General features: G+C 36.8%; 47 protein-coding genes (2 of these 47 running past the window's edge). 20 read left to right on the forward strand and 27 right to left on the reverse strand.

Features of this window, described 5'->3' with window-relative positions:
- The 5 genes from ZPR_RS08195 to ZPR_RS08215 form a co-directional block, all read right to left on the reverse strand.
- Positions 1–1,345 carry the 5' portion of an alpha-ketoacid dehydrogenase subunit alpha/beta gene (locus ZPR_RS08195; RefSeq protein WP_013071207.1) on the reverse strand. Its footprint begins 1,061 nt before the window's first position, so the window shows 1,345 of its 2,406 coding nt (coding positions 1–1,345); its start codon is at positions 1,343–1,345; its stop codon lies beyond the left edge, outside the window.
- A 195-nt stretch (positions 1,346–1,540) separates the two neighbouring features.
- Positions 1,541–4,357, reverse strand: coding sequence for a gluzincin family metallopeptidase (locus ZPR_RS08200; protein ID WP_013071208.1), 2,817 nt, complete (start codon positions 4,355–4,357; stop codon positions 1,541–1,543).
- Between the two features lie 150 nt (positions 4,358–4,507).
- On the reverse strand, positions 4,508–5,197 hold the full coding sequence (locus ZPR_RS08205) for an LOG family protein (RefSeq protein ID WP_013071209.1): 690 nt from the start codon (positions 5,195–5,197) through the stop codon (positions 4,508–4,510).
- Between the two features lie 11 nt (positions 5,198–5,208).
- Positions 5,209–8,040, reverse strand: coding sequence for an excinuclease ABC subunit UvrA (gene uvrA, locus ZPR_RS08210; RefSeq protein ID WP_041579850.1), 2,832 nt, complete (start codon positions 8,038–8,040; stop codon positions 5,209–5,211).
- A gap of 117 nt (positions 8,041–8,157) precedes the next feature.
- Positions 8,158–8,751, reverse strand: a complete 594-nt coding sequence (locus ZPR_RS08215) for an acyl carrier protein phosphodiesterase (RefSeq protein WP_013071211.1) — start codon at positions 8,749–8,751, stop codon at positions 8,158–8,160.
- A gap of 116 nt (positions 8,752–8,867) precedes the next feature.
- Between ZPR_RS08215 and glmM the strand changes: the two genes are divergently transcribed.
- Positions 8,868–10,253 carry a phosphoglucosamine mutase gene (gene glmM / locus ZPR_RS08220; protein ID WP_013071212.1) on the forward strand — a complete coding sequence of 462 codons (1,386 nt, stop codon included), beginning with the start codon at positions 8,868–8,870 and terminating at the stop codon, positions 10,251–10,253.
- Positions 10,254–10,536: 283 nt separating this feature from the next.
- Positions 10,537–11,043 (forward strand): zinc ribbon domain-containing protein, encoded by a 507-nt coding sequence (locus tag ZPR_RS08225; protein WP_041578793.1) that lies wholly within the window; start codon positions 10,537–10,539, stop codon positions 11,041–11,043.
- Between the two features lie 185 nt (positions 11,044–11,228).
- On the opposite strand, the gene ZPR_RS08230 is transcribed toward ZPR_RS08225, so the two are convergent.
- Complete coding sequence (locus ZPR_RS08230) at positions 11,229–12,131, reverse strand: lysophospholipid acyltransferase family protein (protein WP_013071214.1); 903 nt, start codon at positions 12,129–12,131, stop codon at positions 11,229–11,231.
- A gap of 52 nt (positions 12,132–12,183) precedes the next feature.
- Between ZPR_RS08230 and ZPR_RS08235 the strand changes: the two genes are divergently transcribed.
- Complete coding sequence (locus tag ZPR_RS08235) at positions 12,184–12,831, forward strand: rhomboid family intramembrane serine protease (RefSeq protein WP_013071215.1); 648 nt, start codon at positions 12,184–12,186, stop codon at positions 12,829–12,831.
- 47 nt (positions 12,832–12,878) lie between these two features.
- Positions 12,879–13,556, forward strand: coding sequence for an SIMPL domain-containing protein (locus tag ZPR_RS08240; protein WP_013071216.1), 678 nt, complete (start codon positions 12,879–12,881; stop codon positions 13,554–13,556).
- 94 nt (positions 13,557–13,650) lie between these two features.
- Here the strand turns inward: ZPR_RS08240 and ZPR_RS08245 are convergent, their stop codons facing one another.
- Entirely contained in the window at positions 13,651–14,778 is a 1,128-nt protein-coding gene (locus ZPR_RS08245; RefSeq protein ID WP_013071217.1) for a TlpA disulfide reductase family protein, read from the reverse strand.
- Positions 14,779–14,905: 127 nt separating this feature from the next.
- Between ZPR_RS08245 and ZPR_RS08250 the strand changes: the two genes are divergently transcribed.
- The 3 genes from ZPR_RS08250 to ZPR_RS08260 all read left to right on the forward strand — a co-directional run bounded on the left by ZPR_RS08250 (position 14,906) and on the right by ZPR_RS08260 (position 19,701).
- On the forward strand, positions 14,906–17,272 hold the full coding sequence (locus tag ZPR_RS08250) for a GAF domain-containing protein (protein ID WP_013071219.1): 2,367 nt from the start codon (positions 14,906–14,908) through the stop codon (positions 17,270–17,272).
- A 456-nt stretch (positions 17,273–17,728) separates the two neighbouring features.
- On the forward strand, positions 17,729–18,928 hold the full coding sequence (locus ZPR_RS08255; RefSeq protein ID WP_013071220.1) for a proline dehydrogenase family protein: 1,200 nt from the start codon (positions 17,729–17,731) through the stop codon (positions 18,926–18,928).
- Positions 18,929–19,020: 92 nt separating this feature from the next.
- A complete protein-coding gene (locus ZPR_RS08260; protein ID WP_013071221.1) occupies positions 19,021–19,701 on the forward strand; it encodes a M50 family metallopeptidase in 681 nt (226 codons plus the stop codon).
- Positions 19,702–19,891: 190 nt separating this feature from the next.
- On the opposite strand, the gene ZPR_RS08265 is transcribed toward ZPR_RS08260, so the two are convergent.
- The 8 genes from ZPR_RS08265 to ZPR_RS22485 form a co-directional block, all read right to left on the reverse strand.
- Positions 19,892–21,130 carry an aminotransferase class V-fold PLP-dependent enzyme gene (locus ZPR_RS08265; RefSeq protein WP_013071222.1) on the reverse strand — a complete coding sequence of 413 codons (1,239 nt, stop codon included), beginning with the start codon at positions 21,128–21,130 and terminating at the stop codon, positions 19,892–19,894.
- A gap of 66 nt (positions 21,131–21,196) precedes the next feature.
- On the reverse strand, positions 21,197–22,126 hold the full coding sequence (locus ZPR_RS08270; protein WP_013071223.1) for an RraA family protein: 930 nt from the start codon (positions 22,124–22,126) through the stop codon (positions 21,197–21,199).
- A 10-nt stretch (positions 22,127–22,136) separates the two neighbouring features.
- The gene (locus tag ZPR_RS08275) at positions 22,137–23,402 is read right to left on the reverse strand and encodes an amidohydrolase/deacetylase family metallohydrolase (protein WP_013071224.1); all 1,266 of its coding nucleotides are present in this window, start codon (positions 23,400–23,402) and stop codon (positions 22,137–22,139) included.
- Positions 23,402–24,628 carry an aminotransferase class V-fold PLP-dependent enzyme gene (locus ZPR_RS08280; protein WP_013071225.1) on the reverse strand — a complete coding sequence of 409 codons (1,227 nt, stop codon included), beginning with the start codon at positions 24,626–24,628 and terminating at the stop codon, positions 23,402–23,404. The genes ZPR_RS08275 and ZPR_RS08280 overlap by 1 nt, the downstream gene beginning before the upstream one ends.
- Before the next feature lie 6 nt (positions 24,629–24,634).
- The gene (locus ZPR_RS08285; RefSeq protein WP_013071226.1) at positions 24,635–25,120 is read right to left on the reverse strand and encodes a RidA family protein; all 486 of its coding nucleotides are present in this window, start codon (positions 25,118–25,120) and stop codon (positions 24,635–24,637) included.
- A 20-nt stretch (positions 25,121–25,140) separates the two neighbouring features.
- Positions 25,141–26,676, reverse strand: coding sequence for a SusD/RagB family nutrient-binding outer membrane lipoprotein (locus tag ZPR_RS08290; RefSeq protein ID WP_013071227.1), 1,536 nt, complete (start codon positions 26,674–26,676; stop codon positions 25,141–25,143).
- An 11-nt stretch (positions 26,677–26,687) separates the two neighbouring features.
- On the reverse strand, positions 26,688–30,137 hold the full coding sequence (locus tag ZPR_RS08295) for a SusC/RagA family TonB-linked outer membrane protein (protein ID WP_013071228.1): 3,450 nt from the start codon (positions 30,135–30,137) through the stop codon (positions 26,688–26,690).
- Between the two features lie 126 nt (positions 30,138–30,263).
- On the reverse strand, positions 30,264–31,394 hold the full coding sequence (locus tag ZPR_RS22485) for a FecR family protein (RefSeq protein ID WP_049771438.1): 1,131 nt from the start codon (positions 31,392–31,394) through the stop codon (positions 30,264–30,266).
- A gap of 115 nt (positions 31,395–31,509) precedes the next feature.
- Here ZPR_RS22485 and ZPR_RS08305 point away from each other — a divergent pair, with 115 nt between their 5' ends.
- Positions 31,510–32,088, forward strand: coding sequence for an RNA polymerase sigma factor (locus tag ZPR_RS08305; protein ID WP_013071230.1), 579 nt, complete (start codon positions 31,510–31,512; stop codon positions 32,086–32,088).
- A 556-nt stretch (positions 32,089–32,644) separates the two neighbouring features.
- The gene (locus ZPR_RS08310) at positions 32,645–33,685 is read left to right on the forward strand and encodes a hypothetical protein (RefSeq protein ID WP_148211691.1); all 1,041 of its coding nucleotides are present in this window, start codon (positions 32,645–32,647) and stop codon (positions 33,683–33,685) included.
- A gap of 686 nt (positions 33,686–34,371) precedes the next feature.
- On the opposite strand, the gene ZPR_RS08315 is transcribed toward ZPR_RS08310, so the two are convergent.
- On the reverse strand, positions 34,372–35,373 hold the full coding sequence (locus tag ZPR_RS08315; protein WP_013071233.1) for an NADP-dependent oxidoreductase: 1,002 nt from the start codon (positions 35,371–35,373) through the stop codon (positions 34,372–34,374).
- Positions 35,374–36,177: 804 nt separating this feature from the next.
- On the opposite strand from ZPR_RS08315, the gene ZPR_RS08320 reads away from it, so the two are divergent.
- The 8 genes from ZPR_RS08320 (at position 36,178) to ZPR_RS08360 (ending at position 44,460) form a co-directional block, all read left to right on the forward strand.
- A complete protein-coding gene (locus ZPR_RS08320; protein WP_009779473.1) occupies positions 36,178–37,965 on the forward strand; it encodes a ParB/RepB/Spo0J family partition protein in 1,788 nt (595 codons plus the stop codon).
- 440 nt (positions 37,966–38,405) lie between these two features.
- The gene (locus ZPR_RS08330; RefSeq protein ID WP_009779475.1) at positions 38,406–39,242 is read left to right on the forward strand and encodes a DUF932 domain-containing protein; all 837 of its coding nucleotides are present in this window, start codon (positions 38,406–38,408) and stop codon (positions 39,240–39,242) included.
- 747 nt (positions 39,243–39,989) lie between these two features.
- A complete protein-coding gene (locus tag ZPR_RS08335) occupies positions 39,990–40,334 on the forward strand; it encodes a single-stranded DNA-binding protein (protein ID WP_009779476.1) in 345 nt (114 codons plus the stop codon).
- Positions 40,335–40,413: 79 nt separating this feature from the next.
- Positions 40,414–40,794 (forward strand): DUF6876 family protein, encoded by a 381-nt coding sequence (locus ZPR_RS08340; RefSeq protein WP_013071235.1) that lies wholly within the window; start codon positions 40,414–40,416, stop codon positions 40,792–40,794.
- 11 nt (positions 40,795–40,805) lie between these two features.
- Positions 40,806–41,003, forward strand: coding sequence for a hypothetical protein (locus tag ZPR_RS08345; protein WP_009779478.1), 198 nt, complete (start codon positions 40,806–40,808; stop codon positions 41,001–41,003).
- A gap of 444 nt (positions 41,004–41,447) precedes the next feature.
- The gene (locus ZPR_RS08350) at positions 41,448–41,828 is read left to right on the forward strand and encodes a BfmA/BtgA family mobilization protein (RefSeq protein WP_187288269.1); all 381 of its coding nucleotides are present in this window, start codon (positions 41,448–41,450) and stop codon (positions 41,826–41,828) included.
- 11 nt (positions 41,829–41,839) lie between these two features.
- Positions 41,840–42,871, forward strand: coding sequence for a MobB family relaxase (gene mobB, locus ZPR_RS08355; protein ID WP_013071237.1), 1,032 nt, complete (start codon positions 41,840–41,842; stop codon positions 42,869–42,871).
- 5 nt (positions 42,872–42,876) lie between these two features.
- The gene (locus ZPR_RS08360) at positions 42,877–44,460 is read left to right on the forward strand and encodes a type IV secretory system conjugative DNA transfer family protein (RefSeq protein WP_040533272.1); all 1,584 of its coding nucleotides are present in this window, start codon (positions 42,877–42,879) and stop codon (positions 44,458–44,460) included.
- An 18-nt stretch (positions 44,461–44,478) separates the two neighbouring features.
- Here the strand turns inward: ZPR_RS08360 and ZPR_RS08365 are convergent, their stop codons facing one another.
- Both ZPR_RS08365 and ZPR_RS08370 read right to left on the reverse strand, forming a co-directional pair.
- Positions 44,479–46,044: a UvrD-helicase domain-containing protein gene (locus ZPR_RS08365; protein WP_009779483.1), complete on the reverse strand. Its 1,566-nt coding sequence runs from the start codon at positions 46,042–46,044 to the stop codon at positions 44,479–44,481.
- Between the two features lie 5 nt (positions 46,045–46,049).
- On the reverse strand, positions 46,050–47,930 hold the full coding sequence (locus tag ZPR_RS08370; protein ID WP_009779484.1) for an ATP-dependent nuclease: 1,881 nt from the start codon (positions 47,928–47,930) through the stop codon (positions 46,050–46,052).
- A 144-nt stretch (positions 47,931–48,074) separates the two neighbouring features.
- Between ZPR_RS08370 and ZPR_RS08375 the strand changes: the two genes are divergently transcribed.
- A complete protein-coding gene (locus tag ZPR_RS08375) occupies positions 48,075–49,445 on the forward strand; it encodes an RNA-binding domain-containing protein (protein WP_009779485.1) in 1,371 nt (456 codons plus the stop codon).
- Positions 49,446–49,450: 5 nt separating this feature from the next.
- On the opposite strand, the gene ZPR_RS08380 is transcribed toward ZPR_RS08375, so the two are convergent.
- Genes ZPR_RS08380 through ZPR_RS08420 form a run of 9 tightly spaced genes read right to left on the reverse strand, consistent with a single transcriptional unit; the run spans position 49,451 to position 56,649 of the window.
- On the reverse strand, positions 49,451–49,822 hold the full coding sequence (locus tag ZPR_RS08380; RefSeq protein WP_009779486.1) for a hypothetical protein: 372 nt from the start codon (positions 49,820–49,822) through the stop codon (positions 49,451–49,453).
- 7 nt (positions 49,823–49,829) lie between these two features.
- Positions 49,830–50,684, reverse strand: coding sequence for a DUF4138 domain-containing protein (locus ZPR_RS08385; protein WP_009779487.1), 855 nt, complete (start codon positions 50,682–50,684; stop codon positions 49,830–49,832).
- The gene (gene traM / locus ZPR_RS08390) at positions 50,681–51,610 is read right to left on the reverse strand and encodes a conjugative transposon protein TraM (RefSeq protein WP_009779488.1); all 930 of its coding nucleotides are present in this window, start codon (positions 51,608–51,610) and stop codon (positions 50,681–50,683) included. The genes ZPR_RS08385 and traM overlap by 4 nt, the downstream gene beginning before the upstream one ends.
- A 30-nt stretch (positions 51,611–51,640) precedes the next feature.
- Complete coding sequence (locus tag ZPR_RS08395) at positions 51,641–52,255, reverse strand: conjugal transfer protein TraK (protein ID WP_013071240.1); 615 nt, start codon at positions 52,253–52,255, stop codon at positions 51,641–51,643.
- Positions 52,256–52,266: 11 nt separating this feature from the next.
- On the reverse strand, positions 52,267–53,109 hold the full coding sequence (locus ZPR_RS08400; RefSeq protein WP_013071241.1) for a hypothetical protein: 843 nt from the start codon (positions 53,107–53,109) through the stop codon (positions 52,267–52,269).
- A gap of 2 nt (positions 53,110–53,111) precedes the next feature.
- Positions 53,112–53,687, reverse strand: a complete 576-nt coding sequence (locus ZPR_RS08405; protein WP_013071242.1) for a hypothetical protein — start codon at positions 53,685–53,687, stop codon at positions 53,112–53,114.
- Between the two features lie 4 nt (positions 53,688–53,691).
- On the reverse strand, positions 53,692–56,094 hold the full coding sequence (locus ZPR_RS08410; RefSeq protein ID WP_013071243.1) for a TraG family conjugative transposon ATPase: 2,403 nt from the start codon (positions 56,092–56,094) through the stop codon (positions 53,692–53,694).
- A complete protein-coding gene (locus ZPR_RS08415; protein ID WP_041578794.1) occupies positions 56,087–56,365 on the reverse strand; it encodes a hypothetical protein in 279 nt (92 codons plus the stop codon). Before ZPR_RS08415 ends, ZPR_RS08410 begins: the two co-directional genes overlap by 8 nt.
- On the reverse strand, positions 56,365–56,649 hold the full coding sequence (locus tag ZPR_RS08420) for a hypothetical protein (RefSeq protein WP_009779494.1): 285 nt from the start codon (positions 56,647–56,649) through the stop codon (positions 56,365–56,367). Before ZPR_RS08420 ends, ZPR_RS08415 begins: the two co-directional genes overlap by 1 nt.
- 189 nt (positions 56,650–56,838) lie before the next feature.
- Between ZPR_RS08420 and ZPR_RS08425 the strand changes: the two genes are divergently transcribed.
- On the forward strand, positions 56,839–57,474 hold the full coding sequence (locus tag ZPR_RS08425) for an N-acetylmuramoyl-L-alanine amidase family protein (protein WP_013071244.1): 636 nt from the start codon (positions 56,839–56,841) through the stop codon (positions 57,472–57,474).
- Positions 57,475–57,639: 165 nt separating this feature from the next.
- On the forward strand, positions 57,640–57,671 hold the start of the coding sequence (locus ZPR_RS08430; RefSeq protein ID WP_009779496.1) for a hypothetical protein. 1,291 nt of this gene lie beyond the right edge of the window; 32 of the gene's 1,323 nt are visible here — the first part of the coding sequence; its start codon is at positions 57,640–57,642; its stop codon lies off the right edge, out of view.

A 57,671-nucleotide genomic window follows, 5' to 3' on the forward strand; every position in this document is an offset into this window, starting at 1 on the left:
TAGTACTGTAAAGATGACTGCTGTATTCATCAAATGATTGTTCGTTAAAATCATTGATCCATTGAATCAATTCAGTCTTATCTTCTCCTTTATAGTTAGTGATGTATCGAAGTGTTTTTCTGGCTACAGAAAGTACATCTTTTTTTAGAGGCTCTTTAGTACTTTTTAATTTTTTTATTAAGGGGGTTAACTGCTCGCCGGCATCTGTATTTTTAGTGATGCTGCTTAAAATTTGAAGCAGTTCTTTTTGCTTTTGTTTGTTAGGAGTTATGTACGCATTCCAGGCACGTTTTTTACCTTCTCGAACCTGGCGTTTAATATCTTTATCGAATTTATTCATTTCTTCAATAGTGCTGAAGCCATTTTCGATAATCCACTCTCTAAATTTTACATTACAGTCAAATTGTTTTTCCCATGTTAAACGCTTATCGCTTTTGTAGCGCTCGTGGGATCCGGAAGTAGAGTGTCCCTGTGGTTGTGTTAATTCTATAACATGAATTAATACCGGGCAATGTTCTTCTCTGGCAATTTTTTGTGCTCTGTTATAAGCCTCAACAAGCTCAACATAATCCCATCCTTTGACCACAATAATTTCGTAACCGTTATTCTGACCTTCGTCACGTTGAAAACCTTTTAAAACTTCAGAAATACTTTCCTTAGTGGTTTGATGCTTTGCGTGAACTGATATCCCGTATTCATCATCCCAAACGCTTAAAATCATTGGTACCTGCAATACACCAGCGGCATTAATAGTTTCCCAAAAATGTCCTTCACTAGTACTGGCATTTCCTATAGTTCCCCACGCAATTTCGTTTCCGTTGTCCGAAAACTTTTCAGCATCAAGTCCGTCAACATGCCTGTAGATTTTAGAAGCCTGGGCCAATCCCAACAATCTTGGCATTTGGCCTGCGGTAGGAGAAATATCGGCGCTGGAATTTTTTTGCTCCATCAGATTTTTCCAGCTTCCGTCTTCATTAATGTTATGCGAAATAAAGTGACCTCCCATTTGGCGACCGGCAGACATCGGTTCGTTTTCTATATCGGTATCGGCATACAGACCGGCAAAGAAGTTTTCAATACTTAAATTACCAATAGCCATCATAAAGGTTTGATCGCGATAATAACCGGATCTAAAGTCCCCATTTTTAAAGCTTTTTGCCATAGCAAGCTGTGGCAACTCTTTTCCGTCTCCAAAAATCCCGAATTTAGCTTTTCCGGTAAGAACTTCTCGTCTTCCCAGTAAACTACATTCGCGGCTCGTTACGGCAACTTTGTAATCTTCTAAAACCTGAGTTTTAAAATCTTCGTAAGAAATCGATTCTTTAGTTTCGGTTTCGCTTTGCATGAACTTCTTTTTTGGATCACACAAATATAGCTAAAATTAGAATTATACACAATTCATAAAAATCGACTTATTTTAAATATAACATATTTTAACATCGATTAAATTGAATTTATTCAAAAAATATTGGATAATTTTCATTTTTATTGAATTCTATGAAATTCAATTAGTGGAAGGATTGCCAAATTTCTTAAAGCATTAATACCATCGGCGGGTAAAAAGTCGAATTAAGGTGTTGATATCCAAGGATACTATAAATCGTATTTTCTGATCGTAATTGGGTTGTGCGATTTCCCAACCTAAATTTGAATAGACCGGGAAAAAAACCTCAAAATAATCTTCAACCAGGGCGACCCTAATTCCTGAATCGTATAAAAACTTACTATTTTCTCCACTGTTTTTAACAATTCCGGCGTCGCCATAAGCAAAAATCCATTTCCAGATATTGGTGCTGGCATTTACTGTAGTAATCCATTGGTTAGCATATTCAGGCATTACCTGGGATTTAAATCCGCCTTCAGCCATGATAATTTGTTGACTGAATAAACCGTCGCCTTCGCTTCTTCCGTAGTAATTATAATCGAAAAGATAATCTGTTGGGCGGTCTAAAGCAAAGCTGAAATAATTAGAGTTTTTGGGTAAATCGCTATAAATAAAAGTCCCGCCATAAAAACGAAGATTGATTTGACGGTTATTTTTAAATAGTTTACGATATTGGAGCGTAAGTGAAACCTTACTGAAGTTTTCTGCTAATTGATAATCGATAACTGCTGAAGTATGATCTACCAGGTAAGAGTTGCTAAAGCCATAACGAACATTAAAAACATTGTAATTTGGTGCGGTTTGGTTTTGATCAAAAGGATTTTTATCCCTGTTCACATTAATATTTCGAATAGATAAGCTTTGTCGCTCGTTGTTTCTTAAATTCTGTGGCCTAAAAACGAAATTTAGATAAGGCGTGTATCGGTGGTAAAAAAGATCATAAGCGTACGAAAAGCGGTTTCCACCAATTCCTAAGCGAATGGTTCGCAGATCCCGGTTATGATACCGCCAGGTGTAATCGATGTTAGCGCTTCCTACTACAGTGTTACTATTAAAACCATATTTTGGAGAAATTTTAAAACTAAAATCTTTGGCTAGAAAAGTGGTATTGTACATTTTGGGACCTATGGCGATGCCGTCATACAGATTATAATCAAATTCTGGAGTAAAAAATATCTGGGCATATTTGGGATCTTCGATATCTTCCAATAACCTAAACTGTATCGGTTTATTAAAAAGTTTACTAACCCCTCTAAAATTATTACGCTGATTGTATTCAGGGATGATTTGCTCGTAGTTTAAAGCAATTCTTTCGGCATCATTTCTGGGGATAGTAATTTGTTTTTCTTTATCGATACTATCGACCCATATTTTGTAAACTATTTTATCGTCTTTAATACCGTAAAGGGAAACAGGCATGTTGTTATTTCTCTTATTTTTAATGGTAACTTGAAGTGAATCTTTACGCTTTTTAAGTTTCGTGATTTTAAAATCAATTTTCTTACTGGTATTCACATAATCATTAAAAAACCAGTCAATATTTTTATTAGCGTTTTTTTGCAAAACCGCGGCAAATTCTTTTTCAGTACCAAGCTTTAATTTATTTTCTGAATAAAACTCTGAAATGGATTTTTTAACCGCTTCACTACCTAGATAATCTTCAAGATATTTGATTCCTAAACCTGCTTTATAAGGATTGGCGATATTTACATTAAATTTTAAAAGGGAATCTTTATTGCTGCCCAATGGCTGATCGATATTTAGCCTGGCCATGTTCATATACAGGAACTGGTACTGATCGTTAAATTCTAAATCGGCAGCATGAAACCATCGTAATCCAATAATTTTACTAAGGCTGCCAACAAGTTTCATTTTTGGATAATAACGATCTACATAATCGATCATCAAAGAAATAGCGATAGCATCATGAACCCACTGCTCTTGTCTGGGATCCAGTAGTAAACTATTGTTTAAAAAATTATTGATAATTGTTTTTAATTGCTGAATATCGTAATGAAACCCATCTGGGAACGGCCGTATAAAATCGGGTAACTGGTTAAGACCATAAACCGGATTTTTTAAATATTCTTCTTTTGTAATCAATAATTTTTGATGCGGATATTCTCCTAGTCGTTCCTGAAGAAAATCAAGAATACGAGTAAGGATTAAATCTTTAATCTCGGGTTGTAAACCATCATCATTAAGATTTGTAACAAGCTGATGCATGCCAACTTCTAAAGTTTCAGGCTGATAAGTTTGTGTAAGCAATAATTCAGATTCTACACGGTTTTCTCCGGTTAATCGAATATGCCTACGATTTCCAGCTGCATAATTGTGAAAAATATCCAAGGCCGTAGAAGGATAAAATTCTGCTGGTACATCAAGCTGAATATCTAAATTTGCGGGAGGTGTGTATTGTTCTCCTATATCTTTATGACTGTATAATTTCCACGCGCCATCAAATACCGCAGGGGTGAGGTACCAGAATTTTAGCTTATAATTTCCTTCACCGCTAACCCCAAATCGGGTAAATTTATCACTGGGAACTTTTACACTATAATCAAATGTTAGGTGAACTTTTTCGCCAGGTGCCAGGGTTTTACTTAGCTGGACCCTAACAATATCAGGATGATTTTGCGGTCGTATCCAGGCGAGCTGATTTTTACCCTGCTTTATTTGGTTGATACTGGTGAATCCTTTCTCTTCAGGTTTAGAGAAATGGAATTTACGAATGTATTCCTCCCCAAAACGCTGGGCCAGGGGAGTGTTCTTATTTTTAAAGGCATTAGCCCAATCGTTTAAATAAAGTTCCTTTAGAGGCTCATTGCTCTTATTTACATAGGTAAGCTGTTGTTTTATATAAATTATTCTTTCTTCTTTATTTAGCTTCGCATTTATTAAAATTTGATGCTGAGCTATGACAGCATAGATGTTTAAAAAGCAACAAAAGAAAAATACAAAAAAGGTTTTCAAAAGGGACTTTTTAGGTTTTACTCGATAATCGAGATTAAATGCTCTGAGGTTTGCCTCGAAATAAAAAATAATCGTATGATAAATACCTCATAGGCTTGCCCCAAGGTATTTTACGCTCTACCATATTTACGGAAACTATTGTTTGTTGGTTTAGAAATTAGGACTAAGATTATATTCCTCGTAAAATTTATCCAGAATCTCGATAACTTCTTCAGGGGTATCGACCACCTGCACAAGATCCATATCTGGGGTACTAATATTTTTAAAAGTATCTAATAACGTGGTTTTTATCCAGTCTACCAAACCACTCCAAAACTCGCTTCCTACCAGTATAATTGGAAATTTATCGATTTTATGGGTCTGTATAAGTGTGATAGCCTCAAACAATTCGTCTAAAGTTCCAAATCCCCCGGGCATTACTACAAATCCCTGTGAATATTTTACAAACATCACTTTACGAACAAAAAAGTAGTCGAAGTCTAAACTTTTATCATTATCGATATATGGGTTGTCATGCTGCTCAAAAGGTAGTTCAATATTAAGGCCTACAGATGTTCCTCCGGCTAAATGGGCACCTTTATTACCAGCTTCCATAATTCCCGGACCACCACCGGTGATGATTCCATAACCGTGATCTACTATTTTTTTGGCAACCTCCTCGGTGAGTTTGTAGTATTTCATATCGGGTTTGGTACGGGCAGAACCAAATATGGACACACAAGGTCCAATCTGACTCAGTTTTTCGTAACCACTTACAAATTCGCCCATGATCTTAAAGATCGCCCAGCTATCGTTTGTTTTTATCTCGTTCCAGGTTTTTCCTCCTTGTTTCGGTATCATTCTTTAAATCTTTATTTCAATTCTTTTTTAAGGAATCTTGCCGTATGGCTTTTTTTATTCTTGGCTACTTCTTCAGGTGTGCCGGTGATGATGACTTCGCCGCCGCCTTTACCTCCTTCAGGGCCAATATCGATAATATGATCTGCCATTTTAATGACATCCAGATTATGTTCGATAATTAAAACCGTATTCCCTTTATTGGTTAATTTATTAAGGACTTCCATTAAAACTCGTATGTCTTCAAAATGAAGTCCGGTTGTGGGTTCGTCTAAAATATAAAATGTATTACCAGTATCACGTTTAGATAACTCGGTTGCTAATTTAATTCGCTGTGCTTCGCCACCAGATAAGGTAGTACTTTGCTGTCCCAGGGTAATATAGCCTAAACCAACATTTTTAATCGTATACAGTTTTCTATAGATTTTCGGGATAGGTTCAAAGAAATCTGTAGCTTCATCAATGGTCATTTCTAATACATCGGCAATCGATTTTCCTTTATACCGGATTTCTAAAGTTTCGCGGTTAAATCTTTTCCCGTGGCAGGTTTCACATTCTACATAGACATCGGGCAGGAAATTCATTTCGATTACCCGCAGTCCACCACCTTTACAGGTTTCACAACGTCCGCCTTTTACATTAAAACTAAATCTTCCCGGTTTATATCCTCTAATTAAGGCTTCAGGAGTTTTGGCAAAAAGGCTTCTAATTTCAGAAAAAACACCGGTATAAGTCGCAGGGTTACTTCTTGGTGTTCGCCCAATAGGAGACTGGTTGATGTCGATTACTTTATCGATATGCTCCAAACCTTTAATTTTTTTGTAAGGCTTAGGCTCTTTAACGCCATTAAAATAATGTGCATTCATAATCGGGTAAAGCGTTTCGTTGATCAAGGTGGATTTTCCACTTCCTGAAACACCGGTTACCGCAATCATTTTCCCCAAAGGGAATTCAACCGAAACATTCTTAAGGTTATTCCCCGTAGCTCCTGTTAATTTTATCTTTTTCCCGTTACCTTTTCTTCTTTCTTTCGGAACGGCAATTTCTCGCTTCCCGCTTAAATAATCGGCGGTAAGCGTCCTGTTTTTTTGCATTTCTGAAGGTGGACCCTGGCTAATAATTTCACCACCATGTTTTCCGGCTTTTGGACCAATATCGATCACATGATCGGCACGCTCGATCATATCCTTGTCGTGCTCAACAACAATAACTGAATTTCCGATATCCCGCAAAGACTCCAGTGAATTAATCAGTTTTTCGTTATCACGTTGGTGAAGACCAATACTTGGTTCATCTAAGATATAAAGTACACCAACCAGTTGAGAACCTATTTGCGTGGCTAATCTTATACGTTGTGCTTCACCACCCGATAAACTTTTTGAGCTGCGGTTAAGGTTTAAATAGGTAAGTCCAACATCTTCCAGGAATTGGAGTCGGGTCCTAATTTCCTTTACCACTTCAGTACCGATTTTCTTTTGTTTTTCTGAGAGTCGGTCTTCCAGATCTTCAAAAAGCGCCACTAAATCACTAATATCAAGATTCGCTAATTCGGCAATATTTTTATTATCGATTTTAAAATATAGTGATTCTTTTTTTAATCGGGTACCGCTACAGGTAGGACATTCGATCTTATCCATGTATTCTTTAGCCCAGCGGCGTAAAGAAGAAGAATCGTTATTCTTATAGGTTTCTTCAATAAATGTAGCAACACCTTCAAAATCGATTTTATATTCCCGGGTGATCCCTATGGTTTTCGATTCTTTGCTGAATTTCTCTTTCCCACCATTCATGATCATATTCATGGCTTCCTGTGGAATTTTTTCGATAGGATCGGTGAGGCTAAAATCAAAACGTTCTGCAATAAGCTGAAGTTGGGAGAAAACCCAGTTCTTTTTTTGCGGGCCATGCGGAGCTAAGCCTCCATTTTTGATCGATTTTGTTTTATCAGGAATAATCCGGTCTTCATTCACCTTATAAAGCGTTCCAATCCCACTACAGCTGGGGCAGGCTCCTTTTGGTGAATTAAATGAAAAGGTATTTGGTTCTGGATTTGGATAAGAAATTCCGGTAGTAGGACACATTAAATTTCTACTAAAAAACCGTACCTCGCCAGTTTCCTGTTCCATGATCATTAGCACATCATCACCATGATACATGGCTGTTTTTATGCTTTCGTCCAGACGTTTTTGCGCATCGGTATTATCGTCGATTTTTAGTCGATCGATTACAATTTCAATATCATGCGTTTTGTATCGATCCAGCTTCATCCCTTTTACAATATCCCGAATTTCACCGTTGGTTCTTACTTTTACAAAACCCTGTTTGGCGATATTTTCGAATAGTTCGCGGTAATGTCCTTTTCTGGAACGAATCACGGGAGCCAAAACACTTACACGTTTGTCCTTATAATGTTCGATAATCAAATCCTTAATCTGAGTATCGGTATAACTTACCATTTTCTCACCGGTATTGTAACTATAGGCTTCACCGGCTCGGGCAAAAAGTAGCCTTAAAAAATCGTAAATTTCAGTAATGGTTCCCACGGTACTACGCGGATTCTTACTGGTGGTTTTTTGCTCGATCGCAATTACCGGGGAAAGCCCTTCAATTTTATCAACATCGGGGCGCTCTAAACCCCCAAGAAATTGGCGTGCGTAGGCAGAAAATGTTTCAATATATCGGCGTTGGCCTTCAGCATAAATCGTATCAAAAGCTAGAGAAGATTTTCCGGAACCCGAAAGTCCTGTAATCACGACTAATTTCTCGCGAGGAATTTCTACGTCAATATTCTTTAAATTATGAACTCTGGCTCCTAAAACCTCTATTTTTTCTTCAGTTTTCGTCATATTTTTCATCAAGATCGCAAAGATACTCAATGCATTGCTAACTAAAAAGTAAGCAAAGTTTTACCATTGTTAATTTCAATTTAAATTTGGTTGAATTTTTAGAATTTTGATAAGCAATTATTGTTCCAGTAGTTCTTTTTTCCGTTGTTCTGAAAAAGCTTCAAGTTCTGCAAAAAAGCGGTAGAATTCATCTTTAAATTCCTTATAATACTCGCGAAGTTCGTTTACAGATTCGTCCATTTTCGATTTAAACTTGGTGCGCTGATTCATCTGGGATAAAATAAGCCCAATTCCGTCTATTGTTGAATAGGTTACCAGCCAATTGTGTTTAATCATGTAAGGCATAAAGTTTTTTACGCGTGTAGGCAAAACTTCTGGATTGCTTTGGATGAGATCGTAAAAATCCTGACTGTATTTTTCCAATTTCGTTTCGTGAAAATCCTGCCAGTTCGCGGCTAGAAAATGATCGTATAAAATATCGACAATTACTGTGCTGTAATGTGAATATTTATCGAAAAGCCGGTGTACACTTTGATGTACAATAGGGTGGGAGTCGGTAAACTCATCGATATTGCGGTGTAAAGTGATTCCCTGTTGGATAGAAACCGGATAATCCAAATACTTTTTTCCTTTTACAGAATCGGCAATAAAATTACCGATTTTCAGCATGTCATTTTCGCCAGAAAGATAAATGTGGGCAAGATAATTCATTGCCACAAGATAAGGAATCTACTTCATTAAGTTTTGTTAAGATTTTGAGCTGGCGATGCTTCCTGCTATATTTGTAAAGAAGCTAATGAGCTTTTAGAAACAAACAAATTTAGAACATGAGCTTAATAAAATCTATTTCAGGAATACGTGGAACTATTGGTGGTAAAATTGGTGATAACCTCACCCCAATCGATACTGTAAAATTTGCCGCAGCTTACGGTACCTGGTTAAAAAGAACTTACAATAAAGAGAATTTAAAGGTAGTAATTGGTCGTGATGCCAGAATCTCTGGTAGCATGATCCAGCAACTGACTGTAAACACATTGATTGGCTTAGGGATTGATGTCGTGGATATCGATCTATCGACAACACCTACGGTAGAAATTGCCGTGCCATTAGAAGAAGCTGATGGCGGAATTATCCTTACCGCTAGTCATAATCCCAAGCAATGGAATGCCTTAAAATTACTGAATAATAAAGGTGAATTTCTAAGTGGGGAAGACGGTGCTAAAATCCTGGAAATTGCAGAAAGTGATGATTTTAATTTTGTAGAGGTAGATGATCTGGGACAAATCACTAAAATCGAGGATTATATCGACCGTCATATTGAGGAGGTTTTAAAGCTGCAATTAGTTGATCCTGAAAAAATCAAATCTGCTAAATTTAAAGTAGTGGTAGATGCGGTGAATTCTACCGGAGGAATAGCTATTCCTAAGCTACTGAAGAAATTAGGCGCTGAGGTTATAGAATTATACTGTGAGCCTAATGGTCATTTTCCTCATAATCCAGAACCGCTAAAAGAGCATCTTACCGATATTTGCGAGTTGGTAAAAAAGGAGGATGCAGATTTTGGAGTAGTGGTAGATCCCGATGTAGATCGTTTAGCATTTATTGATGAAAATGGAGAAATGTTTGGTGAAGAATATACACTTGTGGCTTGTGCCGATTTTGTATTGAGAAAAACACCGGGGGACACGGTCAGTAACTTATCGTCTTCCCGAGCTTTACGTGATGTTACCCAAAAGCATGGCGGAAATTATAAAGCCAGTGCCGTAGGAGAAGTAAATGTGGTAACACTAATGAAAGAAAGTAATGCCGTGATTGGAGGAGAAGGCAATGGCGGGATTATTTATCCTGAATCGCATTATGGTCGAGATAGTTTGGTAGGCGTGGCCTTGTTTTTAACTTATTTAGCCGAAAGAAAAGTAAAAGTTTCTGAACTGCGAGCTGAGTATCCGGCATATTATATGAGCAAAAATAAAATTGAGTTAACTCCGCAAATTGATGTTGATTCCATTTTAAAAGCTATGAAAGAAAAATATGCCAAAGAAGAAATTAGTACGGTTGATGGTGTTAAAATCGATTTTCCGGAAAATTGGGTGCATCTTCGAAAATCGAATACAGAGCCTATTATTAGAATTTATACCGAAGCAAAATCCCAACAAAAAGCTGATGAATTAGCACAACAAATGATTGGAGAGATTAAGGAGATTGTGGGATAGGTTTTGGTTACGGTTTATAGTTTGAATTAGCTGTCAGTTCGATTTTAATGTAGGATAGTGGAATTGAAATTGTACCGAGAATCAGATTGAAGTTAGCGTTTTAAAACCACTTCTCGATACAAATCTTTTCGTTTCAATCTAAGATTTGTTACGGGAATTGAGCATTTTAGAAAAAAGTGTATTGAATCTTGAGTGGTGCATGGTTGAGGTATGTTATAGATGTATTGCTTCAAAAGAATCTAAGAGACTAGAGAATTAGAAATAATAGTTGAAAATAAAAAATATGATTGGTTTTTTAATTCTGGTTTTTCTATTTCTCTTTTTAGTTTGGTTTTTATTATCAAAATTTATTTTTTATCCACTTTTTTTCAAACCAAAATATTTTATTGATGATGCGAAGGCTTTTTTGGAAGAAAAAGATTGCTCGTTTTTAGCCATAACTACAGTTAGTAAATCAACAGCTTTAGCGTATTTTTCTAACCTTAAGAAAGGCTTTTCAATAGATGATTTAATAAAAATACGATCTCATTTTAAGTTGATAGGGCTTGCTGCCGATGAATCCAGTCTTGAAGTTTTTTATGTTCAAATCACTAAATATTTGGGTTTACCGTTTTCTAAAAATCAGATGAAATTTAATCGAAAGAAGTCATCTGAAATTTCAGCAGAAGAAAAAGAACAGTATTTGCAAAAGCGGGTATATTTTACAAATCAATGTCCTGCTTGTAAGGCTTCTATATCAAATAAAGATGAGATTTGCGCTAACTGCGGATTATTTTTAAACGCGAAATAGATTTTAAAATAATATAAAACCTCACAGGTTTCCAAAACCTGTGAGGTTTGTTTTTTAAATAAATTTCTCAACTTGTAGATCGTCTGTTTTTGAGGCAGCGGTGAAATGACATTTTTTGATCATTGTTTACTGTTAATTGCTAATTGTTCTCTGCCTACTGCTACTGTTCACTGCAAACTTCACATTTAACGAACTACCGCATTCTCTGGGATAGGAGCATTACGGTGTTTAAATCGCTTATGTGTCCACAGATAATATTCAGGATGTGCTTTAATTTGTGCTTCCAGCCGATCTCGAAATGAAGTGGTAATAAAGAAATCAGGTTCAGATTGTGGATTATTAGTGATCTTTTTTAGTCGAGCTTCATAAAAACCACGCTTTACTTTTTCGACTTCTAGATAATACACCGGCATGTCGAAATCTTTCGCTAATTTTTCGGATCCTGTAAAAAAAGGAACTTTAACTCCCATAAAATCTGTCCAGAACTTATAGTTTGCTCGTTTCGGGGTTTGGTCGGCAATCATTCCGTAGATTCCGTTTAAACCATTTTTCTGGTGCCGGGCAATGGTGCTGACCACATGGTGGGATTCGATCATTTCAGTTTTAAATTTTCCCCGGATATCTTTTACCAGTTTATCAAAATATTTATTTCGAATACGTTTATAAATACCGTGACCTTTTAGCTTTAGTCCATATAGCTCCATAGAGATCATCCACTCGTAGCTAGCATAATGTCCGCACATTACTAAAACACCTTTCCCCAGATTGTTTACGGTTTCAATATCTTTAGGATTGATAAATACAAAATGTTTTTTTAATTCACCTTCTGAAATAGTCAATGTTTTTATCATCTCTAAAAACATGTCACACATGTGATGATAAAACTTCTTTTTTATGCTTATCAATTCACTTTCAGATTTTTCCGGAAAAGCTAGTTTCAGATTTTTTTCAACCGTTTTTTTGCGATACCCAATGATATAATAGACCAAAATATAGATGAGGTCTGAGAAAAAATAAAAGAGCCAAAAGGGTAAAATAGAAATTAACCAAAGTAGAGGATAAACCAGCCAGAAAACAAATCCCTGCATAAAAAAACTTTCCGCAAATATATGGTATATTTGAATTTAAACAGCAATAGCTATGGGCAATTTGGAATTGGTGACGATCATCATTATCGCGGCAAACGTAATTATTTCTTTTAAGGGGTTTAATGATCCGGAGTTTTTTCACAAGTATAAGTTTAATATCGCCGATATTAAAAGTGGTAAAAAATACCAGATCTTAACTTCGGGATTCCTGCATGTTAATCATGCCCATTTATTTGTAAACATGCTTACCCTTTACTTTTTTGCGGATGCGGTGCTTCATTATCTGGGGACTACAGGTTTTATAGTTGTTTATCTGGTAAGTTTGGTTTTAGGAAATTTACTTTCGCTATATTTTCATAAGGATGAGTGGAATTATACTGCTGTGGGAGCCAGTGGAGCTGTAATGGGGATTTTATATTCGGCCATTTTACTAAATCCAGATATGATGCTTGGATTGTTTTTTATTATCCCAATTCCGGCTTATTTGTTTGGTATTGGTTATTTGTTATACACAATTTATGGCATGAAAAGTAGAAGGGATAGTATTGGTCATGATGCCCACTTTGGCGGTGCGGTTGGAGGCTATTTATCAACAATAATTTTAGCACCTTATGTGCTAGAAGCTCATCTTTTGATGGTTATCCTTTTAGCGGTGCCTATTGTTATTTTATTTTTACTTCATCGTAGCGGAAAAATTTAGTTTGGTATTGTATTTGGATATACCTTCTAAATTATAAAACCAATCTTATGAAAAAGTTAGCGCTATTACTGGTGATGATTACCAGCATGGGTTTAACCGCCCAAAATTCGACTGAAAGAAATACCGTTACGGTGACCGGAGAAGGAAAAGTTATGGTTGTTCCAGATAAGGTCATTATTAACTCCAGAATCGAAACTGAAGGTTTAAATCCGACTGATGTTAAAAAGGACAATGATAAAATTGCCAATGATATTTTTAAATATTTAAAATCCCAGGGGGTTCCAGAAAAAAATATTCAAACTGAATATATGAATCTGAATAAGCGCACCGATTATAATACTAAAGAAGAAACCTATGTGGCCAATCAGGCGATCTCAATAAAACTTGATGATCTTAAGAATTATGAAAAGATCATGCAAGGACTATTAAAGAACGGGCTAAACCGTATTAACGGGGTAGAATTTTCTTCTTCTAAAATAGAGGAGTATCAAAAAGAAGCCCGTAAAAAAGCAGTCTTGGATGCCAAACAAAAGGCTGAAGATTTGGTAGAAGCCTTAGACCAAAAAATTGGTAAAGCGGTAATGATCTCTGAAAATGGAGGCAATACTTACCCTGTAATGCGAATGGCTGAAATGAAGTCAGCGGCGCAGGCAGATCAACAAACCATAGCTCCAGGAGAGATGGAAATTAGTGTGAATGTAAATATAAGTTTCCAGTTATATTAATCTGAAGTTATTTCAGGTACTTAATTAGTTAGTTAAATAAAAAAATCCCCGGTAAGCCGGGGATTTTTGATTTTGATATTTTTTTCAGGAGTAATTATTTCTTGCCTTCTAAAAGCTCTCCTATTCTTTTATCTAAAGCTTCTTCACCACGTACATCACGATCTACGATTACACCGTTTTCATCCAGGATAAAAGTGGCTGGGATAGCGCGAATTCCGTATTTTTTAGCAATAGGATCATCCCAAAATTTTAGGTTAGACACATGGTTCCAAACAAGACCATCATCTTCAATAGCCTTTAGCCATTTGTCTTTTTCATTTGGCTTATCCAAAGACACACTAATAATATTTAAACCTTTGTCATGGTATTTATTATATACTTTTACCACGTTTGGATTTTCTTCTCTACAAGGTTTACACCAAGCGGCCCAAAAATCAATAATGGTCACTTTACCCATCGCATTCTCTAAAGAAAGTTCTTCACCTTCAGGTGTTGGTCCACTAAAATCTGGAGCTTCGCTACCAATTTCTGTAGCGCTCATCGATTCTAATTGTTTTCCTAACATGGCACCAAGAGCCGTATTCTTTACTTCTTCATCTAATGAATCATACGTTTCTTTAAGCTCTTTAACCGATATCCCTTGCATTCTTAAAAGATCTACAAGTGCCATCACTGATACAAATGCATCTTTATTTTCTTTCGCTATTTGTTTTTTGAATAACTTGTCATTATCCATAATTTCGGTTTGCGTATTCTGCAAGGTTTCTAATTTAGTAGAATCCTGACTTTGATACGCGGTTTGCATTTCCATTCTAAGCTTACTCACTTCTTTATTTATGGATTGCATGTTTTCCATATATTCGTTTAAAAGCTCATTCTGTTTCCCTCCTTTTCTCTTAGAGGCCTGTATGCTGTCTTTATATATAGTGAAATCGATATTTTCATTTTCTGTAATGAAAAGAACCATACCGTTAATACCTTCAACTTCAAGATAGCCCAAATTTGGACTTTCTATATCGGCAAAATCGGCTTCAAATTTTCCATTTTCGATAGTGGTAGAGTCGATTCTTTCTGGTCGCTGGTTTAATTCCTTCAACTCAGAAAAATAAACCTTTTTACCATTCTCAATTCCTTCAGCCTTTCCTGAGATTGAAAATCCCTGATCTTTCTCGCATCCGGTTAGTATAACCAATAAACTAGCTATTCCTATTAATTTTCGCATGATTAAATATTAATTTTGTGCAAAAGTAATGAACTGAATGCTGAATGCGGTGTGATTATTGCAAAAGTTTTGTAATTTAAACTCATATACTTTTTTAGAATTATTTACGGCCATTAATTAAGATAAAATGAAAGAGCAGAAGCAGGATTTTCCCCTGGACATAACCATTAGCTTCCATAAAGTAGTCGAGCAATATCAGGATAGATTAAAAGTTGAAGAGAATCCTATTGCCAAAAAGTACATTAAAAGCTTATTGGAATATGTAGATCAATATCCGAAGCTTGTAGAAGGTATCCAGGAAATTAAAGATCTGGAAAAGTACAAAGAACCCATTAAGATTTTACTGGACGATCTTTTTCCAAACGTATTAAGTAATAACGAAATTAAGGCAGTTTCCATTCCCTATCATAACATTCTTTTTAACCATTCCAATCGATTAAAGAATATTATTAAAGCTGCGGGTAAGGATTTTAAACCCAAAATGCGGGAGATCGATAACAATTCGGCATACATTAATGCCTGTATTAATATTCTTAATAATTATTATGATTATAATATCGATTTTTCGCGTCCGCCGTACTACGATATACCAGATGAAAACGGTATAGAAAAACATTACAGGGCAGGTTTAAACGGTGATTTTGTAGAATTATATCCTAAAGATGAAGCCCAGGAAATTACTCAGAAGGATGTGGATGATTTACTACAGGATGTGGAGAATATCGAATTATGGAAAGAAAAATTCCCTCCATGCAGCTGGATGTTCAAAGGTTTTATTATTGTAAACCTTACCGATGTGACTATTGAAGATGCTATATCTGAATTAAAAACAGCTTTGCTTTTTCAGAAAACGGCTCAAAAAGACGAGTTAGACAAGCTACAGCGTATATTCAGGACGATTTATAAGATTCCGGATCTGAGAGTAGGATTTACTGGATATAATGCAGAGGATAAGACTTTTGAGAAAGTAATGAAGATGAAGGCGAAAAGCTTTATTCTGAATGAAGACCTGCAGAGTGATTGTAAAACAGGAATATGTGAACAGAGTTTTAGTAACCTTATCGAAAAAAATAAAAAATTCAGCATTCCTAATGTGGAGAAGTATGCTAAAGAAAATGACAATCTTTTATCACGAAATTTACTGGCTAATGATGTAAAAAGCTGTATTCTGGCCCCACTGGCTAAAAACGGAAATTTGGTAGGTATTCTTGAACTGGTGGCTAATCGTAAAAATGTTCTTAATCGCATCAATGCGATGAAATTAGATGAAATTCTACCGTATATCATCACCGCATCCGAGCGTAACAAGAATGACTTTGAAAATCGCATAAAAGCAGTAATACAAAGTGAATGTACGTCTATACATCCTAGCGTATTATGGGTTTTTGAACGCGAAGCACGCAAATTTATAAGCGATTATGACAGCGATGGACTGGCATCTTTTAAAGATATCGTATTTAAGGATGTGTATCCGTTATACGGCCAAATAGATATTGTAGCCAGTAGTGATGCCAGGAATGAAGCTATTCAAAAAGATTTGCTCTATCAATTAGATGTTATTCTTGAAATTATCGATAAGGCTTATAATATTGAGGAACTTCCTATTTATGAGCAGGTAAAATTCAGAATTAAGGAATTTAGAATTGATATTGACGAAAGTCTGAATGCCAGCAGTGAGCAAAAGATATTTGGCTTATTGCAGAGAGAGGTGAATCCTTTAATGGAGCATTTGGAAAAGCAAAGTGAAGAAATACGAATAATGGTTGCCGATTATCGCGAAATGCTAAATCCTGAAACCGGTATTATTTATAACCATCGAAAAGATTACGATGATACGGTTCAACAAATTAACCGTACCATGTCCAGATTTTTAGATAAGCGGCAACTCGAAGCGCAGAACATCTACCCGCATTATTTTGAACGTTATAAGACAGATGGGGTAGATCATAATATGTATATAGGCCCGTCGCTCACAAAAAACAAGCCGTTTAATAAAGTTTATCTTTTTAATTTGAGATTGTGGCAAATTAAGACAATGGTAGAAATGGAAAATAAATTCTACCACCTGCAACAGTCTACTCCCATGCATTTGGATGCCGCGTCCTTGATTTTGGTTTATAATACCACGCTTTCTATACGTTATCGAATGGATGAAAAGAAATTTGACGTGGATGGTACGTACAATGCCAGATATGAAATCATTAAGAAGCGTATTGATAAAGCTTTTATTAAAGGTACTGAAGAGCGGATAACGCAAAAAGGTAAAATTGTTATTATCTATTCGCAAAAATCTGATGAGAGGGAATATCTGCGCTATGCGAAATATTTGCAGGCTAAAAGCTATCTGGGGGATGAGCTAGAGCTATTAGAATTAGAAGATGTACAGGGAGTTATTGGTCTTAAAGCGATACGGGTAAATATTCTATATACCTCAGAACATAAAGAACATGAAAAACCTATTACTTATGAAAATCTTATGGAAGAATTACATTAATAGGTTTTAAAAATGAATATAATCAATTTGATTTTTTTGAATATAGTAAATAGACTAAATATGTAGCTTTTTTGAAGCTTTAAAAAAAATTACTATTTATAATTCGTGGGAAAATCACGAGGTTCTTAATTCCAATGTTTAGGAATCTATGTTAATGATATAGCCTATTCTTACTTAAAATTATCTTGTAGTATATTATAGCTATTATATTAAAAAAGCTTCTAAAGGAATGAGTTTAAGGCGGACTTTTGAAAGGAAGTGAATACCTTTTAAAAACCTCCAGACGTTTTTTACTAGTAGAACTTCTAAATATTATCTAATAAATTTTACTAAAGTGTTAATTTATTATACCACAAAAGCTTAGTTTATGAACACTATCACTGTTTATGAGTTTTACATAAGTTAAGGTTTATTAATCGTTCTTCTAAACCTAAAGTTCTGATGTATTTTTAGGTTATGATAAAAGAGAAAATTTTTAACGATACAGCAACGGCTTTTAGATTAAAATCTGATATGGAAATTAATAGAGCCGTACTGCTTTTTAGTGTAATGGGAACACCATCTTTAATAAAACCGGGAATAGGACTTACAAAATTTGCTTTAAAAGCAAAATTACCGATTACTCCGATTATTAAAAATACCATTTTCGATCAATTTTGTGGAGGGATTACAATTGATGATTGCAAACCGGTTATGGACCAGATGGATGAGGTTAATTTATCCAGTATTTTGGATTATTCTGTAGAAGGGAAAAAAAATGAAGCGGAATTCGATTCGGCCTATAATGTGAAATTAGAGCTTATCGAATTGGCCAGAGAAGAAAGTGAAGTTCCTTTTGCTATTTTTAAACCCACCGCCTTAGGGAGGTTTAAAATCTGGCATAAGGTAAGTTCTCGTGTTAGTTTAAGTGACAAAGAAAAGGAAGAATGGGAGAGAGTGCAGCAAAGGGTAGAAGGTTTATGTGAAAAAGCGCATAAGCTTAAAGTAAGATTATACGCAGATGCTGAGGAATCTTGGATGCAGGAAGCAGCCGATCTTCTGATGGAAAAAATGATGGCTAGATTTAACAAAGAGGAAGCCTTGATTTTTAATACGTTTCAGTGTTACCGTTGGGATCGCCTGGAGTATATAAAAGAATTGCATGCAAAAGCGAAAGAGCAGGGCTTTAAGATTGGAGCGAAGATCGTAAGAGGCGCTTACATGGAAAAAGAAAATAAACGTGCCAGGAAACGAGGTAAAAAGTCACCTATTTGTAAGTCTAAAGAAGCGACCGATGTTAACTTTAATAGTGTTATGGGGTATTGCCTGGACCATTTAGAAGATTTTTCTGTATTTATTGGTACACATAACGAGATAAGTAATTATCTGGCTTTGCAAATATTAGAAGATAAAGGTATTGCTAAGGACGATCAGCGAGTTTGGTTTAGTCAGTTATATGGTATGAGTGATCAGATAAGTTATAATTTGGCAGCAAGAGGTTATAATACCGCCAAGTTAGTGCCATTTGGTCCCGTTAAAGATGTTGTTCCTTATTTATTAAGGAGAGCTGAGGAAAATTCGTCGGTTAAAGGGCAAACCAGTAGAGAGCTTAATTTGTTGAGCAGGGAAAAGGAGCGAAGAAAAAAATCTGAAAATCTTGCCGAGGCTAATGCCTAATGCTAAATTTTATAGCTGTTTAAACTTCAGTATTTATGAATCCTGAGATTCAGTAAATTAAAAGATCCCTGATCACTTAAAAAGTATTCAAAATGATTGAATTTTGGGATATCCCGAAGTTATTTATTGCATTTTTTGTAATCTTACCGCTGGTATCCCTAATCCATGAGTTGGGACATGTGATTATTGCCAAAATTTTAGGCGCAACAAACGTCAAGATTATTATTGGCTCTGGACGAATTCTTTTAAACACAAGAATTTTCGAAATTAGAAAGTACTATTTTTACTATGGGTATTGTTACTTCGAAAATATAGACGATGACAGCCGCTGGAAAAATCTCTTTATCTATTCCGGCGGCATACTGGCCAATATTTTTGTGGCGGTACTCTTGATATATGTAATGTCTGGCGATTTTTTAAATACTACAATTTTTACTTATCAGTTCTTATATTTTTCCATGTATTATGTGTTTTTCGCTTTGCTGCCTATTAGTTATCCTGATGGCAATTATAGCGATGGAAAGATTATTTATCACTTACTGAAAAGAAACCATCAATTATTACAGCAAAAGCGGTTTCAACTGTGGTTTGATACTGATGATAAATGTTGGAAATTATCTGTAGAAAACAGAGATCAAATAGAAGAATTGGATGATTTTGATAAAGCCTACGAAGTAGCCTTAGAGCAGGCAAGAACCTCAAGACCCAGTAAGCTTGAAGTCATCAAAGAAAATACAAGTCATTTTGAAATTTTTCCAAGAAGTCCTATTTAAAGAATACCTGAAATATAGATTAAATGAATAAGCTCCCTATCATAGGATAAAGGAGCTTACTCTGCACTAACTAAAAATTAACTCAAAATTGCCGAAGTTCTTTGGCGGAGAACAAAATTGCAAATTCACGTTTCATATTTTGGTGTTTTAAATATGTTTCTTATGTCACAATTCAGAGAATAGTTTGCTTTTAAATTGAAGATTTCAATGCTTTTTTTATCTGATTAGCGACTAAAGAAACCTGCACAGGTTGAAGTAAAACGACCCCTACATTTATAAATTCCATATTATTTTTGATAGTCTTACTGGTTACAATACTGGGAGTACCAGCCTTTAATTTATCGTATAGTTGAGAACCGCTAATCTTGAATTTATCGGTATCCCAGATAACATCAAGGGTGGGGAATACATTTGCAGGACCTTGTGGAATGACTACTTTGGTTTCAACACCTTCCATTTGATCTAGGATGGCACTAATTTTGGCAGTACGATCCATCCATTGCTGCCATTCTTTATCATGATCTTTTTCCAGATAACTTTTTAAAGCTGCATACATTCCAAAAATTTCTTCTTTGTTTACTTTCATTGGACGACCTATAGGTGCTTCATGTGGACTGTAATTTAACTTCGCAGCTTCGATAAGAGAAGCTTTACCAAAAAGTAGGCCTGCACTTTGGGGACCCCTAATCATTTTTCCTCCTGAAAAAGTCACCATATCGAAGCCCATTTTTTGATATTTGAAGAGGTTTTCTACCGGTGGAACATCAGCAGCAGCATCAATAAATGATGGTACATTATGGTCTTTACAAATAGCCACAAACTTTTCGTGCGAAATATTATTTTTTATGCCATACCAGGACTCCGCAGCATTAAAGAAAAGTGCCATCACCGTATTTTTATTGAAGGCTTTATGCATTTCTTCTTCGTTATCAACTTCGATAATTTTTGCACCTGTAGTGGTAATGGCCTGGTCGAAAACATAACGATGATTGGTCTGCATAATTACTTCAGGACGCTTCCCGGGAAGATTAGGTATGAGTTTTCGTTTTTCTGAATCGAAACCTGTGATGGCCGCCGCAGTCCCCAGTACTAGTGCACATGCAGCACCCGATGTTACCATAGCCGCTTCGCAGTTTAGCATTTCCGCAATTTTAATTCCCGCCTTATCTTGTAACTGGTACATATCTGCAAAATCATGAGCGGTAGAATTGATAGCTTCCAATACTTCCGGTAACATAAGCGAACCTGAAAGCCAGGTCATCGTTGCAGAGGCGTTGATTACTTTATCTACTCCTAACTCTTCAAAATAATCAATACTTTTTTTAGCGTATTTGATTTTCCCGAAGGCATCGTATTTATATATGGAACCCGGTATACCAGCAGCCAGTGTCATTATTGGAATACTTTTTAAAATATCTCTTCTTTTCATAATAGCAGGTTATTAGTTTACTCATTAATCGATATTAAACACTCTGAGGCTTGCCCTTAAGGGAGCTTACCAGGTACGCTTGTTTAAAAAATGGTTCAGTTCTTCCTGTGTCATAGGAACACTATTACCATTATTTTTAATCCATTTAAGAAAACGATCTTTGATAGTGGATGTCCATTCATTATCAATCTCGCCAGATTCGTAAATTCCTTTAGAGAGCATTTCATGACCAAATTCATCTCTTAAATCAATAAATTCAGCTGTTAGAACTACTTTCTCTACCAAATGCGCCGGAATAAAAATGACACCTTCTTTTTTGGCTAAGACTAAATCCCCGGGCATTACAATTGCCCTCCCAATTTTTATTGGAGTATTTAATCCTGCCAGCATCACATTTTTTAAGTAGGTAGGGTTCCAATTTTTAACAAATGCATTAAAACCTTCGATTTTGGATAGACCTTCTAAATCTCTTGAAGATCCATAAAATACAACCCCTCTTTTTGTTTTAGAATAAATGGCATTTCCCAGATTATCACCTATCAAAGTTCCTTGTAGTGTCTTCCCAAAAGCATCGGCAACATAAATATCACCTTCGGTTAATTTAGCGATGGGCCAGGAGTTTGTGTTTCCTTTAAACCCCTGTTCATGTCCTCGGGTTTTTATTTGCTTCTCAATATCCGGGCGACTAGGCAAAAACATTGCTGTTACTGCTCTACCAACCACCGGCTGGTCATTAATGCTTTTCCATTCCCCTTCGTATTGCGAAGCATATCCCTCATTATCCAGAATCTGCCAGGCTACGTCTATAGAAATGCCCTTTGCACGTTCGATAAGATCTGCCGGGATTTTAGGGCGTCCATCGTCAAAACGTTCCCCTTTCCACGTATCGGTGAGGTATATAAGCTCTTCTTTGGCAATTTGCTGAGCATGTACTACATGTAAGCCTATAAAGCAAAAAATGATAAGGATATAAGACTCCGGTTTTCTAATTTTCATAAGGCATTTTTTAAAGGTTACTATCCCATTCCGGGCTGGCCAGCCCGTTTAGGTCGTAAACGATTTTACCAGCACGAACCGTCATTTCACATTGCAGCTTTTTATCACCTGTCATCTTTTTACCACTGCTATCGATAAATCCAAATTCGCCATCCAGTAATGATAAAACCGCGATATCGGCTATACTACCTTCAGATAGGTTTCCTAGTTCTTCATGATGAATGACCTGGGCCGGTTTCCATGTAGAGGCATTAATTACCTGTTCCAGTGACATATTTAGGTTTAGAAATTTAGACATCACATTAAGCATGTCTTTCATTCCGCCGTTCATACTCTCCGCATGCAAATCGGTACTAATGGTATCTGGAAAGAAATCTTCGTCTATAGCTGGTATTGCCTGTGCAAATGCAAAACTACCACCGCCGTGACCAACATCGAAAATGATTCCTTTTTCACGGCCTTTAGTAGCATAGTCGTACAATTTACCCGTAGTAGGATCAAGAATCGTCATTCTTACGCTAGAGAGATTAGCATACATATGAGTGAAAATATCTCCCGGACGAAGCTCCTCCATGAACAAACGAGTTAAAGAGAGGGGAGGTTGATGCCCGCCAAAATCGATCATTACCGGAACATCAGCAATCTCCCCGGCTTCCACGGCTCTTTGTATAGGCGTCCATTCGGCTCCCGAATAATGCGCGACTTTAATTCCAACTAGTTCAGGATGTTGCTGGATGGTTAAGGCCGTCATTTTAGCATTCATGTCCTGTAAATCCTGTTCCCAAACACCACCACGCATGCCTTCTCCAACAATATTAAGAAATGATAACACCCTGGTTTCAGAATGATCAATCACGTTATTCTTAAAGATCTCAAAGTTTTTCCATCCGGGGCTTCCGGCATCAACAACGGTAGTCACTCCGTTTCTAAAGGTAAATCCATCGGGGGGGAGTGCTAAAAACCCGTCAGAGAGGTAATGATTTTCTTTGGTTCCGTAGAAATTATGGGTGTGAAGGTCAATAATTCCCGGACTTACATAATAGCCTTTTAAGTCTACAGTTTTCTTAGCTGAACTGGTATTGATATTCGTTTTTACCGCAACAATCGTATCATTTTTGATAGCGATATCCAGCGTTTTACGCTCAATTTTATTCTTAGGATCGATTACAGTTCCGCCCTTTAATAACAGGTCGTATTCTTGCGAAAAGACATGAGGGGATCCGCACAGTAGTGTGAGAATAACTACCGTGTACTTAAAAAAATATGTTTTAAACATTAGGTGATTTTTTGCGTTAGAATTTCATTCAGTCTTGAGGCAACGACTCTTTCCTGCCCAGGTTTAAGCATCCAGGTGGTAATACTCACAGTGTTCTTTCCGCCACCGGCAATTTCTATAGAGGGATGACCATTTCTCATCGCTTCTTTTAACTGGTCGCCGGAGATCTTAATTTTTGAAGTATCCCAGTTGAGGTGGAGCGTCGGGACAACATTTGCCAGTTCTGGTACTTTAATTTCGGTGGTCATACCTTCAAAATCTTTCACTGCATTTTGAACAAGGTTTATCTGGCCTTCCCAAAGATTCCAATCGGCTTCATGATCTCTTGAAAGAAAGTCTTCAACTGCGGCAAGCATACCTACAATTTCTTCTTTATTTACCTTCATCCCGCGACCAATAGTATCTCCAAATGGCGGTGCATTTAGCCGGGCGGCATCAATATATTTTTTCTTACCCATTAAAATACCGGCACTTTGCGGCCCTCTAAGCCCTTTGCCACCAGAGAAACAAACCATATCGAATCCCATTTGCTGAAATCTGAAAAGATTTTCTACGGGAGGGACATCGGCAGCACAATCGATCATAGTGGGCACTCCATTTTTTTGGCAAATATCTAATACCTCCTGCCACTGGATCTCGCCTTCGTAATTAAGAAAATTAACAAAGTAATACATGGCTGTATTTTTATTGATCGCTTTTTCCAGCTCCTTTGCAGTATCTACATATACTACTTTAACGCCACAATTTTCTATAGCCTGGGCATATTCGATGGCATGTTTACGTTGCATGATCACTTCGGTTTTCATGCCGGTACCTTCAAGATGGGGTAGCATTCCTGCTTTTTCAGCATCCAGACCGGTTAAAGTTCCAGCTGTTCCCAATGTTATTGCGGCGGCTGCACCAGATGTTACTGTTGCAGCCTCACATTTTAATAATTCAGCAAGTCGAGCGCCTACTTTATCTTGTAATTCATGATAATTTACAAAATCATAAGAGGTCGCCATATAAGCGTCCTTTACCTCTTCACGCATTAAGGAACCCGTCATAAACGTATAGGTTCCGGCAGCATTGATAAAAGTCCTTACGCCAAGTTCTTTAAAATAATCTCTCTTTGCCGCTTTAGTAGGTTCTGAAGCAGCATTCTTTTTAACAAAGAAATCTGGCTTTAAAACTCCTGCCAGTGGCAGCAGGGAAAGTGATTTTATTAAATTTCTTCTGGATGTCATAATTTTTTATTTTAATGCTGCTATACAATCGATTTCTACCAGAGAATTCCCCGGTACACCTCCGTAAACAGCTACCGTAGTGCGCACAGGAGGGTTTTTACCAAACTTTCCAAGGTACACTTCATTCATGGCTTTGTAGTCGTTAAGGTCGTTGAGGTATACATTTACCTTAAGCACTTTTTCCATGGAAGAACCTGCTTTTTCAAGCTCTTTTTTCAATTCCTCTAAAACATGTTTGGTATGATCTTTAATATCTCCCTCAAAATGAGCTCCTTTTCCTGCGATATAAACAAGACCATTATGAACTACAGAACTAGAGAATAATGGCACCTCCTGATCTGAATCTTCATCAGTATTTCTAATAATGTTGTTTGAAGACTGGTCTTCGGATAAATTTTTGGTATTTAAATTTTTACCAAAGGCGGCTAATCCTGTTAATCCAAAAACTGATGCAGCTATTTTTCTGATTGCGCTTCTACGTTGATTTTTCATAAATATTATTTATTTAGTGTTTATTGTTCTACGTCCCACCATACTCTGGTTGTAAACAGGTCTAATCCCTGTTGACTAACTGCCGCCTCATAATTTTCAGTGTTTACACTAATTTCACTAGGCGGATAAGTAAGTCTTCTTGGTATCGTCCCACCGGTAAGGTTTCCGGTTACATTTACCGGTGTTAACTCAGGGTAACCTGTTCTTCTCCAATTAGAGTATACTTCAATCTCATCAGGAAAAACAGAAACCCAAAATTGAGTATGAATTGTTTCCATTTGTTCTTCAAGGCTTCCCGTTAAACTTTGAGAAGCGATATAGGTGTTGACCTCTTCTTCTGAAACAGCAGCCTCATTTCCATATAAGCCTTCCAGGCTGTTCATCGCATCTCTAATACCTTCCAGATAATAAGATTGGGCATCTCCAGATGTCCATCCTCTTGCTGAAGCCTCAGCCAGGAGCAGGTTCATTTCAGCACTTCCCAGTACCATTAAAGAAGAGTTAAGCGATAAAAGGGTGTTAAGATTAGGCTCTGAAAGTCCTGGAAAGTTTTCTGGACGGTTTACAAGGCCGTTAGGCATTCCCTGTTGTAACTCCGGATCAGTTTTTTGGGAGCCATTAACCCATACGGCAGCAAAGGAACTTAGCCTTGGATCATTATTTTCTTTCAGGTAGCTGATAAAGGTATCAGCAAATTTACCACCTTCTGTGTTACTGCTTCCCTGGTTAGATTCGCTATAGTTGTTGTTCCTTAATTGAAAAGCAATAGGATTTGAATTGATCACCTGCCCACCAGGATAATCGATAATGGCATTATTTGAAGGTTCTGCTATTATGCCGGCTGATATGGCTTTTTGTGCCCACTCTTCGGCAAGGGTAGGATTCACTTTGGTTAAACGCATCGCTAATCGTAGCATTAAAGAATTCGCAAATCTGCTCCACTGGTCTACATTGCCGTTATAAATTAAATCCCCGTTACCAAAACTTGGTTGGTTAGCATCTAAAGAACCAGAAGCACTTTGTAGTGTATTAAGCATATCCATGTAAATGGCTTCCTGGGTATCGTACACCGGGCTGTAGTTTGCTTCGCTGAATGCTGTAGTAGCTTCGGTATAAGGCACCATACCGTATAAATCGGTAAGACGATGATAGGTATATACTTTCCATATTTGGGCTATGGCGTTTTGATTGGAAAGTCCCTCGACTCCTTCAGTAGCATAAATGATTTTATCTATTTCATTTATGGCGTCCAGATAAGCCCCGTTAAAAAAAGCGTACGGATAACTTCCTGAAATGTACAGGTATTTATCACCTAATCCCGGCACCTCAAGATAGGTTGCGAAATGCTGAACAAATCCTCCTGCACCAAATTCGTAAACTGTTCCTGTACTATTATTTAAAGCATCGTAAATAGCTTTAGTGAACATATACTCAGGATCTACCTGATTAGAGGCATCCGGATTGGTGTTTTCCTCTTCAAAACCGTCATCGCAGCTTATGAATAAAGTAGAAACTATTACGAATAAGTATGTGAATTTAGTATATATAGTTTTCATAACGTTTTCGATTAAAATTTAAACTTAAGATTCAATCCATAACTTCTTGTTCTTGGAAGCGCGAAGGATTCGAATCCCTGAGCATTACTGTTGGTATAAGCAGATTCCGGATCGAAGTTATCGGTCTTGCTATACAGCACAAACAAGTTCCTGGCGATAAAAGACAGGGAAGCCGATTGTAATTTGAAAAGGCTAATTTTTTCTACCGGAATATTATAACTTAAAACGACCTGTCTTAATTTCACAAAACTACCATCGTAAATAAAGTGATCTGAGTAGTTTTTAAGGTTTTGATAGTAGGATCTGATATCTGTGGATGGGATAGTATTGGTATAGGGATCGCCGTTTTGGTCTACCCCTTCTAGTACAAGTCCGTTTTCCCTACCTTCCAAAGTACGTTTGGATAATCCAAACCTGGTTGCATATACGTTAAGTACAGAGAAAATATCGTTACCAAATTTACCATCTAAAAGAACATCTAAAGCAAAGTTTTTATATTTAAAACGATTGCTTAATCCCATCGATAAAGGAGCAACTGAGTTTCCGATCTTTTTTAGTTCACTTCGCATGGGGAAACCGGAATTCGAATCGAATACAATATTACCTTCATCGTCTCTAAGCATAGAATATCCTTTGATCACTCCAAAAGCTTGTCCTACTTCATGATGAATTTCAGCCCAGTTCCCCACAGAATTTGCTACGGAAATGGTATTTAGGCCTTCTGCTAACTGCTTTACTTCATTTTTGTTATAGGCCATGTTATAATTTATATCCCAGCTGAAATTATCATTCTTTACCGGCGTGCCGTTTACAGCAACTTCAATTCCCTGGTTTTCTACTTCTCCCACATTAAAGTAGGTATACTCGTAACCTGTAGTAACCGGGATCTGAGCATTTACGATATCATCTGTGGTTGTTTTGTCGTAAACTGCTACGTCAAAACCTAAACGGTTATTGAATAATCTTGCTTCTAACCCAATTTCAAAAGTGGTAGAGGTATAGGGTCTAAGATTTGCATTTGCTAAGAGTCGTTGCCCGCCAACCTGAGTAACCTGTTGTAGCGGTTCCCCGCTACTGGGGATCATAGTGTAACTTTCGTTAAGGGTATAAGGATCGGGTAGACCTCCACCAACCTGTGCCCAGGAAGATCTTATCTTACCATAGCTAAACCAGTCTGGTTTATTGATAACTTCAGAGAAAACAAAACCGGCACCTACAGAAGGATATAAAATACTATTATCACTATCAGCTCCGTTCGAAGCAGTTAATGTAGAAAACCAGTCTTCTCTCGCGGTGGCATTCAGGTATAGATAGTTTTTATAACTAAGGTCCAGAGAACCGAATATGGAGTTTGTGGTAAGGTGTTGATTACTAGGAATCGTTGTGCTGGTTTGAAGATTGGTAAAACTATAAAAGAAAGGAATTATAAATTGCCTACCATCATAGTTGGTCTGCTCGTTTTGATATTTTCTGATATTTCCCCCGGCCATCACACCAAGATTGATATCTTCTGTAAGATCTTCATTATAATTAACGGTAAGCATACTATTGGTTTCGCTTACGGTTAAATCGAAACCATGATATTCTCCTGCCGCATTATTGGTATACAGTGTTCCTGTAGGAAGAATGGCGGTAAAATCGAAACTGGTATAGTCCCTGCTTACGGATCCTCTCACACTAAGATTATCCAGTAAGCGATAATTTAAAGAAACCTGTCCTAAATATCGATCTCTAATACCTTCATTTTTAAATTTATTGGCTACAAAATAAGGGTTAGAAGCATAAGGGGTTTCATTCCATTCTATCTCGTAACCATTTTCATCATAGCCTGGATCCAACCATCGTACATCTACAGTATTGGCCAGCATATTCACCCAGTTAGGGTTACCGGTGGCATCCCCGGCGCTGGATCTGTTATAAGATTTAGAGCGATTAAATTGTACCAGTCCTTCAATATCCAGTCTTTCCCCGATGGTAGAATTAAGGTTTAAACTAAAAATACGCCGGTTAAAGCTATTATTGGGGACCACACCTTTGGTATCGGTATCTGAAATAGAGAATCTATAACTTGTTTTTTCTGACCCGCCGCTTAACGCAATGGTATTGATAAAAGTGGTACCGTTTTCGTAGAAATGGTCAATATTATTTTTTTGCGCCACATAAGGTCTTTCTATCCCATCGAAAGCAACAAACGGTTGCCCGTTAATGCGTTCTCCCCAGTTTCTACGTCCCCAGGTAATGGCATTAGACTGGTTTAAGGGACGTTGCCCGCCATTTCCCTGGCCGTACTCATATTGCCAGTCGGTAAAATCCATTGGAGAATCGACGGTGAAACTCGAATTAAATTCTATACCAATTCCGCTATTAAAACTTCCTTTTTTAGTGGTAATAATAATGGCGCCGTTCGAGGCTCTGGAACCATAAAGAGCTGCTGCGGTTGCTCCTTTAAGTACACTTATAGTTTCTATATCATCCGGGTTGATTCCTCCGGTACCATCTCCATGGTCTATATTAAAACCTCCGGCACTTGTAGAGGCGCTGCCTCCTAAAGTGGTATTATCCATCGGCATTCCATTAATTACATAAAGCGGCTGGTTGTCTCCCGATAATGAAGTATTTCCCCTAATAGTCACTCTACTGGAACCACCTGCTCCGGTTGTAAGATTAGAAACGCTTACTCCCGCAATTTTACCAGAAAGTGCATCAGCTAAGTTTACTTCTTTAGCCTGAGTAAAGCCATCCCCGTCTACTTCGGTTACGGCATAGGTAAGAGCTCTTTCTTCTTTTTTAATTCCCAGAGCGGTAACCACAACATTTTCTAATTGCTCGGTATCATTTTGCAAGGTTGCATTTATAGTCGTTTGGCCGTTTACCGTGATTTCCTGTTTTTTAAAACCTATTCCAGAAAATACTAATATGGCATTTTCACCCACTTCAATTTCGTAGACGCCATCAAAATTCGTAGAACTACCATTGTTGGTTCCTTTTTCTACTACATTAATTCCCGGTAGTGGCATTCCTTGGTCATCTACAATAGTACCTTTTACCAGCTGCTGGTAATTTGTGGTTTTTGCAGTTCTTCGAGGGATCTTTTTAACTGAAGGTTTTTTCTTTAAAATGATCTGGTTGTCGAAGATTTGGTAAGAAATACTATCATTTTTAAAGATAAGTTGTAGTACATTCTCAATCTTTTCTTTAGTAACATTCAAAGAAACAGGTCTTAACAGATCTATCTCATTGACTTTATAAACAAAGTTGTAATCTGACGTTTTTTCAATAAAACTTAATACTTTTTCCAGTCGTTGATTTTCAACTTTTACAGAAATTTTATCGCCCTGAGAGTAAGACACACGGGCCTGTATCGTAAAGAGAGAAGTAAAAAGAAAAAGAAGACTCAGTTTCATTTTTAAGTTGCTGGTTAGTCGCTGAAAATATCTTTCATGCTTCAGAAGTTTTTTCATATTTTTGAAGTGTGTTTAAAGTGATTAATAAATTTTTAATCGCACCATATTAACCGAGAGGTGTTGCAGCATCTTTCGGTTTTTTTAATGCATTTTTTTAAGAATTCAGGTGTTTCTCATACCTATTTATTTAATGATTATTTTATTGTTTTTTACCGTGTATTGTATATCATAAGCCTTTTCGAAATAGAAAAGCATTTTTTCCAGACTCACATCTTTATCAAAAGTGGCATTAAACTCACTTTTTTCCAGAGGTTTATTTTCGATCACAAACTCCACATTAAATTTTCGTTCTAAGGATTTGAATATTTCGTCAAAAGATTTATTTCTGAATATCAATTTGCCATAAATCCAGGAAGTATAAAGCTCGGTATCTACTTTTTCTTTTTGAAGTGTCTTGGAGTTCTGATTAAAAGTTCCCTTTTCACCCGGATGCAGGATTTGATCTTTTACGCTTTCTTTTTCCTGCATTTTTACAGCACCCTCTACCAATACCACTTCCGAAGTAGTATCGGAAGAATAGTCAGACATATTAAATTTTGTACCCAATACTTCAACCGCAATTTTATTTGATTCGACGATAAAAGGTTTGGTACTATCTTTAGTTACTTCAAAAAAAGCTTCTCCCGTTAATACTACTTTTCTGTTGCGCCCATTAAATGCAACTGGAAATTTTAAACTGGCACCCGAATTCAGGTGAACAATAGTACTATCGGCCAGTACCAGCTTGTATTTTTTTCCGTAGGGAATTTTAATCGTATTATATTCGGTAGTTGCACCCGCTTTATTTCCTATGTAGCTTAACTGGTTATTTATCGAATTATGTTTGGCCACTTTTTGTCTACCAACCTGAATAGCATTATCGTTTTCGTTAATATTTATTTCTTTACCATTATGTAATTGAATGGTGATTGGAGGTTGTTGCGAAGGAATAATTTGATTTCCCGGAGTATTTTGGGTATTGATAAACCATGTAGTGGCCACTAGCACGATGAAAACAGCTGCGGTATAGAAAAACCACTTATTTTTATGATACAGATGGATTAGCTTAGTGGTTTTAGGGCGGTTTAACTTGGTTGCCATTTTTTCATAAGCAATTTCGGGATCCGGAAGATGCAGTAAATCAATTTGGTAATTAGATTTTACGTAATTCTTAAATAATTGTTTATTGTTCTCGTCCTGCAACCACTTATATAGAATATGTAATTCTTTATCGTTGATAGAGTTTGTTAAATATTTTACTATTAAATCTTTCAATGCCTGTGTTTTTTATTTATAATACTAACTTTTAATAAAAACCCTTAAAAGAAATTTAATTTTTTTTAAATTTTATATTTATGTAAATTCTGCCATATTTCTAAAAGTTTTCTTAATGAAAGATGAGCTGTTGTTGTTAAGGAATATTAAAGATGGTGACCAGGTATCCTTTAAGGTCTTTTTTAAGGCGACCTATCCAGCATTATTTGGATATGTGAATTCCTATGCTCGAAACAGAGTACTGGCAGAAGATATTACGCAGCAGACTTACATCAAATTTTGGGAAAACAGAGAAAAGATAGATATAGACAATTCTCCAAAAAGTTATTTATATACCATAGCCTATAATAGTTTTTTAGACTCGAAGAAAAGGGAGCAAAAAGAACGCAGCTATATAGATCAACTCCATCGCGCAGCCATAGAGGAGGAGACCAATGAAAAAGAAAAGTTGGAACTTAAATTAGAACGTCTACAAAAAGTCATAGAAAGTTTACCTGAAAAATGCAAAAAGATTCTAATCATGAATAAGATGGAAGGTTTAAAATATAAAGAAATAGCTGATAGACTTGATATTTCTGTAAAAACCGTAGAGTCTCAAATGCGTATCGCTTTTCAGAAAATTAGGGAGTCCTTTAAAAATGAAGAGATTATTTTATGGATGTTATTTGGTAGATTAAGCGGATGTTCCTTATGATGTGGATTCGGAAATAAGAATATAGTTAATTGCAATATAGAAGAGATTAAATAGAAGAGACTTAAGAATTAATATTCAAGCCCCAGGATCCCGGATTAACAATGTTAAATGTTAAGTGTGGAAGATAATTTTCTATACCGATCTGTTACAGGTAAGTATGGGGACGATTGGTTTAACTTTCGCAAAACCGAAAATTTATTAGCCTTTGTTGAAATAAATAAAATTATAGCTTTTTAAAATAGATTGCTTTATTCTTTTCTTCAAAAAACTGACCTATTATTTAAGATATATAATATGCAATCCAAAACAGGTCCAGTTTGTAATCCTCTAATGTGGTATGGATCTTCAAATTCCGGTTGTAGTATAAAGATCGATAAAAGAGGTTTAATGCGCCGAAGTTTTACCAATAGGCATAACAATCGAGATGGTCCGAAATAAAAAGGAATTTGATAAGTTCTTTATGGGTTTAGGCCGCTGCAATTTACGGTAGTTTTTTAGTTAAAATAAATTAACGAATATAAAAAAAGATTATTTTAAGCACGACTAATTCAAACCTATGAAATTTTCATTTTTAAAGTATTTGCTGTATTCTATCATGGCAATATTTCTATCTTCATGTAACGAAAACGGAGGTATTGCTGACGGGGATGATGGCGGCGAACAAGAGCCTGAAGTAAGAGATGAGTATAATTATCTGGCCTTGAGAAGTGACGGCTTATTACTCTCTATTGGAGATACGAGTGGAAAGGTAACCAATATGGGACAGCTTACCCAGGAGAATTTCAATATTATATTGAATGCCGTTACTTCTTCCCAAACGCATACTTATATTTATGGAATACGTTTTGATGCTTTGGAAGGAGCCATTTTTAAATTTGATAAAAATTTGGAGCAAAGCGAAAAATTTATCTTGAATTTTCCTGAAGCTTTTGGTAATAACCCTGGTTTGATGTCGCTGGATTGGGATGAATCCAATCAGCAACTTATCGCGGTAGTAAAGGCTGAATTTGATATTGATGGTGCTAACCTGCCCTGTAAAATAGCCCGAATTGATCCCGAAACTTTCGAAGTGATTGCCGTGGAAGACCTCGACCTTAATGAGCAGCAATATAAAACGATATATTCTTCCCAATTAATTAACCAAAAGTTATATGTGAGTGCCTCAAAATCTAATAGTATCATTAATACAGATCTTTTAGAAGTGGATTTAATCGATAAATCATTTGTTACATTACCTAAAGATGATATTGAAACGGGAATAATAAATCTAGGGTGGAAGCCGGGGTCACAGCAGCTATTTGGTTTTACTCCTCTTACTAATACCAGTTACATCGCTGCCGTGCGTCCTTATTTTTACAACCTTGATGACAAAAATGCTGAGGCTATTTATATAGAAGGGAATATATCTGCAATTAATTTGGTTAGTAGAACATTTTATAATTCTAAAGCAGGAGAGTTTGTAGGATTCGCTGCAAGAGATGGATTTAACTTATTTTTCTTTGATCCCGGCACTAATAATTTTTCGTTGACCCCGATAATTGATGAAGATGATTTGTCTTCAGGTATTGGAATAATTGGTATGAAAAAAGCCCAATAGCAAAGTGTAAATATTTATTATTCAAAAAGCACGATAAAAAATATTGAATTTATAATTGTGATTATTTCGAATGGGCGTAGCGGAATGGAGATTTTTTTGCTCAATAGCTAATTGCTAAGATTAAAGAAAAGAAATAATAAAATAAATAGAGTATACAATATAGACGAGAGAAAAGCTTAAAGATTAAAATGTTGAATGTACTAAAACCCAACGGCTGATGGTTTAAAACTTTACACAATAAAAATTTTGCATTCAACTTTAAGAAGAACATTCACTAACCTCTTCTCGATACATTATATTTTCGCTAGACTTAAAATCAAATACTCTGACGAATAACAATTTCTACTCAATACTCTACTGAGTACTATTCAATTCCCGATAAAGAAATTTATTTCTTAGTGTTTATAGCGTTTTTCAGTTACACTTTAACATCATAACTCTTTTAGAATAAGAATTCCTGGATAAAATCAAAAATTGATTTCAATGGATATTCAAATCTTGAATAGGAAAAGGATTTGCTTCAATAAAAAATGAATTATAATAAACAGGAGCTAAAAATATTCAGCTCCTGTTTATTCTAATTCACTTGTAGCAGGAAAATTATAGTCTAACGGTTTTTCTATTCATACTTTTTAGAAAGAATTTAGAGGTTATTTTTCCTGTTTTAATTGATATTGAAACCCTAATTATTGATTCTCGAAAGTTTCAGCGAGGCTAATGATTATTTTCCCTTGAGCTCTTCCCGTAGCTAAATATTCGTATGCTTTTACGGCATCTTCAAAAGAATAAACAAGATCGATTGTTGGCCTTATTGTTCGATCCTCTATCATTGCTTTAATCTCTTTCAATTGATCGGCATTTGGTTGCATCCATGTATGCTTGTATTCAGCTGATTTTTCTTCGATAAGCTTAGCCAGTTTTTCAGGCAGTTGATAATTCTCCATACCCATTTCTTTAGCAGATTCAGCATCTGGAGGACCTATTATGCTAGTAACTCTCCCGCCTTCTTTAATAATATCAAAAGCTTCAAAAGTATAGTCATCGCCCAAAGTATCGAAGACGATATCCAGGTTATTGGCTACCTCTTTATAATCCTCATTTTTATAATCGATTACACGGTCTGCACCCAAAGCTTTTACCCAGTCAAGATTGGTAGTGCTAGTCGTAGTATAAACTATCGCACCTTTGGATTTTGCATATTGTATGGCAAAACTGCCCACTCCACCAGAGCCAGCGTGAATTAAAATTCGATCATCTTTTTTTAAGTTCACTTTCTCCAAAGCCTGTATGGCAGTTAGTCCGGTTAAAGGTAGCGAAGCGGATTTCTCGAAGGTTACATTCTCAGGTTTATGGGCAACCACTTTGCTATCTACGGCAACGAATTCGGCTACCGTGCCCATGTATTCTTGCGGAACTCTGCTGAATATTTCATCTCCTACTTTAAAATCCTTAACTTCATTTCCTATTTCAACGACCACACCGCTTACATCATACCCAATTCCAGAAGGAAGATCAAGCTTAAGCATATCCTTTAGGTGCCCCTGGACTATTTTGTAATCGATTGGATTTGCGGCAGCAGCTTTTACTGCAATTAGAATTTCGGAATCTGAAATTTCCGGTTTATCAATTTCAGCAATTTTTAGACTGTCTTTAATATCTCCGTATTTTGTAATTTGTATTGCTTTCATAAAATTATATTTTATTTCTTAGTAGTGTTTTCATAATCTTGATTTAAGAGTCTAAAGTTTTTATTAGAATCTTATCTGAAACTTCTACATACTCTTAAACTCATTATGTTTTGAACAGATCTTGCGGAATAAGGACGTCTTATTTTAAGCCTTGGTTCTCTTTCCGTTAACCTAACCAATGTATAAAGAATATCAGATTTTGGAATAAGGTTTAAAAAAGCTTTAACGCTTGATGAATTCAAGATCCAGGAAGGAGGATGATGAATTTTAATTTTTGGATGTTGAATGCATTGAGATATAATGTCGGATAGCGAACTATTTAGTAATAGAAAATAGAACATAGACTTTTGAAAGCACATTCAAGATCAAAGATTGAGGACTAAAAAATTTTGAATTTTGAATGTATCGAGATGAAATACGGCTCGTAGTTTCAAAAAGTCTAACTTCTCATTACTCAATACTACCTACTCATTACAACTTACTTTCCGATACAATATCTAACTTTCCTTTGTTTACAGTAGTTTAAAAGGCTTGAGGTGTAAATGAGGTGCAAAAGGAAAAATTGTTGATAAAATTAATACAAACAACCTCAAAATTAATGTTGAGTGAAATTTATGTAGTAAAGATAGTTTATAATCATACAATATTCCCGAAAGTTAAACTCGTAAAATACTTCCATCAAAAGACTACGGCATAAAGCCATCGCTTCTGCCACTACTCATTTATTCCGTTTCCTTTTGAGCCAAGATTTTATCTTCCGTTTGGTTTCTGCTCAAATATTGTTTAATCAAAAATTTGAGTATTATGACAACAAAAGTGAGTACAACAAAGAAGCGCAATAGAGCAAAATCTACTGCTAAGAAAGAAGTAAATGGAAAGAAATCATCCGTACATCAAATTCAGAATCTGTCCATCGGCAACATCAAGCCTGACCCAGAACAGCCGAGAAAGACATTTAACGAGGATGCGTTAAAGCAGCTTTCTGAGAGTATCGAAAAGCACGGTGTGTTGCAACCAATTACGGTTAGGCAACTAAATGGCCACTACGTCATCGTGATGGGCGAAAGAAGGTATCGTGCAAGTAAATTGGCAGGTAAGAAGACTGTGCCCTGTATCGTAAGAACTTATGAGAACAATGATGTTCTGGAAGTTCAAATCATCGAAAATCTGCAAAGACAGGATGTCGAGCCTACCGAAGAAGCTGAGGCGATTGCTTACCTGAGCGAGAGATATGTACCTACCGAAATTGCAAAGCGATTGGGTAGAACGAATAACTTTATCAGACAACGCCTAAAACTGGCAGGTTTGATTGAAGGTTTTAAACAATTTGTCCGCAATGGCGAAATGACTATTTCTTTGGGTGTTGGTGTTGCACTTTTTGAACCAGAGGAACAACAGATGATGTTGGAAACGATGGGCGAAGATTTTAATGCACATCAAATCAATAGGATGATTAAAGACCAGACCTTTGACTTGGAAAAGGCATCTTTTGATGTAACTGATAAGAAGTTGGTGCCGAAGGCTGGATCTTGTGTAGAATGTCCGTTCAATGCGGCCAATCAAGGTAATCTGTTTGGCGACGGTAAAATGGTCTGTACCAAAGCAACTTGCTTTGAAACAAAGAAAAGCAAGTCGTTCTTGAACTTGATTGAGAAATCGAAGAAAGAGAATATTCTCTTGATTCCTGAAATACGACAGTACTGGGCAGATGACGAAAACAATCAGCTCATTATTTCACAGTTGGAAAAGAATGGTTTGAAAGTCTATTTACTGGATGATGTTGAAATCATCGAAAATCCAATTGAGCCAACAATTGAGGCCATCAAAATAGAATATCAACATTACGATTATTCAGAAGATGAATTAAAAGCTGAGCTTAAGGAAGCCATTGAGAACTACGAAGAAGAATTAAAAAATTACAATTCAGCAACTGACAATGGATTTGTAAATGGCATCGTTTTCCATCCTGAGACCTACCAAAACAAAAAAGTGTTTGTCAAGGTCATTGAAAAGTCAAAAGATAAATCCACGGAATATTCTGCACCATTGGCCAACAGAAAAATGGCAGATTGTACACCCGAAGAACAAATCGTGAAAATCAACGAAAGGGAAATCCGCAAGAAGCACATCGAGAACAACAAGCAGTTTGAAGAAGTTGTCCAGATGATTCGTGAGACAGACTATATCGATACCAAAAAAACACTTTCGGTAGATGAAATGGTTGCCTTTTCAATTTCGCTATTTGAAAACAACGTCGATTATGTAGGTCGGCAAAAGCACTTTTCCAAGTTTTTAGCGGGTACTTCGAAGATGACAGATGTTGAAGTTGTTGAACATTTCAAGAAGAATTTCAAAAAGGAAATTTTCCACAAATTGATTCGCTACATACTTACGAGACAAGTCCATTTTGGTGAAAGCAACCACGTCAACAATCTGACGAATATTTCATTCTACAATGCGATGCAGGGATATTACAAATCCAAAATTGCAGGCATTGAGAAGGAATATGCCGAAAAACGAGACAAGCGTGAAGCACGTTTGAAAGAGCGCATCACAATTCTTGAAAAGAAAATTCAGGAACTCAACGATTAGCTTTTGTTGTTTTGAAGAAGGGTCGGCATTTGTGCTGGCCCTTCTTCTTTTTTATGATAGTACCTAAAAATGTATTTACGAGGAAGTGGTTATCAATCAATAGTTAGCGCAAAGGTAAACTCGTAAAATACACCCATCAAAAGACTACGGCATAAAGCCGTTGCGCGCATTCCATTCCTCATTTATTCCGTTTCCTTTTGAGCTGTGATTTTAGCTTCCGTTTGGGTACTGCTCAAATATTGTTTAATCAAAATATATCATTATGAAGGAGTATCCAACAAGCCCAAAATTTCGCTACAAGAAGCTGAGGCACATTATCAATCCAACAAAAAAAAATACACGATTGAAGGTGCAGAAAGCCATTTGGCCTATTACAGAGAAAAGTATCCAGAGTATTACGCTGTGCTATCACAAAACGTTTAACCTAAAATTCAAAAGTTATGTATTTACAAAATTTGCAACAAGATGAAATTTTCGTTTCCAATGAAATGAAATCCTTGAAAAGTCTGACCCAGATGGAATCCCGACGAGGGCTTGAAAATGCCATCATCTCAAATGGAAAAATCGTTAACGTGGTATCGAACAGTTACGGGCACATTCCGAATCAATTGTTCTTCAGGAAAGCTGAAGAAATGTTGACCGATGCACAACTGAACTTCCACAAGCGCACCATCAATAAAAACGATAGGTCGTTCATCACAGACTTCATCATCGACGATAAAAGCCAATTTACGGTCAAAAACGATAAGGATTTGATACTTCCGATGCTTCGGTTCAAAAACTCTTATGATGGTAGTGAAAAGACCTCTGGCCATTTTGGGTTTTATAGAGAAGTGTGCTCAAACGGTCTGCACGTTTCACAAGCAGAAATTGAGTTTTCCATCAAGCACAGCAGGAACAATACCGACCTCATTATGCCGAGGTTGAACAATCTGTTCGATAAGTTTCTGGATAATGAGTTCTACACCATTACCAAGAAATTCGATAAAATGAAGGAATTTAAAATCATCGACACACAAGAGTTTGTGAAAGCAGTTCTCGATAAAACAAAACTTTTTAGATACGAGTGTAGCGACAAGAACAGCGACCCTTCAAAAAAGTCTCGTGAAGTCATTGAGATATTGAACCACGAAGCCTTGTTGCTCAATGAAGAACCGAATCTTTGGCTGGGCTATAATGCATTCAATTCTGTACTTCATAATGTTTTGAAGAAAAGTTTCGGCCAACAAGAACGGTTGGATAAAAAGCTGTTTGATGAAGTCTATGCTATGGCATAAATTAAATAAAGGTTTGTCCAGTACCTTAAACTGGATGGCTATATGGTAAGCATTTACTTCCAATCCCACTCAGCACATTCCCCTTCATTCCGTTACTCTTCATTTCGGGAAAAGAGCTTCACTACAAAGGTCTTGGACACAATCCCTAATTTCAGCTTTCCATTCCGTTAACCCTTTCCGCTATGCTGGAAAGGAACACTACATTCCCGAGCCAAAATTGTGAATAGAGTCCGCTTTTTCATCGGAAAGCCATCACTTCGATTTTATTAACAGGATTTTCGGTGCGGTCTTCTTGAGCCGTCACTCGAAAATCCTTAAAAACCAAACCGCTGTCTTACACATTTTAAGGGGTTTATAATGGATAAAGCCTTTGTTGTTTTTCGGGGCGTCGAAAAACAGGAACGACATAACCAATTCTAAATTAAACCCAGCCACTCATTTCGCTTAACTGTCGGTACGCTCAAATCGTAACCGGATTTAAAAGAATTGCTAATGCCCTTATGGAACTTGTCAAGACTGTACAAAGTTTTAGTGAAAAATAAGGAATCTACTTCCTTGAATCCCACAAAACGGCGGGATTACTACGTCGCAAACACACCTGATTTATTCCCTAAAAGTCTTGACAAAACCCACTCTATCCATTGTGCGATGCACGAAAGAAAAGAACAAACACCCCTTAAAATTTAATCTGAATTGAAAAGGGAAATATTAATCAAGCCTTTAAAGGGCATTTAAAACCATTTAGTTATGAGTTCTATTAGAAATCACGTACAGTTGATTGGAAACGTTGGACAAGAGCCAACCATTACGAACCTTGAAAGCGGAAAGAAAGTAGCCCGCTTCTCACTCGCTACGAACGAGTATTACAAAGACAGCAAAGGCGAAAAGCAAACGGACACCAACTGGCATACCGTAGTGGCTTGGGGCAAGACTGCTGAAATCGTTGAGAAATATGTCGAAAAAGGCAAAGAAGTAGGAATCACGGGAAAACTAAAGACCCGAACCTATACCACGGACGATGGAAACCAACGCTATGTTACCGACGTGGTAGCAGATGAAATCCTTTTACTTGGAAGCAAAAGCGACAAGTAATCTTCAAAATTAAAGAGGGTGTTTCCGTCGAAAGATGCACCCTCTTTTTCATTATCCATTAATTAAAATTAAGATAACAATGAAAGCACAAGTTAACGAAATCAAAGAGCGGTTGCAATATTTTAATGGAACAGAAATGTTCTATCAAATCCCGCTATTGAAAACACGATTTACCGATGGATTGAAATATCTTTCCGAGGTTGCCGAATGTTTTTGGCTTATTACGGATGCTTCCGTAATTGCAAAAAGTCTGATGAACCGAAGCGAATTTATAACCATCGACTTTAAAAGGTTGCCCGAAGAAAAACAGGATTATTCGGGTTACGAAGCCGAAATAATTTACAGCGATGGAAACGATAACATTTTGGAAAAACACGGCTATCGTGCCACCGATTTTCCACTCGATGAACTGCGGTTGTTTTTTGTAAATGATACGCTGATGTTACCAAGTGAATATTAAAATCTATCGCTATGGTATATCTCAATTTTACAGACTTGAGCGAGGAAGCTCAAAACCGACTTTTGGAAACGTCCAAAGAAGATGTGAAGCGAAAATTTGGGGATAGCATTCGCAAATACGTAAAAGAAAATTATGGCTGTTTTGAAACGTTGATAGAGGAAGAAGCACTTAGAAATTTATATTCCTATACCTACGTTTTCAATATATAGTTTTCGGCAAAAATGAAGCAAGCACCTCTAAAATTTTAGAGGTGTTTTTGTATGCAATTACATCTACATCAAAAAAAATTACTATTTTTATTTGGCTGAAATTCAGCATTCAAATTAAAGTAAGGTTATCCACTTTTCGACTTTCGCCGATACCCTTACACATCGAATAAATAACATATCGGAAAATCATTTTCCCTGAAAATGGCAATCGGCTTTTTAGCCGGATTGTATGGATTTTTGTCACGCGCAAGCGTGACGAAAAGGAATAGCAAGAGGGTAACGGGCTGCGCCGCGTTACATATTCCATTTTCGTTTTAATCCATTGATTTTTAATTAGTTAAAAACAAAAAGGATTTAAAATTTCCAACAATTTGCGTCAAATGGTCTTGGAACACCAGTAAACAGGGATGGATTTACGTCAAATCTTTAAAAAAGCGAAAGGAAATGGATTCATTCATCACTATCAGGTTCAAAAGAAAAACTGCCAAGCGGTTTCAGGAATTTTCAAAGATGCACTTTAAAACACACACCGAAGCGATGGAAAACATCCTTGATTTTTTCCTATATAATGAGATTTCCCCAAAGGAAAAATTGGGACCAACAGGACGTACTATCGAGGCTAAATTACTCAAAAGAATCAATGCGGTCATCGCCATAATGCGTGATGTAGAAAAAACCCAAACCAAACCTACGGTCGCAATGTTGCAATCCCTTTTTGTGATGGAAGAACCTAACAAAAAGCCATTGATAGTTGAAAAGAAATATGCCGAAGAAAAGAAAGAAGTACGCTTCCGCGAAAGGCGTAACATTAAGAACGAACTATAATTTTTTCAGCTATGTATATCACAATAACACCTCAAAAAATGGGCGGTAATTTTTCCAAAAGTTCGGCAGATTTTGTTGGCTATTTAGAGAAAGAAAATCAAGGTCTGGAACAACAGGATATGGAACATTTTTTCAATCAATACGGCGATGAGATTTCTGCTGAGGCAGTCATTAGGGAAATCGATGGGAATACCGCAAAATTGGAAAAACACGAACCAAGATTCTATTCAATTACTATTAGTCCTTCAAAATATGAATTGCAAAAACTTCAGAACAGCAGCGAAGATTTAAAACGATACACCAGAGAACTGATGAAAGATTATGTGGCTTCATTCAATAGGGAAATCAAAGGGCGACCGGTTAACATCGATGATATAAAGTACTACGCAAAAATAGAGCATCAACGCACATTTAAAGGGACAGATTTTCAGGTAAAAGAGAACCAACCGTATGCCACGAAAATTCTTCAGCTCAAAACGGAAATCCGAAACGTTCAGGAAGGACGAGCTGAGGGGAATATTAAAAAGATGAAAAAGGAAATAGCAAAATTGGAAAAACAAGCGCCCCACCAACAAAACGGAAAACGGATAGTCCAGGGAATGCGAAAAGATGGAAACCAGAGCCACATCCATATTGTCGTTAGCCGTAAGGATGCGTCCAACAGATTCAGTTTATCGCCAGGAAGCAAATACAAAGCATCCGATGTGAAGTTGAATGGGGAAACCGTAAAACGGGGTTTTAACCGAGACAAGTTTTTTGAAAGAGCAGAAAAAACATTTGATAAGACTTTTGGCTATAAGCGAAACTTTGCCGAGACCTACAAAGCCCGAAAGGATTTTGTTAAAAATCCCAATCTCTATTTCGCCGCCTTGATAAAACTTCCAGCTAACGAAAAAGCCTTGGCTTTTAAAATGATAGCAAAAACCGGATTGCCGATAGTGCCAAATATTCCAGTTAGTCAAACACAGGTTGCACTTCGGGTTCTTAAACGGTTGAGACGTGGTGCTGAAATAGCAATCAAATCAAGTTCCATTGGAATTTAATGTGTATGCAGGTGGATAATCTCATAACGATACTTTCAATTATTGGTCTGGCCAGTTGTATTTTCTATGCAGTTTTTCGGATAAGTCGGTATGCATTCATCATTAATTTTCTTGTGCTTGGTGCGATGGTATTTTATTTGAACGAGGAAAACCGACTGATTCTGATTTCTCTCTATCTGGGTTGCCCTCTCATATTAATTAACATAGGAATGTATGTGTTCCTGCATAAAACTGACAAGCCGACAAATGGCGATAGCAAATATCAGGTCAGCTTTACCACCACTAAGGGCAATTTCAAACTGGATAACATCAAACGTGGTGCATCCATCATCGGTTCCGCTGGAAGTGGTAAGACCGAAAGCGTTGTGTATGGATTTCTGAAACACTTCCGGAAAGATAGCTTTTGCGGAATTATCCACGACTATAAGGATTTTGAACTGACCGAAATGGCATATCCACTTTTCAAGGATAGCGATATCCCGTTTAAGGTCATTTCCTTTGATAAAATCATTCACAGGGTAAATCCTATCGCGCCACGCTATTTAGAGAACGAGGAAAGCGTAAACGAGGTGTCGAGAGTGTTAATCGAAAACCTTTTAGAGCAAAGAGAAAGCGGAACAACAGGAACAACAAAGTTCTTTAACGATGCAGCTGAAGGTTTGATTGGTGGGTTGATTTGGAAACTGAAAACCACCTATCCACAATTATGCACACTTCCACATTTAATTGCCATCTACCAATATCTGGACACGGACAGCCTTATCCAGTTCTTGGAAACCAATACCACATCAAGGGCAATGGCAGATGCTTTTATAAGTGGAAAGGATTCGGATAGACAAACGGCTGGTGTAAAAAGTACCCTGGCCAATGCGCTGAAACGCATTAGTACACAACGGATTTTTATGGCGTTGTCCGCGGATGAAGTGCCGCTCAATATAAACAATGAGCAAAATCCAGCGGTCATTTCAATAGTCAACAACCCGAAATTTGAAACATCATATTCGCCTGTTATTGCCACCATTATTCACACCATAACCAAACAAATGAGCGTGCGAAACAGCAAGCCGTCTTTTTTGCTGATGGAAGAAGCGCCAACCATACGGTTATTGAATATGCACCGGATTCCGGCCACGCTTCGGAGTTATGATATTGCCACTATCTATGTGATGCAGGACAAGATCCAGAACGATATGATGTATGGCGATAAGGCGAGCAAAGCTATTCTGAGCAATCTATCCTATCAGTTTTTTGGTAAGGTCAATGACCCAGACACCGCAAAATATTACGAACGCTTTTTTGAAATCATCAAGAATCCTACAAAAAGTATTAGTCGAGGGCATAACCTTGATTTTGATACCCGTATTACCACGGGCGAAAAGGAAACCCCAAAGATTAGGGCTGATATATTTTTTAGATTAAAGCAGGGCGAATTTATCACCTATGCAGATGGGAAGGATAAGAAAGTACAGTTCAAACTATCTAAAATCAACAGGCAACTACCAGAAGGAACCAAGCAATATTCAAGTGCTGATATGAACGCTAATTTTGAGCGGGTTTATGCTGAAGTGCGGTCGATATTCCAGAATTAAGTAAACGCTATTGATAGCTTAAATTAAGCTGGGAAACTGTAGGGTTGGTGTATCGATTTCAACACCCAAATTATTTAACTTTTGTTTTGTATTATCTGAAATGGACTCTAAACAAGCAATGCATAATACTTTTCTTGCTCTGCTAAAAGCAACATAACCTAACCTGGGATAATCACTTGTTCCCCTGTCAGAATGTGCATCTCTGAAATCTGTACTCGTTTCCAACCATAGATTGAGCTCGGCTTCATTTTTTGCTACTGCAAGGATGGCATCTAATTCAAGTCCTTTAAACCTATGAATATTTGAAACCATTATGGCTTCTGCATTGGTATTAGAAACGATGATTTGACGCAGGTTTTCTAATTTGAAAGGAATATCATTTTTTATAATATAGCCAAATGTATCTTTAACAAAAATGGCGAAAGAATTTTCATTAGTTATCATTTCTGAGCGAATAGCACGTATGATTTGAACAGCCATTATTCTTAAATCAAATGGTGTTAATCCGTGAGCTTCACAAAACGCACTTTGATTAGTTCCCAACGATGATAGTAGTGTGTCTTTTATTTCAGAAACGGCTGAGATCTTTGCAGACTTATCAGGGGCAAGAACATTCCCATTTAAAGCAGCAATAGCTTTTTTAACTACGTCATTTTTTTTGGCAATTATGCCGCGTTCTTTATGCGGAATATTTTCTTTTTCACATCGGGCAAAAAATTCAGGTAGCATCGATGTAATATTTTGGGTTGCATTTATAAACTTTACAGGTGTGCCAGGTATCTCGTTATGGCAATGTTGCTCAAATGTATTGTCCTGGTAAACTCGTTTGCTAAAGTTGTTTAAAAAAGTTACAATCGTCTTTACAGAGCGTCTATTCGTTTTATTTAGCTCGGTCTCATATTGATTCATTCGTGAAGCTTTGAGAATCGGGATATTTTGGAAGTTTTTAATGGAAGAATCAAAGCTTTGAATGTATTGTTCTGGGTCGCCTACGCAATATATTATTGTCTTTTTTTCCTTTCTAAGAGACTCTATAATAGAAAACATCTTATTTCCAGTATCTTGAAATTCATCGACATATAAAAACTGAATTCTGTTAGACAACATCTCTTTTATTCTTTTGTTCGTTATAGCTTTTTCAGCTAAGCTGAGCGTTTGGTCGTAAGTAATGTAGCCGTTTTTATGAAGAGAAGTTGTCAATCTACTTTTTATATAATTTTTGGCTTTGTAGTCAGGTGTCTCGCCACTATTATCAAACATTCTTTTTAGAACATCATCCGTTCCACATTGAATAAATAATTTTTCACCATTGACATCATCATTATGTAAACTTGAATACGGTATAACAATAAATTTATTCAAGAAAGAATGTATGGTCCCGATAAATAAATTAGGTGGTATGGCTATTTTCTTACCGAGCCGTTTCTTTATATTTTTTGTAGCCGAATTGGTATAGGTAACAACTATCATATAGCGATGTCGTTCCAATAATTTTAGAGCTTGGATAATTTCATCAACCATACCGTGGGTTTTTCCAGCACCAGGTCCAGCAATTACAAGTTTTGGTTTACCCACATTTACCATATTTTTTACATTAAAGGGTCTAAGAATTTAATTCCGTCCTCTATATATTTTGGGATTGAAAAACCGCTTTGGTCTTCAGTCAACGACAAAGAAAGTTGTAAGGCAAACTCACTTTTATAATCTTCAATCAATGCAAAATATTCTTCGATATCAATATCATTTGTGCCTAATTCTTCTACATATTTTTTTCCTGCATTCGGTCGTACTATTGGAATCACTTTGCACAAAATAGTCTTACCACTTCCAGATTTATTGCAGTTTATTAAATCCTTTTCAAATGTAGATAACTGAGAAATTTGGATATCTATTTCGTTTACGCCATCATATTTATTTTTAAGTTCTTGTGCTCTATTTTCAGATTGAGTCCCAATATCGCTATCCGTAAGAACTAAGCATTTAGTATGAAAACCATTCACAATTATTTGAAGAAAATTCTTAAATGCAAGCCCATTGACATTTACTACGGCAGTTGCAGATTGGTCAATTGTTTCGCCAGTCTGGATTTTATAGAATAAAGGAAAGAGAAGTTTCTCAGAAATTCCTTCTACCAATGCCAATCGTCTTGAATAAAATAAATTGACATTTTCACTATCAAGGTATTTTTTGAGGTAGTTTACCTGTCTTTTCTCTTCAGCTGTAGTTCCAAAACCATCTAATATATAATGAGCTTGAACATTGCCATTTTTGTAATGAAGGACAACGGTGTTATCGAAATCTATTTTGGTTGTAATATGGTTGGAATGTGAAGTTAGGATCAGTTGTATATCCTTTCTATAAGTACCATCCTCTTTTTTTATGAGCCCTTCAAGATTTGAGGCTAAGTGATTTTGAAGATTTGCGTGAAGATGTGCCTCTGGTTCTTCAAGTCCCACGATTCTAAAAAAAGTGGACTGTGCACGCTCTGGGTCTTCTATAAATGATAGTATCAACGAAATGAACAAAAGGTTATTTCGCCCAGTTCCATTACGTTCAATTTTTATAGGATTATCATTGTAAATTAAGCTCAATTTTCTAAGCAAGTCTGAAACATTTGGAAGAGAGAATATTAGGTCAACAACGTTATTGGACGTTTCCGTACTTAATGAAATTTTATCAAGTTGTTCAGAAATGCGATTTTTTATACCTGAAATAGCCACATTTTGTTCGATAGCTCTTTGAAGACCCACTAACCGCTTTTTCAAATCTTGATAATCGGTTTCCTCATTTGCATTTAAAACTCTAAACAACAGCCCATTATTTCTACTCGCCGAAAGTTCGGATTTTGCATCCCTCAATGCATCAAGTAGCTCAAATTTTAGTTGGTTTAGATGGTAGGCGTTTGCCAAGCTTTCATTTTGGTTACCACCGTGTATGCGATAATGGTATTTTGAAATTGGAAAATTTATTAGAATTAGTATTTCGCTTTGGGGTATTTTTTTAAATTCTTCAGGTCCTATTTCTTTTTCGTAATCCTGAAGAAATTGCCTTTGTAGGGTTATTTCTTCAATTTTATCAAAAGATGATATTGGTGCGAACGTATAAGTAAGTGTGGCCTCTGTAAAATCAGAATTACTCATCCAGTCTGTTATTACAGCCTCTTGTTTTAAATCCCAGTCTTTAAGTGTAGCTTTTATTACAATTTTAGGATATGAAATATTCTTTGGTTCAATAGAAGTATCAAGGATTGCTTTTTTAAGTTCCAGAATAGTCTCGTAATTAAAGTCTGAAATGTCTAACATACGTCTTTTGAAGAAAGATACTTCTTGGCTGAATATTAAACCTAATGAATCCAAAAGGTTGGATTTACCGATATTATTTTCGCCAATGATTTGTGTAACTGGTTTTAGTTGTACAGTAAAATTTTTAAAGTTTCTGTAGTTTAATATTTCAAGTTGGGATACATACATATAGTAATCGAAAGGTTATTTTTAGGTTATAAATTTAACAAACATTTTCCTGCATTTTGAATTAGTGTAATCCTTTTATGGTTGTTAAAACCAATTCCCACAATTTAATTTCAATATCTTTACTGTTCGATTTTTAATTAAAGAATGCCAGAAACAAACCGCATAGAATACAAACGAGAATTGTCCGATGGACTTGAAAAAGAGGTTATTGCATTTCTCAACTACCGTGAAGGTGGCATTCTATACGTAGGTATAAATAAAGACGGAAACACCTACGGTTTGGCAGATGCGGATGGCGACCAACTTAAAATTAAGGATAGGCTGAAGAACAACATCCGGCCTTCAGCTTTGGGACTTTTTGACATCGTGAGCGAAGAACGAGAAGGTAAGGACATCCTCAAAATCATTGTGGCCAGCGGTCCTGAAAAACCTTATCATCTTAGAAAGTATGGGATGAGCGAAAAGGGGTATTTTATCCGTATGGGTTCATCTGCAGAGCCGATGCCACAGAAAATGATAGACGAGCTCTTTGCCAAGCGTACCCGAAATTCCATCAGCAAAATTAAAGCCGGACGACAAGACCTGAACTTTGGCCAGTTGAAAATCTACTATGAGGAAGCTGGCTATAATCTGGGCAAAGCCTTTGCAAAGAATCTGGAACTGCTTACTGAGGATGGCGCATTCAATTATGCAGGTTATCTTTTGGCCGACAAGAACAATACCTCTATTAAAGTGGCCAAGTATTCAGGCAAGACCCGTACAGACCTTATTGAAAGCAACGAATATGGCCACGAATGTTTGGTGAAAGCCACCAAACAGGTCATTGATAAGATTGCCGTCGAGAACAGAACAACCACAAAAATTACAGCCAAGGAACGGCAACAAGCCAATCTTTGGAATCCCATCGCCTTACGGGAAGCCATCATCAATGCTTTTGTGCATAACGACTATACCAATGAGATAACACCTAAGTTTGAGATTTTTGCCGACAGGATAGAAATTACATCAGCTGGTGGACTTCCAGAAGGCTTGAGCAAGCAAGAATTTTTTGAAGGTTTTTCCGTGCCACGCAACAAAGAACTGATGCGGATTTTCAAGGATTTGGAACTGGTAGAGCAATTGGGTTCTGGCATCCCTCGTATTTTGGAACACTATGGCAAAGAGAGTTTTGGCTTTTCTGATAACTTTCTTAGAATGACATTTAAGGCCAAAGAAACTACTGTTGAAGATGGTGGTGCAAAAGGTGGTCAAATAGGTGGTCAAATAGGTGGTGTAAGAGGTGGTGTAACAGATGCTGGAATTGATGCCGCAACTACACTTACTAAAAGACAAAAAGAAGTAGTTAAACTTATAGCTGCTAATTCTTCTATAACTTACAATGAAATAGCAGACGCTTTAGGTATCAATGAATCTGCTGTTGGTAAACATATAACAGCTATTAAGAACAAAGGTGTTTTGGTACGTCAAGGTGGTACACAGGGCTATTGGGAAATCAATCTCGATAGAAATAAATAGGCTTTTCAAAAAGGCGATTTATCTTTTGAACTTCTGGCATCTGCCAGCCACTTCCCGTTTTGCTTAACCAGCTTAAAGAGACCTGGGGTTTTATCGTAAGCTGTTGTATATTTTACCCAAGCCACATCACCCATAATCGTGTCCTGCAAAACAGTAAACTTGGAATCATCTTTTGGCGTAGCATTGAACATATTTATAGTATTCATATAGTTTGAATATGCCTGTGGTGTCGAGTTGGCCTTTAAGGCTTCTTTATCCTTTTCATAAAAGCTTTCGATAACAACTTGAGCTGTAGCACTTGGTCCTGAAACTTTAGTTGTGGAATCAGCACACGAAAGGAACAGCAGTACGAGCAATAAAACACCAATATTTTTCATAGTGACTTTAATTTGGGTTATTGATATATCTGTGCGATAGTTTCATTTCAATATTTCGTTCACCATCCTTTTCATTTAGTTCTAAAATTGCCCTACGGTCATTGGACAATGAAAATTTTGGCAACACATAAACGAACCGTACCGTTTCACCTTCTGCAATTTTTGAAGGCAGATTATGTTTGTAGATCGGCTCTTGAAAAAGGCGTTGTAATGATTTCCTTTTTCCTTTCTGTCGAGTTTCAATCGAAAGGTTCAAGAAATTTAAATCGTAATCCAAGGTGGAATTATTCTCAATCTGGATAACGAAGTACAGCTCTTCTTTATCAAAAACGATATTCTCAATACTTAAGACAATGCCTTCATTCCGCTTTTTGATTCGACCTATGCGCTGTTTTCTATTGAGAAGATACGAGCAGAATTTTTGGTAATAATAGGTTCTGTTATCTACACGCTCTTCAGAGGATTCAGCAAGAATTGAATCGGTTACAGTCGGTTTTTCATTCCCGATACTACTTGATATCGGAATAAAATAATTGAGCTTAGAAAGCTGTTTTTTATACCTTACAATATACGAAAAAACCGAACCATTTCGGTTGACTACCAGTAAATTACTTTCCTTTCCTGGCTTGGCTTGCAACAGGCCGAAATACTGTTCTTTTTCACGGTTATAGGTAAAGACAAAATTATCTGAACCGGTTATGCCTTGCCGAATAGGTTCTGGAAAGAAAAGCGCAACATTCTTGGTGTCGTTCGCATAAATGGTATCGAGTACTATAATTGATTGTGCTGTAGCCTGTGCCGAGCATAGTCGAGGTACGAAAGTGGAAATAAGTATTGCTAATATTATAATTTTTGCTCTCATAATTTAGGTTTTAGAATTAATCTGTAATTGTTCAGTACGGTTACTTTTACCCTTCGGTTAGAGCGCCTGAATACTTGGGTAAGTCCGCCAACTTGTGGAACACTCGGGATATTTATATCACCAATAACATCATCGAGAACCTCTCTGGTTGCTTCTTCCCTAAAGTTGTTCTCAACATAGATGCCCTCGCTACCGTCTTGCAAATCGAAGGCTTTGAGTTTGGTGGGATGGTGCTTTATGTTTTCAATTTCAATCAAGGCACGATTGGGCTGAAAACTGATAAATCCGAAAATCGGTGTGTTCTTTGGCATCAGTTTGCCATTTATTGTAGCAGCTTTGGTAAGGCGCATCCGTAATCGGGTATTTGTCTGAACAATTTGGTCGCCATCCACGACTACATAAATTGTTTCGTCTGTATTGCCGATAATTGAAACTTCATTGGGTTTGGGCGCAGCGGCAAAGAATAGTTGATGTTCCAAGCCCAGTTCTTTAGCTTCAATTTTTTGTTCTCTTTTAACTTCAGCTGAATCCACCTTTGGTACTGTTTGTTGAACAGCTCGCCTTTGCCCTAAATTTTGATACCGCTTTTCGGAATACTTAATTTTGCCAGCATCATAGATACTATCAACAATGCGTTCTTTTTCACGTTCCGGTAAATCTGGGTCGTAAAAGCCCAGGGAATCAATCAACTTTTCATCATAGATGCTGGGTGCATTAGTTTCGCGCACTTCCTTCAGGTCGTTAATCGCATCGAGCTTGGACTCGTATTCTTTTTGGTCTTCTTCCAAATCAGGCACTAAAGTCTGTTGTAGGCTTTCATTCTCGCTATCATCATCGCCCATTACCATTATGGAATAGGAAATGAGGAATATGAAAATCACGGCCAATACCGCTACAAATACTATTTTATTCTTTTCTACTTTCATAATCGTGGTTTTTAAATGCCGATTATCGGCTCAACTTTCATCATTCAGTTTTTTTAAGGTGTTCTCGAAGTAATTCGTAATCAAAAGTCCGTGCGGATTATTGGGAAAGTTCCGGTCCACCATAATTAGGTTTCCGGTGGAAACCAATTCGTAGGTATCGATGATAGAGCCTCTATTGATTTCAAAAATGGTCGTCGTAGTGAAATTGTACACACCGTTGCTTTCTGAAATTTTTGAATCAATACTCAATACTTTTTGAACGAGCGAATATTGTAGTAACCGATTATAGACACCATCTGCTTTTTTCTGGCGATATAAGTTATCGACAGAACTATTGCCCAACCAAAGCGCCTTTTCCAAATTCCGTTCATAATTGCTCGCATCGATGTTGTAGAAGTAGTTGTGAAACAGTTCCAGATGTGCGAGAGCTTCCACCCTGAAATTCTCTTTTTGTGTAACGAGTTTCAGCGGAATAATACTACCATCGGTATTAATTGCAAAAGCACTATTGAGCGCCTTTTGATTGGTGTTGAATACCATCCAAACTGAAAAGGTGCTGGACAATAACGCACAGACAACGACTGCCAAAACGATAAACCGATTTAATTTTAGGACGTTATAAATATTCTTATAAGGTATTTTCATTTTGAATTGAATTAGTTGGTAAAGAGTCTGAGCGTAAAGGATGTGGCACGTCTGTACAATTTGAATTTTAAGAAGACAATAAATCCAACAGAGCCCAATTGAACAACAGGTGCAAAAAAGCCCTGGCCTGTATCGGTTCCGAAGAGATTGACCCAGAAATTGGTATTGATTTCCGTATAGATGGCATTGATAAATACATTGACCAGAAAGAACGCTGGCACGAGCATATAAACGGCAGCATAGAGTTTAAAGAATGTATAGGCGAGTGAACGAAACTTTTCAAAGACGGCAAGGCTTATGACCAAAGGGAAGAATGCCTGCATTATTCCCAAAAGGAAAAAGCGTTCTGCCAAGAATAGCGGATAGATGAACAAATCCAATATCCAGAGGATGGTACTTAGGATAAAAGCCAATATTTTAAAGCCGTATAATGGTGTTACCAATGCCTCATACAAAAGCGTCATTGTCGAACTTGCGGCATCAAAAAGACTTACATCTTCCTCTAATGGAATGTCCTGCATTTGCAATGGAAGTAACGCAGGTGCAGTGCCCCTATATTGTCCTTCGATGGCTACCAATATCCCATCAAAGAATCCTAACACCTGCGTTGAAAATATGACCAGTAGGACAATGGCAAAATTCTTGGCCAGTTCGCCCGGACTCAGTCCCCAAGTGTAGCCGTCCTTGTCTGCAATGCCTTCATTGTATTTTTTAAGGATATTGACCAAAAAGAATAGGACAGCGAGCGTTTTCATTCCGGCAATGGTGTATTGCGAAAAGTCGCTGGCCTGTATGGTCTGAAACACCGTATCGATGTATTCCAACCCAATCCCTAAAATGATGGTCGCGGTCATTTTTAATATTCTGTTTCTCTGTTATTGACTTTATCCTGCATTTTTCTGAAAGAAATAATGTCACGATAGCGTTTCGTTTTTGTAGTGATGTTAGAAACCATTTGTTTGGATTCCAGTTCTTTTGCTTTCAATATTTCAGCACGTTCGGCATCACTCATTTTTAAGTAATCGCTGGATAAGACTTCGTCTATAAAATCAACCGTGTCCAATGAATTTTGGACAATGGTTTCAAATGAGGCCACAACCCTATCAATTTCCTCGGGTTTGATATAGGGCGAATTCAGAATATCCTGCAAATCATTTTGCATTACATTGATAAGGCGCTGATTGTTCTGTGCGATTTCCTCAACCGCTCTAAGTTGTTGCACTACGCTCGATACTTTCTCAATTGCTTCTTTGGCATCCTTAAGGAATTTTACGGACTTAATCATTTCCGCCGTCTGTTTACCGGATTCCAAAAGTTGTTTTACCAAACTGATAAAGTTGGTATTGTCATAAACTGGCATTCCCTGACACGCAGCGCGTGCAGGCAGTAAAAGGATGAATGCCGTTGCGATAATTAAAATTTTTGTCTTCATAATATTATGTTTTAGATGTGAATTGAATGATTGCTTTTTGCATATCCTGATGCTCATTGTAGAGCTTCATTATTTCCTCATTTTCTTTACCGTCGGTCAGGTAAGCGGCGTAGACTTCCTTCGGGACTTCCAACCGAAAAATGTTACTTTCCCTACCTATTTTGATGAACATTTCGGTGTATTTGCGTGGTCCGGTAAGGTTGTTCTTGATGGATTTTAACTGGTTCAGGTCGTGGCTGGACAGATTGAGTCTTTTGACCAATCCGTCATAGCCTTTTTCATTATTCAGACTGTAGATGACCTGTGTGTTTTCAAGGATGCTTGCGGAAGTCGAGTTGTTCGGAAGCTGATTGATAGATTGCAGAATAATCCCAATTGCACCGTTCTGTTTACGTATCGCTTGATAGTAAAACTCAACGCTTTCCAATACGTTATCAAACTTCAGTTGCTTAGCGAACTCGTCAAATAGGATGATGCCTTTTTCTGCCCTGTTTTTCCAAATGGTTCTTTGGATGGCGGACTTAATCAACTTCAACATCACGGACAGGATTTCCTTATTGTCCTTTACTTCGTCAAGTTCAAAAACAATCAATCTTTTGTCCTCAATTTTATAGGTCTGGTCTTCGCTAACCTCGAATAGAAAACTGTATAGACCATCGCCGACATACTCTGACATTACGTGCAAGAAGCTTGTGACATTGAAGTAGTCGGGATGAATTTTCAAGGTGTCCAGAAGGTCTTTCTGATTCCTTTCTATAAAGCTGTAGAAACCATCTAAAGAGTGGTTTTCTGAAGTGCTATCGTAATAGTAGCGCAATATCTTTTTAACCGAAACCGATTGTGCTTTTGTGACTTTTAAATCTGAAGTAAACAATTCAAATAAGAAAACTGACAGGTCTTCCAACCGTTCTGGTGTCAAGTCATTTTGGTTACTTATATAAAATGGATTGATACCCAAATTCTTACCGCTTTCATAGCGAAGTACTGTGTATTTTTCTGGGTAGAGTTTGGCAAACTTGGTGTAAGATCCACCAAGGTCGATAATGACCAATCGCACACCACTTTCAAAATACTGGCGTAAAATGTTATTGGCTAAAAAGGATTTGCCTTCGCCCGTTGGTGCGAAAATGGCGAAGTTCCGAGCTTTGATGCGTTTCTTGCGCTCGTCCCAAACATCCTTTAGAACGGGAATATTATGCTCTCGGTCATTGAAGATGATTCCGGTATTGTCGGATTTGTAATTGGTGTTATTGATGAACAGGCAAAGCGCGTGCTTTAAGTCTGTGACATATAAATCGTTGTTTGAAAAGTTGGAAGAGAAACAACAGTAACTGTTCAGAATGTAATTTTTACGTTCTTCACCTCTTGGATAGTATGGGATGATATCGAGTTCCTTAAACTCAGTCTTGATTTTTGAGGTTATTTTATCAAGCTCTTTGGCATCTTTAGACCAGTACACGATGTTCAGATGCCCACGAATGATTCTGGCATTATCATCGGCATTGATTTGATCCAGAATGTGCTGAATCTTACCCAGTACTACTTTGTTCTGCGAACCGAAATTTGAACTTTTATTAAGCTCTTCTACTTTTTTATCGAGCAGCTTGCGCCACTTCTGTTTGTCGTCGAGATAGAGAATCTGGTTGACGATATGATTTTCGTTAAGCGTAAGCCCCAAACCATCAATAAACCCTTGATGAAATACAAAATCGTCAGAAGTGAATTTCTCATTGGTCTTGCTACTCTGTACACTTTCGCCAAAGCACAGTTCGCTATTGATGGCCAGGGCATCAAAATGGTTGTCGCCAATATTGACGCTTTTTTTATCTAAGATGATGTCGGTATCAAAGCCTTCGTTGAAACCATTGAAATAGCTATATGTAAGCTTTTGAATCTCTTCCGCTTTAAGCGAAATAAATTCCATCTTTCGGCTATTGTTGATGAAGGAAACAGAATCGCTTACAAAGTTGACAAAGCTTTTAACGTTGTCATCCAGTTCTTGTACAATTCCTTTAGAAACCTTGCGAAATGGATTGACGTATTTTGAATTATTAAGTGCCTTGTTCTTGGTCAAAATGAAGAACAGATAGCATTTATGTTCTATGTGGCCACGACCTTTAAAATGCTCGTGCGTTACTTTTTCCAGAAAGGTTGTATTTGGAAGTTGTTCTGAAGAATAGGGTTTCTTCAAATAGATATCCTGTTTGTGAACCACAGTCCCAACAGGCAGAGATTTCAAAGCCTGAAACCAAGCACCGTGCATATCCTCAAAGTCCTTTTCTGAAAGGGAATAGATTTCAGGTAGATTCCCTTCATAGCATAGAACGACATTGCCATTATTGGCAAACACGATATTGTCCTGAATATCTGTAATCGGTTGATATTTAGAAAGGTTAATCTTATTCATAGTCGAAGCCTGAATTTCTTTTGTTGCTGATAATTTTCGGGAATGCGTTGGCAGTTTGAAATAGCTTCGGGTTGTGGGTTATTCTTGTCAATGCCACATAGAGCCCAGCATTAAAAACCAGTACACCTATAATCATCCCGAAGCTGAAAGAGAAAATGATGATTAATAGCGAGGCAAGAATGGAAACCATCATTAAGGCAAACAGGGAAATGGGCAAGCCGAAAATGACTGCCCTTTTCCTGATGTTTTTATAGACCTCGAACCGCTTCATTATACAACGATTCCGATTAAGTATGTGAAGATGCCGACTACAGCGCCTGCAATCAAAACGAAAACGAGAACGCGGGTAATCCCCTTTTTGAGATCAGCATTTTCGCCAAAGAAATGTCCTGCGTTAAACAGGAACCCGATGAGGAAAATAACCCCTAATATGATTGGAAAAATAGTTCGGATGGTGTTAGAAACATCATCGACCGAATCTTCAATGCCACCAATTTGAGCAAATAGCGAAGTGGATAAGAGCGAAAGAGATGCTAAATAGAGTGATTTTTTCATAACGTAACAGTTTAAATTTTTGTGATGTTTTCGTTATGGGAAATTTACATATATTTGATTATAAATAACTGAATATCAAATATTTGTGAATAAAATATTATTTAGTTTTGTTTGAATTCCGTTGCTATTATTTGGCATCAAATGGTATGGATTTTTGAAGTGGAACTGTTGAAAACATAAAAATTGAAAATGAAAAAGTGGCTCAAAAACGTCAGTTTTATGATTTTGCTTCTCAAAAGTTGCATCCTTTTGTGTCAGAATTTGGACACAAAAAAGATAGTCGTAATTGACCCTGGCCACGGTGGAAAAGATTCGGGTGCAATCGGTATAAATGGCATCCAAGAAAAGGATGTTGCGTTGAATATCGCAAATGCCATTTTGAAGCTAAATGATGAGTTGGATAAAACTTTGGACATTTATTTGACAAGGCACACCGATACCCTCATTTCTATATCGGATAGAACGAAGTTGGCCAAAGTCCTTAAAGCTGATTTGTTCGTGTCCTTACATTGCAATCATTCGGATAATGTACATTCAAGAAGGGTTGAAGTTTACGTGGCTAATCAAAATTCTGAGTTTTCGGAAGAAGCCATTTGGTTAGCTTTTCAACTACAGGCAGACCTTAAAAAAAAACTTGGTTTTGAAAGTAGGGGTGTGAAGTTTGCAAATTTTCAGGTGTTGCGTGAAACCATTGCTTATTGCTCGTCATTATTATTAGAATTGGGGTTTTTGAGTAATTGGGATGAGAATATGTACTTGTCAAATTCGAATAGAATTAAAATCATAGCTTATTTAATATATGAATCAATAAAATATAAAAGATGAACGAACTATTTAAAGAAGTAATTCTATGTATTAAATCAACCTTATGTCGTTTGTTTTTAGAATTAAAGTTGCTATTTATTAGAAATGTGGATAACCGTAAATAAAGGAAAAGTTATTTAATTATCTTTATGAGATTTTTCCCTTAAAATGGATGAAGCATAAGAATTGAATGATAACAACAATATAAATTTTGATTT

Origin of the sequence: Zunongwangia profunda SM-A87 (assembly GCF_000023465.1) — a bacterium.
GTDB lineage: Bacteria > Bacteroidota > Bacteroidia > Flavobacteriales > Flavobacteriaceae > Zunongwangia > Zunongwangia profunda.

Excerpts from the sequence above, each read along its gene's own strand:
- ZPR_RS08405 (WP_013071242.1), bottom strand. The coding sequence starts at position 53,687 with ATGAAGACAAAAATTTTAATTATCGCAACGGCATTCATCCTTTTACTG.
- ZPR_RS08320 (WP_009779473.1), top strand. The coding sequence starts at position 36,178 with ATGACAACAAAAGTGAGTACAACAAAGAAGCGCAATAGAGCAAAATCT.
- ZPR_RS08265 (WP_013071222.1), bottom strand. The coding sequence starts at position 21,130 with ATGAAAAGAAGAGATATTTTAAAAAGTATTCCAATAATGACACTGGCT.
- glmM (WP_013071212.1), top strand. The coding sequence starts at position 8,868 with ATGAGCTTAATAAAATCTATTTCAGGAATACGTGGAACTATTGGTGGT.
- ZPR_RS08410 (WP_013071243.1), bottom strand. The coding sequence starts at position 56,094 with ATGAATAAGATTAACCTTTCTAAATATCAACCGATTACAGATATTCAG.
- ZPR_RS08225 (WP_041578793.1), top strand. The coding sequence starts at position 10,537 with ATGATTGGTTTTTTAATTCTGGTTTTTCTATTTCTCTTTTTAGTTTGG.
- ZPR_RS08315 (WP_013071233.1), bottom strand. The coding sequence starts at position 35,373 with ATGAAAGCAATACAAATTACAAAATACGGAGATATTAAAGACAGTCTA.
- ZPR_RS08230 (WP_013071214.1), bottom strand. The coding sequence starts at position 12,131 with ATGCAGGGATTTGTTTTCTGGCTGGTTTATCCTCTACTTTGGTTAATT.
- ZPR_RS08310 (WP_148211691.1), top strand. The coding sequence starts at position 32,645 with ATGAAATTTTCATTTTTAAAGTATTTGCTGTATTCTATCATGGCAATA.
- ZPR_RS08280 (WP_013071225.1), bottom strand. The coding sequence starts at position 24,628 with ATGACATCCAGAAGAAATTTAATAAAATCACTTTCCCTGCTGCCACTG.
- ZPR_RS08235 (WP_013071215.1), top strand. The coding sequence starts at position 12,184 with ATGGGCAATTTGGAATTGGTGACGATCATCATTATCGCGGCAAACGTA.
- ZPR_RS08340 (WP_013071235.1), top strand. The coding sequence starts at position 40,414 with ATGAAAGCACAAGTTAACGAAATCAAAGAGCGGTTGCAATATTTTAAT.
- ZPR_RS08305 (WP_013071230.1), top strand. The coding sequence starts at position 31,510 with ATGAAAGATGAGCTGTTGTTGTTAAGGAATATTAAAGATGGTGACCAG.
- ZPR_RS08395 (WP_013071240.1), bottom strand. The coding sequence starts at position 52,255 with ATGAAAATACCTTATAAGAATATTTATAACGTCCTAAAATTAAATCGG.
- ZPR_RS08425 (WP_013071244.1), top strand. The coding sequence starts at position 56,839 with ATGAAAAAGTGGCTCAAAAACGTCAGTTTTATGATTTTGCTTCTCAAA.
- ZPR_RS08245 (WP_013071217.1), bottom strand. The coding sequence starts at position 14,778 with ATGCGAAAATTAATAGGAATAGCTAGTTTATTGGTTATACTAACCGGA.
- traM (WP_009779488.1), bottom strand. The coding sequence starts at position 51,610 with ATGAAAGTAGAAAAGAATAAAATAGTATTTGTAGCGGTATTGGCCGTG.
- ZPR_RS08365 (WP_009779483.1), bottom strand. The coding sequence starts at position 46,044 with ATGGTAAATGTGGGTAAACCAAAACTTGTAATTGCTGGACCTGGTGCT.
- uvrA (WP_041579850.1), bottom strand. The coding sequence starts at position 8,040 with ATGACGAAAACTGAAGAAAAAATAGAGGTTTTAGGAGCCAGAGTTCAT.
- ZPR_RS08415 (WP_041578794.1), bottom strand. The coding sequence starts at position 56,365 with ATGAAGCGGTTCGAGGTCTATAAAAACATCAGGAAAAGGGCAGTCATT.
- ZPR_RS08335 (WP_009779476.1), top strand. The coding sequence starts at position 39,990 with ATGAGTTCTATTAGAAATCACGTACAGTTGATTGGAAACGTTGGACAA.
- ZPR_RS08270 (WP_013071223.1), bottom strand. The coding sequence starts at position 22,126 with ATGAAAATTAGAAAACCGGAGTCTTATATCCTTATCATTTTTTGCTTT.
- ZPR_RS08330 (WP_009779475.1), top strand. The coding sequence starts at position 38,406 with ATGTATTTACAAAATTTGCAACAAGATGAAATTTTCGTTTCCAATGAA.
- ZPR_RS08360 (WP_040533272.1), top strand. The coding sequence starts at position 42,877 with ATGCAGGTGGATAATCTCATAACGATACTTTCAATTATTGGTCTGGCC.
- ZPR_RS08295 (WP_013071228.1), bottom strand. The coding sequence starts at position 30,137 with ATGAAAAAACTTCTGAAGCATGAAAGATATTTTCAGCGACTAACCAGC.
- ZPR_RS08345 (WP_009779478.1), top strand. The coding sequence starts at position 40,806 with ATGGTATATCTCAATTTTACAGACTTGAGCGAGGAAGCTCAAAACCGA.
- ZPR_RS08255 (WP_013071220.1), top strand. The coding sequence starts at position 17,729 with ATGATAAAAGAGAAAATTTTTAACGATACAGCAACGGCTTTTAGATTA.
- ZPR_RS08260 (WP_013071221.1), top strand. The coding sequence starts at position 19,021 with ATGATTGAATTTTGGGATATCCCGAAGTTATTTATTGCATTTTTTGTA.
- ZPR_RS08275 (WP_013071224.1), bottom strand. The coding sequence starts at position 23,402 with ATGTTTAAAACATATTTTTTTAAGTACACGGTAGTTATTCTCACACTA.
- ZPR_RS08370 (WP_009779484.1), bottom strand. The coding sequence starts at position 47,930 with ATGTATGTATCCCAACTTGAAATATTAAACTACAGAAACTTTAAAAAT.
- ZPR_RS08290 (WP_013071227.1), bottom strand. The coding sequence starts at position 26,676 with ATGAAAACTATATATACTAAATTCACATACTTATTCGTAATAGTTTCT.
- ZPR_RS08380 (WP_009779486.1), bottom strand. The coding sequence starts at position 49,822 with ATGAAAAATATTGGTGTTTTATTGCTCGTACTGCTGTTCCTTTCGTGT.
- ZPR_RS08240 (WP_013071216.1), top strand. The coding sequence starts at position 12,879 with ATGAAAAAGTTAGCGCTATTACTGGTGATGATTACCAGCATGGGTTTA.
- ZPR_RS08205 (WP_013071209.1), bottom strand. The coding sequence starts at position 5,197 with ATGATACCGAAACAAGGAGGAAAAACCTGGAACGAGATAAAAACAAAC.
- mobB (WP_013071237.1), top strand. The coding sequence starts at position 41,840 with ATGTATATCACAATAACACCTCAAAAAATGGGCGGTAATTTTTCCAAA.
- ZPR_RS08250 (WP_013071219.1), top strand. The coding sequence starts at position 14,906 with ATGAAAGAGCAGAAGCAGGATTTTCCCCTGGACATAACCATTAGCTTC.
- ZPR_RS08285 (WP_013071226.1), bottom strand. The coding sequence starts at position 25,120 with ATGAAAAATCAACGTAGAAGCGCAATCAGAAAAATAGCTGCATCAGTT.
- ZPR_RS08215 (WP_013071211.1), bottom strand. The coding sequence starts at position 8,751 with ATGAATTATCTTGCCCACATTTATCTTTCTGGCGAAAATGACATGCTG.
- ZPR_RS08385 (WP_009779487.1), bottom strand. The coding sequence starts at position 50,684 with ATGAGAGCAAAAATTATAATATTAGCAATACTTATTTCCACTTTCGTA.
- ZPR_RS08375 (WP_009779485.1), top strand. The coding sequence starts at position 48,075 with ATGCCAGAAACAAACCGCATAGAATACAAACGAGAATTGTCCGATGGA.
- ZPR_RS08350 (WP_187288269.1), top strand. The coding sequence starts at position 41,448 with ATGGATTCATTCATCACTATCAGGTTCAAAAGAAAAACTGCCAAGCGG.
- ZPR_RS08400 (WP_013071241.1), bottom strand. The coding sequence starts at position 53,109 with ATGACCGCGACCATCATTTTAGGGATTGGGTTGGAATACATCGATACG.
- ZPR_RS08420 (WP_009779494.1), bottom strand. The coding sequence starts at position 56,649 with ATGAAAAAATCACTCTATTTAGCATCTCTTTCGCTCTTATCCACTTCG.